This is a genomic window from Kitasatospora sp. NPDC097605 (assembly GCF_040302725.1).
Classification (GTDB): Bacteria; Actinomycetota; Actinomycetes; order Streptomycetales; family Streptomycetaceae; genus Kitasatospora.
This window is the reverse complement of sequence record NZ_JBEOSF010000018.1, coordinates 1-57,671: the sequence shown is the minus strand read 5'-3', so window position 1 is coordinate 57,671 and position 57,671 is coordinate 1. Positions and strand designations below refer to the sequence as shown.

The following is a 57,671-nucleotide window of genomic DNA, read 5'->3' as shown; positions in this document are numbered from 1 at the left end:
CCCGATCCGCAGGTCGACGCGGACGCCGGGGAACCCGGGGGACGGTCATGACCACGCCGGCCCCGGCCCCCTCCTCGACGCCGGCCACGACGGCCGCGCCGCGCAACCTGCGGCCGATGGTGGGCGTGCTGACCGCGATGGCCATCTCGCTGACCGGGACCCGGGTGTCGGCGATCGCCCTGCCGTGGTTCGTGCTCGCCACCACCGGCAGCGCCACCATGACCGGTGTGGTGGCGTTCGCCGAACTGGCGCCCTATGTGCTGGTCAAGGCCTTGGCCGGCCCGGTGATCGACCGGATCGGGCCGCGGGTCGTCTCCTGGAGCACGGACGCGGTGAGCGCCGTCGCCGCCGGTCTGGTGCCGCTGCTGCACGGCCTGGGCCTGCTGCCGTTCTGGCTGCTGGTGGTCATGGTCGCGGTGATCGGCGCCGCCCGTGGCCCGGGGGACCTCGCCAAGGAGGTCATGGTTCCCGAGGCGGCCGAGCGGGGCCGGATCCCGCTGGAGCGGGCCACCGGCCTGTCCGGTGTGACCGAGCGGCTGGCCACCACGATCGGCCCGGCGGTCGGCGGAGGGCTGGTCGCCCTGCTCGGCCCGATGGCCGGCCTGACGGCCAACGCGATCGCCTTCGCGCTCGGCTCGGTGGTCATCGCCGTCGCGCTGCCGGGCGGGACGGGCCGTGCCGCCGCCCTGCCCCCGTCCGCCGCCGGGGAGGAGCGGCCGGCCGGTTACTGGCAGCTGTTCCGGGAGGGCTTCGCCTTCCTGCGGGGCGAACCCCTGCTGCTGACGATCATCGTGATGATCGCGGTGACCAATCTCCTGGATGCCGCGTTCCTGACCGTGCTGGTCCCGGTCTGGGCCCGGGAGTCGGGTGGCGGACCGGCCGCGATCGGTCTGACCGGGACGGTCTGGGGGGTCGCGGCGGTGGTCGGCAGCCTGATCGCGGCGGCCGTCGCCCACCGGCTTCCGCGGCGGACGGTGTTCTTCGCGGGCTTCCTGCTCTGCGGGGCCCCGAGGTTCGTCGTCCTGGCGCTGGACGTGCCGATGAGCGTGGTGGTCGTGGTGTTCGTGCTGAGCGGCTTCGGGGCCGGGTTCATCAACCCGATCCTCGGCGCCGTCCTGTTCGAGCGGGTGCCGCGCCATCTGCTGGGGCGGGTCAACGCCCTGGGCGATTCGCTCGCCTGGGCCGGGATCCCGTTGGGCGGCCTGCTCGCCGGCGCCGCGGTGACGATGTCGGGGCTGATACCGGTGCTGCTCGCGTGCGGCGGTCTGTACCTGGTCGCCACCACCCTGTCGGGCCTGCGACCGGAGTGGCGGGAGATGGACCGCAAGCGCGGCCACGCCCCGGCGGCGGCCGCCGACGCGAGCAGCGGACCGGAAGAGAAGGCCCCCGTGCCGTCGGCCCCGCCCGCCCCGGCGCCGGTGACGGCGGAGTGACGGAGGCGGCCCACGCCTGCCGGGAGCGTTTCAGCGGGCGTTCGTCGTCAGGCCGAAGCGCTTGTGCCGGTCACATGCCGCGCTCCGGGCCGTACATCGGCGCGGGACGGTCATCGGGTGACACCGGCAGCGGTTCGAGCAGCACCGGGCCGGGGTGGAAGGCGGAGCTGTTCGGGCCGACCATGTCCTCGCCCCCGTTGATCTGCATCGGGGCGCAGGCGTCGACGATCGCCTTGCAGTCCTCGGGGACGTCGGTGCCGATCTCGGCTTCCAGCTCGGCCCAGGCGGTGGGGCCGGCGAAGCGGTGATGACCGGGGCCGAGCAGGGCGAAGACCTCGGCGAGACGGTCGCGCACCGGCTCTCCCCGGGGTTCGGGCGTCGGGGGCGTGCCGTGAGGTCGGCCGGGGCCGGCGGCATCGATTCTCAGGGGGGTGCGGCGCGAGGGAGGGACGTCCAGCGGAGGAGGAGGACGGAGGCGAGGGCGGCGAGGGCGCACCAGGTGGAGACGAAGGCGAGGCGCCAGAGGAGGGCGCAGAGCAGGGCGCCGGTGCCGGTGAGCAGGCCGAGGCGGCGGAGCCGGCGGTCGCCGCTGACGAGCAGTGCGCCGACGGTGGCGAGGAGGTAACCGGCCAGGAGGAGGACGGGGTACGGGATGCCGATGCGGTAGTCGAGGGTGTGGGCGTGGGCGGTGGCGCCGACCGGGCGGGTGGCGACGGCGCGTGCCAGCGGCACGGCGACCAGCAGGCCGAGGAGGACCAGCGCCGTGAGCAGCCGCTGCCGGGACCGGCCGGCGTCGACGGCCGCGCGGCGTACGCCGACCGGCACCAGCACGGGGAGCAGGGGCAGGGCGATCACCGCCCAGGCCGTGCGGGCCCAGGCGGCCGGGGCGGCGGGCAGGGCGCCGTCCGCGCCGAGCCAGACGGCGGCCTCGATCAGCTGGTGCGCGCCGAGCACGAGCGGGAGTGCGGCGAGCGGCAGGCGTTCCGGCCGGCCCGCCCGGTGGACGCGGACCAGGCAGAGCACGCCGACGGCCGTCACCGCCCCGCCGACGACGAGGTCCGCCCGGGCACTCCAGCACATGGGGTCTCCCGCGGCCGGTCAGTCGTGCTCGGTGGGCGGGTCGTCCGCCGGGTCGTCGGCCGCTTCGTCCGCGGGTTCGTCCGCCGCCGAGCCGTCCGGGACCTCGCCCACGGACTCCAGGATGTCGCCGACGGTCCCGGGCAGGGCCGGGTGGCGGCCGATCACCACCACGCCGATCACGATGGCCACCAGCCCGGCCGCCTGCCAGGCCAGGGCGCCGGGGGTGACCCGGAGCCGGTCGCCGAGGAAGCCCACCGCGCAGGCGATCCCGGTGATCGGCTGGGCGGCCGTCAGCGCGGGCAGCGACATCCGCAGCGGCGCGGCCTCGAAGGCGCTCTGCACCAGCAGCAGCCCGACCACCCCCGCCGCCACCACCGCGTACGGCTGCCAGCTGCGCAGCACCGCCTCCAGCCCCTGCTGGTCCAGCCGCTGGGTGGTGGTGCGGGTGAGCGCGTCCTGGAGCCCGTAGAGCAGACCGGCGGCCAGGGCGAGCACCGTCGCCTCCTCGAACAGCGGCAGCCGGCGGGCCGTGGAGATCAGCAGCAGCGTCAGCCCGACCACCGTGCCGACCACCAGCCAGTGCCGCAGCTCGCTCGCCGGCGGTCCGCCGCCGGTGGGTCGGCCGGCCACGATGAACGCCGTCACGCCGAGCGCCAGCAGCAGCACCCCGGCCCAGCCGGAGCGCCCGAGGGTCTGGCGGGTGAGCACCCGGGCGAGCGCCATCGCGAAGATGAGGTTGGTGGCGAGCAGCGGTTCGACGAGCGAGACCTCGCCCTGGTTGAGGGCGAGCGCGGAGAGGATCAGCCCGGTGATCATGAAGCCGGTGCCGAGCAGCCACCCCGGCATCCGCAGCAGGTCCAGCAGCAGGCGCCAGTGCAGCAGGTCGGAACGCGGGGCCTGCTGCGCCGCGTGCTGCTGGAGGACGAATCCGAGGCCCAGGAAGCAGGCGGCGCTCAGGGCCAGGACGAAAACCGCCACGGAGGGACCACCCGAGGGTTGTTGACCGCACCGCACCGCACCGCCGCCGGGCTCCGGGGCGGCTCCTCGGGCGGATCCGCCCGCGCGGCCCGGTGATCCGGAGCGGGGTGTCCCGCGGCATCGGCGCGTTGGGGCCAGCCTACCGCCGGGGTGCGGCGCCGACCCGTGGAGCCGCGCCGCCCGGCGGGTCGCGGCCCGGTGCCCGGTTGCCGCCGCCGTGCCGGGGGGCGCACGCTGGTGGGAGCGGCCGTCACGGGAGCACCGCCCGCACCGGCCCGAACAGGCGCGACGGGGGACCGGTGCCAGGAGGTGTGGCATGCACAACCAGTGGGATGTGGAGCTGAGCTTCGAGGAGGACGGCGTCCACACCGGATGCCAGGCGAGGCTGACCGGCGCCCGGGCACCGGGCCTCACCGCGCACGGGGAGTCGACCAGGAGCGTGGACGACCGCCCGCTCGCCAGGATCGGCGAGGAGGTCGCGGCCTCCCGCGCGCTGGAGGCGCTGTCCCGCAAGCTGAAGGCGCAGGCCGACGGGGAGATCGAGGACGAGGGGCACCGGCCGGGGTACCTGATCTACTGAACCCGCTCAGCGGGCGGTCCGGTCCGCGGCGCGGCGGGGCGGGACGAGCAGCAGCGCGAGCAGGGTGGCCGCCCCGAGCACCGCGGCGGTGACCACGAACGCGCGGTCGTAGCCGGCGGCGAGGGCGGCCCGCGCGGTGTCGCCGTCCGTGGCGGCCCGGCGGGTGGCGGCCACCGCGACGGTCGACAGCACGGCGAGTCCGATGCTGCCGCCGCACTGGCGCCCGGCGTTGAGCAGCCCGCTGACCAGCCCGGCCTCGCGCGGGTCGACGCCGGAGGTGCCCATCGCGGTGTTGGCGACCATGCAGACGCCGACGCCCACGCTGGTCACGAGGGACGGTCCGGCGAAGCCGGTCAGATAGTCGGAGTCCAGGCCGAGCGCGCCGAACCAGAGCATCCCCAGCGCCGAGAGCAGCAGCGCGCCGGTGAGGGTGGCCCGGCCGCCGAAGCGGGCGGTGAGCCGGCCCGCGACCATGCTGCCCGCCGCCGTCCCGGCGCAGAACGGCAGGAACGCGGCGCCGGCCGCCAGCGGCCCGTAGCCCAGGACGTTCTGCAGGAACAGCGAGCTGAAGTAGAAACCCACCAGCATGCCCGCGCCGAGCAGGGTCACCAGCAGGCTCGACACCCAGGCGGTCCGGGCCCGCAGCACGCCCGGGCGGACGATCGGCGCCCGCGCGTACCGGGCCTCCCAGAGCAGGAAGAGCAGCCCGAGCAGGACGGCGGCGGCGAGCGTCCCGAGGGTGCGGGCCGAACCCCACGGGTGGTGGTCGGTCTCCATGAGGCCGTAGACCAGGACGGTCGTCGCCCCGGTGCCGAGCACCGCGCCGAGCGCGTCCGGGCGGCCGGTGCGCGGCGGGCGGACGGCGGGCACCGAACGGACCGCCAGGGCGAGGCCGAGGAGCACGATCGGCGCGTTGACGAAGAACACCCAGCGCCAGTCGAGCAGGTCGGTCAGCACACCGCCGAGCAGCACGCCCAAGGCGCTGCCGCCCGCCGTCACCATCGACCAGATGCCGAGCGCCCGGGCCCTGGCGGCCCCGTCGGCGAAGGTCACCATGATCAGCGTCAGCCCGATCGGGGCCAGCACGGCGGCCGCCACACCCTGGCCGGCCCGGGCCGCGAGCAGTTGCGCGGGGGTCTGCGCGAACCCGCCGAGCACGGAGGCGAGGCCGAACAGCGCCAGGCCGCAGAGCACCGCGCGGCGGTGTCCGACGAGGTCGGCGATCCGGCCGCCGAGCAGCAGCAGCCCGCCGAAGGCGAGCGCGTAGGCGTTGACCACCCACGGCAGCGCGCCGTCCGCGAAGCCGATGGCCTCGCCCATCGCGGGGAGCGCGATGTTCACGATGCTGGCGTCGAGCGTGACCATCAGCTGGCAGACCGAGACGGTGGCCAGGACCAGGCCGGGGCGGGCGGCCGCGGCGGAGCGGGGTGTCCTCGACGTGGGCGGGGCGGCGGTGGTGCGGGACGGGGCGGTTCCGGGCATGGCGACCTCCGATGCGAACGTTGTTCGCGTAAGGTAAGCCTTACTTGCCGGGCGGTGCAAGCGCCCAGGCCGGAGGCGGGTTGGCGCAGGCATGGCAGGATGGCGGGGTGTCAGAGCGGAGCGGCCGACCGGGCGTCGGCGAACCCCAGACGGACGAGGTGGACAGCACCGAGCGGCCGGACGGCGAGCGCGGCAAGTACGGCCGCAAGCGGCCGCGCCCCGGGCTGACCACGGCCGGCGTGGTCGCCGCCGGGCGCCGGGTGATCGAGCGCGACGGCATCGACGCGCTCACCATGCGGGCCGTCGCCACCGAACTCGGCACCGCGCCCGCGTCGCTCTACCGGCACGTGACCGACCGTGAAGCACTGCTGATCGCCGTCCTGGAGCAGATTGCGGACGGCCTGCCGGTCGACGTCCCGGGCGCGGGCCCGCGGGAGCGGCTGCTGCGCCGGCTGCTCGGCGCCCATGACTACATGGCCGGCCACGCCTGGGTGCTGCACATCCTGATCCGGGGCGAGCTGGTCGCCCGCAACGCGCTGGCGTTCAACGACGCCTGCCTCGCCGACCTGATGGCCGCCGGACTGCCGCCCGAGCGGGCGCTGACCGCGTTCCGTGCCTGCTGGCACCTGGTCCTCGGCGAACTGCTCTCCGAACATCCCGTCAGCCCGCCCCGCGAGCCGAGCCAGCGCCGCACCGTCATCGAATCCGCGGACCGCGAACGGCTTCCCGCTCTGGGCCGGGTGCTGGCCGAGGTGGGCTTCGTCGGCGTGGGGGAGCGCTGCGGCGACCTGGAGGCCGCCCTGCGGGCACTGATCACCGGGCTGGTGGAGCGCTAGCGGCACTCCCCGGCCCGGGTTCCGGCACCCCAGAAGAGCGGGCCGGCCGTCGGCGTCACCGTGATGTCCCAGCCGAGCTCGCGAAGCCGCCTCTCCAGCTCCGCCGGCTCATACGGAATCTTGACGATCCGGTAGGCCGTCCCGTCGGGGGTGCGCCGCTGGATCGTGGAGGAGGCCGGGCCCTCGACGAGCTCCTCCGGGTTCCGGTGGCGGTCGTCGACGAAGAACACCCGGCCCCGCGGCGCGAGGGCCGCGGCCACCAGGGACCAGAAGGAGCGGAACCGGCCGGCCGGCACGTGCGAGAGCCAGCACCCCATGAAGACGACGTCGTAGCGGCGGTCGGGTTCCCAGGCGAACAGGTCGGCCTCGACGAACCTCACCGGGGCGCCGTCGGGGACGCGACTCGCGGCGAGCGCGAGCATCTCCGGGGAGGCGTCGACGGCGGTGACGTGGTCGGCGTGGCGGAGCAACCGAGGGGTCCAGGTGCCGGGACCGCAGGCGAGTTCCAGAATGCTGCCCGCCGGCCGGAACGCGTCGAGCGCCTCGGTCAGCTCGGTGCCGCCGGGGAGACCGAGGAGGTGGTCGGGGTAGTCCGGGGCGAGGGCGCTGTAGTAGGCGCGCTGTTCGGACAGGAGTGGGTCCTGAGCTGAGCCGGTGTCCATGGATTCACTATGGGACGTGCCCCGGGGGCGAGGCCGGTCTCCGGAGGACGTGTCCGGGACTTCGACGGGCAGCCGGCTCGTCACGGCGACCGGCCGGGGGCATCGGGCCGTCGGGTCTCGGGGCGGTCGGGTGTCAGGGGCGGTCGGGTGTCAGGGGTGGTCGGACGTCGAGGGGCAGTCGCGCGTCAGGGGCGGTCGGGCGTGAGGAAGGCGGTGAGGTGGCGGTTCAGCTCGTCGGGGTGGGCCGTCAGCAGGGTGTGGTGGGAGGTGCCGGGGAGGACGGCGACCGTGGCGTCCGGGAGGGTGCGGCGGGCCTGGGCGGCCACGGTGCGGGGGTCGTGGGTGCGGGTGTGTGCGGCGAGCAGGACGAGGGTGGGGACGGTCAGCGTGCGCAGGTCGGCCGCGCTCGGCCGGGGGCCGGTGACCGGGCGGGCGGCGGGGAAGCCGGCGAACCCGAGGGCGTAGAGCTCGCGCCAGGCCGGGTCGAGGGCGGTGTCGCCGCTCTCCCAATCGAGGTGGGCGCGGGCCTTGGCGGCGGTGCGCGGGGGCACGAAGAGCGGCAGGGCGTGCAGCAGGTAGCCGGGCCGGAAGCCGGCGAAGCACTGGGTCGGGTCGAGCAGGGCGAGCCGCCGGACCCGGGTGGGGGCGTGCAGGGCGTAGCGCAGGGCGATCCACCCGCCGTAGGAGTGGCCGGCCAGGTCGGTGGCGGGCACGTCCAGGGCGTCGAGGACGGCGTCGAGCCAGCCGAGCAGGCCGGGGACGCCGCCGAGGCGTGGGCGGTCGAGGGTACTGCGGCCGGGATCGCCGATGAGGTCGACGGCGAGCACCCGGTGGCCGGCCCCGGCCAGGGCGGCGGTGGTGGCGGACCAGCAGGTGGAGGTGGCGCCGCCGCCGTGCAGCAGCACCAGCGGGCGGCCGTCGCGCGGACCGCAGGCGTTGACCCGGGTGGCGCCGTACGGGGTGGGGACGGTGAGCGCCTCGACGGGGACGGGCCAGCGGGCGAGGGCCTCGTCGTAGGCGGCGAGGAACGCGTCGAGGGCGGATCCGGGGGAGGGGGCGGGGCCGGCGGCAGGGTGTGCGGACATAGTCTTCCCCCAGGGTTTGGCGTAGTCGCTCGGTGAGCATGTATCTCGCTGAGCGAGAGAATACGTCGAGGGGGCTTCCAGGGGAAGGAGATGAGGTGGAGTCGGAGCGGACGCCGATGCGGCTGGTCCATCTGCTGCGCGGGCTGACCGTCGAACTCGACCTGTTCGGCGCCGAGTTCGCCGCACGGAACGGCCTGCACCCGACCGATCTGCGGGCGCTGATCCACTTGCTGGACGCCGCGCGGGCCGGGACGGTGGTCACGCCGGGGCGGCTCGGCGAGGCGCTGGGGCTGAACTCGGCGGGGACGACCGGGCTGGTCGACCGGCTGGAGCGGCTCGGGCTGATCCGGCGCGAGCGCGATCCGGGGGACCGCCGCAAGGTGCGGCTGCTGGTGGAGGAGCGCGCGATCGAGCTGGGCGAGGGCTTCTTCGGCGGGCTGATCGCCGACCTGGTGGCCGCGATGGGGGCGTTCGGCGAGGCGGAACTCGCGGTGGCGCAGAGGTTCCTGGAGTCGATGACCGAGGTGGTGGCCACGGCCCGGGCGGAGTGAGCGGCGGCCGGGGAGCGGTCGGTGACCGGCCGCTTCACCCGGCCGTCGCAGGCCGCGGAGCCCGTGCTCCTCCTCGCCGGTCCCGGCGCGGCGAACACCACGGGGGCGGACTTCGTCGTCGACGGGGCCTCGTGGGCCCGGTGGGCCGTTCCTACGGGCGCAGGCCCGCGAACTCGTCGAGGACGGCGACCCGCAGTTCGTGGGCGCCGTCGGGGCGGGTCTGCTCGTAGTAGAGGTACCAGCGGCCCCTCGCCGCGACCACGTCGGCGTAGCGGACGTCCAGCCAGGGGCCGTCCGGGGTGAGGCGGTGCCAGTGGCGCAGGTCGGTGGAGGTGGCCAGGCCGCAGCGCTCCTCGTAGTTGCCGGCCGCGTCGGCCGAGCCGTCGTAGAGGGCGAGCCAGCCGCCGGAGCCGTCGGGCAGGACGGCGGTGATCCGTGACTCGTAGGCGTCCCAGGCGCCGGGCGGGCCGACGTCGAGGACCTCGGCGGCGCGGCCGGGCGGCGCGGTGAACCGCAGGCCGTCCGGGGAGGCGGCGAGCGCGGTGGGCTGGACGGTCAGGCCGGTGGTGTGGATGTCGGCGGTGGCGTGGGCGCGGGCCCGTTCCCCGGCGGTGAAGGCGCGGGAGCGCGAGACGGTGGCGAACAGCCGGACGCCGCCGTCGTGTTCGAGCAGGTAGGGGTCCTTGACGCCCTCGGTGCCGGTGCCGGCGGCGGTGAGGACCGGGGCGCGGGTGGCGAGGTCGAAGGCCTCGGGGGTGTCGGCGCGGAGGGCGTCGATCCGCCAGCGCCGGTCGGCGGGGTCGACGTAGCTGAGGTGGAGCAGGTAGCCGCCGTCGCGGCGGAGCAGGGCGAAGCGCTCCATGGAGGGCGAGCCGAGGTCGGCGCGCTCCACCGACCAGAGGTCGTGGAACTCCACGCCGTCCCGGCTCTCGGCCACCGCGCAGCGCCAGCCGCGGTCCCGGCCGTCGGCCGTGGGGTCGGTGTCGCGCGGGCGGCGTTCTCGGTAGGTGAGCAGGAAGCGGTCGCGGTCGGGCTCGTAGCGCACGCCGGGGCAGCCGGCCCAGTAGCCGGGCTCGGGGCGTTCGGGGGCGCGGACCAGGGCGGAGCCGGAGAGGTCGGGCGCGGCGGGCGGGGTGGTGATCGGCATCGGCGGCGGGTCGTCCTCACGGATAGCGGGGAGGGATCTCCGGCACTTTCTATCAGATCGATAGAAAGTGGCGGGAGGGGGTGACGGAGGAGGAGATGGGGTGGGTCAGGGAAGCAAGCGGCCTGTCACATGGCGTGATTCTGTGAATCGCATGTTTCCTCCTGTGGCGATCGGGCAACGCCGACCGGCCCGCCCTTGACCCTCCTCTGAAGATCGGGAAAGACTTCTTCTCAGAGTCGATCAAACAGAGGAAGCCCGATCCGATGACAGCCCCCACCACCGACGCACCCGGCTACGGCGGTCTCGGCCTCTACGTCGGCGACCTCCACAACCACTGCGGGATCAGCTACGGCCACGGCCCGATCGAGGACGCCTACGCCAACGCCCGCCTCCAGCTCGACTTCGCCAGCGTCACCGGCCACGGCTGGTGGCACGATCTGCCCGAGCGCACCCCGGAGCTGGCCGGCCTGGTCGACTACCACACCGAGGGCTTCGCCCGGCTCGCCGACCGCTGGGAGCACGTCCAGGAGGTCACCGCCGCCGCCCACCAGGACGGCCGCTTCGTCACCTTCCAGTCCTTCGAGTGGCACAGCCTCGCGTACGGCGACCACTGCGTGTACTTCGACGGCCCGCGCGGCGAGATCATCCGCGCCGCCGACCTGGAGGGACTGCGCGCCCGGCTGCGCGCGCTGGCCGCCGAGGGCGTGCGCACCTGGGCGCTCCCGCACCACATCGGGTACGGCACCGGGCGACGCGGCATCAACTGGGCCGCTTACACCGAGGAGTTCGCCCCGGTGGTGGAGATGATGTCGATGCACGGCTGCGCCGAGTCCGACGAGGCGCCGCGCGACTACCTGCACACCATGGGGCCGCGCGACACCACCGGCACCGCCGTGCACGGGCTCTGGCTCGGCCACCGGTTCGGGCTGATCGGCTCCACCGACCACCACAGCGCCTTCCCCGGCAGCCACGGACACGGCCGGCTCGCCGTCTGGGCACCGGAGTTGACCCGGACGGCGATCTGGGACGCGGTCCGGGCGCGCCGCACCTACGCGCTCACCGGTGACCGCATCCTGCTCGCGACCTCGGTCAACGGCGTGCCGATGGGCGGCGAGGCGCCGTCCGCCGACCGCCGCCGGATCCGGGTCACCGTGCACGGCCGGGACGCCCTCGACCACGTCGAGGTGGTCCGCAACGGCGCGCCGATCCACCGGCTCTCCCGGCCCGAACTCCTCGCCGCCGCGGGCGAGGAGCGGGGCTTCGACGGCACGCTCGGCTTCGCCGTCGGCTGGGGGCGGCGCGACACGGCCGTGCGCTGGGACGTCACGCTGCGCGTCGAGGGCGGTGAACTGCGCGATGTGCAGCCCCGGTTGCGCGGTTCCGAGACGGTGGCGCCGGCCGCGGCCGAGCTCGCCACCTACCGGCCGTCCGACTGGTGGCGCACCGGCCCGGGCGAGCTGCGGCTGCGGACCGTGACCGAGGGCAATCCGAACACCGTGACCGACGCCACCCAGGGCTTTTCGCTGGCCGTCGCCGGCGACGACCGGACCAGGCTGACGGCGGTCGTCAACGGGGTCGAAGCCTCCTACCGGGTCGGCGAGTTGCGGCAGGGGCCGCGCACCGGCTTCCTCGGCGGCTTCGTCTCCGGCGCCTATCGCTTCGACCGGGCGGTGCCCGGGCGGGAGCTCTCCGCCGAGCTCGACCTGGTCGACGAACGGCCGGGCGGAGACGGGGGCGGGGACGGCGACTTCTACCACGTGCGGGTCCGGCAGCTGAACGACCAGTGGGCCTGGTCGAGTCCGACCTGGGTGGGCCGCGCGGGAGGCGGCGGACCGGCGGACTCCTGTCGACGGGCCGGCTGACGCCAGGCACCCGTCGTCGGCCGGCCGCCCAGGTCACCGCCCACCGCCCACCGCCCACCGTTCCAGCGAACCCGTAGGAGCACCACCATGTCCGTCCCCACCTCCGCGCGCCGCGCCGCCGGCGTCGCGCTGGCCGCCGCCCTGCTGACCGGCACCCTCGCCGCCCCGGCGGCCGTCGCGAGCACCACGGCGAGCGCGGCCACGAGCACCACCACGAGCGCGAGCACCACCACGAGCGGAACCGTCTTCGCCGACGACTTCGAGTCCGGCACCGTCGCCAACTGGACCCGTCAGCGCGTCGACGGCAACGGCTCGATCACCGTCACCGGCGCCCCCGCCGGCGGCTCGGGTCTCGCCGCCCGGTTCAGCGTCCCCAACGACGGCGTGTCCTACCGCTCCGAGGTGGCCGTGAACGCCCTCGGCTGGGGCGGCTACCGCTTCGCCCTCGCCGACTACCTGCCCGCCGACTGGGTGCAGACCTCCACCGAGACCATTGTCGCCCAGTGGCACGGCTACCCGCTCTCCGACGGCAGCGACACCAAGCCGCCGATCGCGCTCACCGTCAAGGACGGCAACTGGCGCCTCAAGGTGCACTGGCTGACCGGCCCGACGACCGTCGCCGAGGCGGTGATCCCGCTCGGCACCGTGCAGTTCGGGCACTGGAACCAGTGGGCGTTCGACATCACCTGGTCCACCGGCAGCACGCCCGGCTCGATCACCGTGTACCGCGACGGCGTCCAGGTCGGCGCGCACAGCGGGCTCAACAACTACCACCAGAACCAGGCCCCCTACTTCAAGACCGGGATCTACCGCGCCAACTGGAACCCCGCCAAGGGCATCCCGTACCCGACCGGCGGCCCCGACGTGGTGCTCTACAGCGACAGCGTCGTCGTCACCCAGCTCTGACCCGGCCGTTCCCGTCCCCGACCACCAAGAGGTAGCAGCACCATGAGCGAAGCGGCCCGTCACCCCGGCCTGCCCCGACGAGGCTTCCTCGGCCTGAGCGCCGGAGCGGCCCTGCTGGCGGCGGGCTGCCGCTCGGCCACCGACCCGGACGCGGGCGCCGCCCCCGGCGGCGGCGCCGCGGCGTCCGCGCCCGACCTGCAGATCGTCTACGGCAGCGCGCCCGACCCGACCCAGCTGCTCCACCGCGGCCCGGACACCCCGGCGTTCGTCAACCTCGTGCTGGACCGGCTGGTCGACCTCGACCCGGCGACCCTCCGGCCGGTGCCCTGGCTGGCCACCTCCTGGGAGTGGAGCGCCGACCGGCTGAAGCTGGTGCTCAAGCTGCGCGAGGACGTCACCTTCCACGACGGGCGCGCGCTCGAAGCGGACGACGTGGTCTTCTCACTGGCCGGCGCCGCCAAGACCTCCCAGGTCAAACCGCTGCTGGAACGCCTGGCCGACATCAGGGCCAGCGCCCGCAACGAGGTCACCCTCACCCTCGCCAAACCCACCAGCAACCTGTTCGACGCCCTCGCCTTCAACCCGGTGGTGGACGCGCGCACCTACGTCGAGGGGCGGGCGAGCGAGACCGTCAACGGCACCGGCCCGTTCAGCTGGCAGTCCTTCAAGGGCGGCAACCAGCTCGACCTGGCGCGCCACGAGCGGTACTGGCAGAGCGGGCGCCCGCGCTTCGAGCGGATCACCGTCCGCTCGGTGACCAGCAGCCAGGCCGCGCTCTCCGCCCTGCAGTCCGGGCAGGGGCACCTGATCGGCGCCGTCCCCGGGCGCGACCTCAAGGTGCTGGCCGGCAACCCCGGCTTCACCGTGCAGTCCGCCAAGGCCTCCTACCAGCAGGCGTTCCTCGGCGTGAACGTCGCCTCCAAGCCCTTCGACGACCTGCGGGTCCGCCAGGCGCTGCAGTACGCGGTGGACCGCGAGCGGATCGTCGCCCAGGTCTACGGCGGCCACGCCGAGGCGAGCAGCCTGCCCTGGCCGTCCCACACCCCCGGCGTCACCCCGGACCAGGTCACCCGCTACCGGCACGACCCGGAGAAGGCGCGCGGGCTGCTGCGCGAGGCCGGCGCGGAGGGCGCCCGGGTGCCGCTCACCGCCGCCAACTCGCCGGTCTTCAGCTCGCTGGTCGAGCTGGTGAAGTACGACCTGGAGCAGGCCGGGTTCGGCGTCGACGTGCAGCTGCTGGACAACGCCGCCCTCCAGCCGAAGATCCAGCAGGGCACGCTGGAGGGCCTGTTCGTGGCCAACCACGGCATGGTCAGCGTCTCGCCGCTCAGCGGGATCACCGTCTCCGGGCCGCTGCAGGTCGGCCGGAACACCTCGCACGTCACCGACCCGGCCTACGCCGAGCTCCAGGCGCGTGCCTTCGCGGCCGCCGACGAGCAGGCCCGGGCCGACGTCAACCACGAGCTGTCCGAGTACCTGCTCGCGCAGTCCTTCCACATCACCCTGGCGCACGCCTGGGAGACCTACGCCTTCGCCTCCTCGGTGCGGGACGTGTCCACCAGCGCGCTCGGCTACCTGAAGCTGACCGACACCCGCCGGGACGCCTGAGCCGCCCGCCCGCCGGCCGCCCCGCCGACCCGCCCACCCCCGGAGAACCCCCGTGCCGTACTGGACCAGAAAGGCCGCCGGAGCCCTGGCCACCCTCTGGCTCGCCTCGGTCGCCGTCTTCCTGCTGCTCCGCCTGGCCCCCGGCGACCCGGTCTCCGCCGCGCTCGGCGCCGAGGCCGACCAGGAGCAGCGCGACCACCTCGGCCGCCAGCTCGGGGTGGACCGGCCGCTGCCCGTCCAGTACCTCGGCTGGCTGCGCGGGCTGCTCGGCGGCGACCCCGGTCTCTCCTTCCACTACCGCGAGCCGGTCACCCGGATGATCGGCCAGAGCCTCGGCTCCACCCTCCAACTCGCCCTCGCCGCAGGCCTGCTGATGCTGGTGCTCGGCCTGCTGCTGGGCGCGGCGCTGGCCGCCGAGCGGCGCGGCCGGCTGGCCCGGGCGCTGGACCCGCTCACCACCGCCGTGCTCGCCCTGCCGGTGTACGTCACGGCGGTGCTGTTCGTCTTCGTCTTCGCCGTGCTGCTGCGCGTGCTGCCGGCCGGCGGCGAGCGGGACCTGTTCACCGCGCCCGACCTGGCCGTGCAGTACCTGGCGCTGCCCGCCGTGGCGCTCGCCCTGCCCGGCTCGGTGGTGCTCGCCCGGCTGCTCGCCACCGAGCTGCGGCGTACCCGCCAGGAGGAGTTCGTGCTCACCGCGATCGCCAAGGGCGCCCCGCCCCGGCGGATCCTGCTGCGGCACGTGCTGCCCAACAGCCTGGCGCCGTTCTGCGTCGAGTTCGGGCTCAACCTGGGCGAGCTGCTCGGCGGGGCCGTCGTGGCCGAGCAGCTGTTCGCCCGGCACGGCCTCGGACAGCTGCTGCTCGACGCGATCAACCAGCGGGACTACCCCGTCGCCCAGACCCTGATCATGCTCGCGGTCGCGGTGGCCGTCACCGTGCAGCTCGGCTCCGAGCTGCTGGTCGGCCGGCTGGACCCGAGGATCGCCCGCGCCGGCGCCGGGGAGGGCCGATGAGCACCGACCCGCTGAGCACCGGACCCCTGAGCACCACCGCCGCCGTCCCCGGGAGCCGGCGCCGCGCCGGCCGGGCGGCCCTGCCCGCCGTGCTGCGCGGCCGGCGCGGCCGGACCGGGGCGGTCCTGGTCGCCCTGGTGGTGCTGCTCGGGCTGCTCGGCCCGCTGCTGCTCCCCGCCGACCCCTACCAGCAGGGCCGCGAGGCGCTGGCCGGGCCGTCCTGGTCCCATCCGCTCGGCACCGACGAGGTCGGCCGCGACCTGCTGGCCCGCGCGCTGTACGGGATCCGGATCGAGCTGCTGGTCTGCCTGCTGGCCGTCCCCGCCGCCGCCGTGCTCGGCACCCTGCTCGGGCTGCTCGGCGGGCTGAACCGGCTGCTCGGCGAGGCCGTCCAGCGCCTGTTCGACCTGCTGCTCGGCTTCCACGGGCTGCTGCTGGGCCTGGCCATCGCGCTGATCGTGCGCCCCGGCCTCGGCAGCGTCGTCGTCACCGTCGTGCTCAGCGCGCTGCCCGCGTTCGGCCGGCAGGCCCGCGCCGCGCTGCTCGCCCAGCTCGCCCGCGACCACGTGGTGGCCGCCCGGGTGCTCGGCGTGCCACGCGCCCGCACCCTGCGCCGGTACGTGCTGCCCAACGTCACCGACGCCGCCACCGCGCTCCTGGCCGTGGCGATGGCGCACGCCGCCAAGATCGAGGGCGGCCTGAGCGTGCTCGGCTTCGGCATCCAGCCGCCCACCCCCTCGCTCGGCACAATGATCAACACCGGCAGCAAGTACCTCTTCCTGCACCCGGGTTACGCCCTCGCGCCGGTGCTGCTGCTGGGCCTGCTGGTCTTCGGCCTGACCCTGCTCGCCGACTCGTTCAACCGGGAGAAGCTGCGGTGACCGTGCCGACGACCCACGCCCCGACGGCCCTGGCGACCGTGCCGCCGCTGCTGGAGGTGGCCGGACTGCGGGTCACCGCCGGGCTCCACGAGGTGGTCCACGGCGTGGACTTCACCCTCCGCCCCGGCGAGATCCTCGGCCTGGTCGGCGAGTCCGGATCCGGCAAGACGCTCACCGCGCTCGCCGTCGACCGGATGCTCCCGCCCGGCTGCCGCACCACCGCCGGCAGCGTCCGGCTGGACGGCACCGACCTGCTCGCCCTCCCCGAACCCGCCGTGCGCGCCGTCCGGGGCCGGCGGATCGGGATGGTCTTCCAGGACCCGCTCGCGTACCTCAACCCCCGGACGCCGATCGGCCGCCAACTCGCCGAGGCCGCCCTGGTGCACGGCGCGAGCCGGGCCGAGGCCCGCGCCCGCGCGCTCGAACTCCTCGACCTGGTCGGCATCCCCGAGCCGGCCCGCCGCTACCGCGACCGCCCGCACGAGTTCTCCGGCGGCATGCGCCAGCGCGTGCTGATCGCCATGGCGATGGCCAACCGGCCCGACCTGCTGATCGCCGACGAGCCCACCACCGCCCTCGACCCCACCACCCAGGCCGGCATCCTCGACCTGCTGGTGCGGCTGCGCGACGAGACCGGCACCGCCGTGCTGCTGATCACCCACGACCTCGGCGTGGTCGCCCGGACCTGCGACACCGTCCAGGTCATGTACGCCGGCCGGATCGCCGAACGCGCCCCGGTGAAGCGGCTGTCGGAGCATCCGCGGCACCGGTACACGGCCGGGCTGCTGGCCGCCGTGCCCCGGCTGGACGGCCCGCGCGGGCTGCCGCTCGCCGTGATCGGCGGCCGCCCGCCCGCCGCCGGGGAGCCGCTGCCGGGCTGCGCGTTCGCGCCGCGCTGCGCCGCCGCGACGGAGCGGTGCGAGCGGGAGGCGCCCGGGTGGGTGACGGAGCCCTCGGCGAGGGGGGAGCACGGATTCGCCTGCCACCTGCCGGTGCCGGCGGGGGAGGAGCCGCCGGCCCCGGCGGCCGCCGAGGAACCCGCCGCGCCGCGGGGCACCGCCGAGCCGGTGCTGGTCGCCGAGGACCTCACCGTCCGCTACGGGCGCCGGGGCGCGCCCGCGCTCGACGGCGTCGGCCTGACCGCCGGGCCGGGGCGGGCGGTCGGGGTGATCGGCGAGTCCGGTTCCGGCAAGTCCACGCTGGCCCGCGCCCTGCTCGGGCTGCTGCGCCCGCAGTCCGGCACCGTCCGGGTCGGCGGCCGGTCCTGGGAGCGGGTCGGTGCCGCCGAGGAGCGCGCGCTGCGCCGCCGGGTCCAGTTCGTCTTCCAGGACCCGTACGCCTCGCTCAGCCCCCGGATGACCGTCCGCGAGGCGCTCGCCGAGCCCCTGCTCGCCCATGGGCTGTCGCTCGGACGCATCGAGGAGTTGATCGGACTCGTCGGTCTCCCGGCCGAGTCGCTGGACGCCCTGCCGCACCGGCTGTCCGGCGGACAGCGCCAGCGGGTGGCGATCGCCCGGGCGCTCGCCGTCGGCCCGGAGGTGCTGGTGGCCGACGAGCCGACCTCCGCGCTGGACGTCTCCGTGCAGGCGCAGATCCTCAACCTGCTGCTCGACCTGCGCCGCCGCACCGGCATCGGCCTGGTGTTCATCTCGCACGACCTCGCGCTGGTCCGCCACCTCTGCGACGAGGTGCTGGTGATGCGGCACGGCCGGGTGGTCGAACAGGCCCCCGCCGAGCGGCTGTTCAGCGCGCCCGAGCACCCGTACACCCGCGAGCTGCTGGCCGCCGCCGGGCAGCACTGAACCCTTCGAGGACCACCATGACGCCGACCGCCCGCCCGTCCCGCCGCCGACTCCTGCTCGGTGCGGGCTCCTTGACCGCCGCCCTGACCGGCCTGGCCGGCCTGGGAAGCGGGGCCGCCGCGGCCGCGCCGCGCCGCCCCTCCGGCACCCCCGAGGTGACCGGACTCGGCCCGGGCAACGCCGACTTCCCGCTGATGAGCGCCACCCTGATCGGCGAGACGCTGTGGATCGGCTCGCGCAACCTGGCCCCGGCCAAGGTGGTCGGCCACCACCTGCCGACCGGCCGGGTCACCGCCACCGCCGTCCTGCCGACCGGCAACTTCGTCCAGGGTTCGGCCGCCCACGAGGGCGCGCTGTACCTCGGGGTGACGGACGCGCCGAAGGCCGTCAACCTCTACCGCTTCGACCCGGCCGACGGCGGCGTGCGCGGTCTGGCCAACGTGCCCGGCGCGGACGTCCGGGACGTCGCGGTCGCCCCCGACGGCGTGGTGTTCGCCACCGGCCGGCAGAAGGGCCGGGCGGCCGGCCCCGGCCTGTACGCCTACGACCCGGCGACCGGCGTGCTCGCCGAGGTGGCCTCGCCCGCGCCCGGCGCCACCCAGGGCCGGGCCGTCGAGGCCACCGCCACCCACGCCTACCTCGGCGTCGGCAGCAACCTGGCGGGCGGCGGCGGGGCCACCCTGGCCTCGCTGTTCGCGGTCGAGCGGGCCACCGGCGAGGTCACCGACATCACCCCGCCCGAGCTGGCGGCCGACACCATCGTGCGCCAGATCACCGCCCTCGGCGAGGACCTGCTCGCCGTCTCCACCGAGGGCAGGCCCGCACATGTCGCCCTGCTGGACCCGGCCACCCATGCGGTGCTGCGCTCGTTCCCGGTGCCCGGCACCAAGAGCGTCACCAACTTCCAACGCCTGGGCGACACCGTCTGGTTCACCTCCACCGAGCACGGCACGGTCTGGCGCTACCGGCTCGGCGCGGAGGCTCCGGAGGCCTTCGCGGTGCCCGTCCCGGACGGCAACTCCTGGGGGCTCGGCCGGATCGGCGACACCCTGGCCGGCGTCACCGAGGGCGGGACCGCCTGGACCCTCTCCACCGCGACCGGCGCCGTCACCACCACCGACCTGGTGGCCGCCGGCGCGCCCGCCGAGGCCCAGCTCGGGATGTCGGTGGCGGCCCGGTACGGCCGGGTGTACGTCGGCGGCAACGGCTCGGTCGCCCTGCACGACCTCGGCGCCGGAACGGTGCGCAAGCTCCCGGTGCCCGGCGAGGCCAAGGACACCGTGGTCCTCGACGACGGCACCCTCTACCTGGGCGTCTACTCCTCGCAGGGCATCTGGCGGTACCGGCCGGGCGTCGACGAGGTACCGGTCCAGGAGGCGAAGCTGCCGCAGGACCAGAACCGCCCGCAGACCGTCCGCTGGGACGAGGAGCACCGCCTGCTGCTGCTCGGCGTGCAGGCCGACACCACCGGGGGCGGCTCGTTCGTCACCTACCGGCCCGGCAGCGGGCGGCCCACCGTGCACGTCGACCCGCTCGGGCCGGAGCAGCTGGTGCGCGCGGTGGCGGCCGGGCACGGCCAGGCGTTCCTCGGCGGCGACAACGCCAGGGCCACCGGCCCGCGCGGCGACCTGGCCGCCTGGGACCCGGTGGCCGGGCGTGAACTCTGGCGCACCGCCACCGACTTCGGCTCGGGCGTCAGCAGCCTGGCGGTGCACGGGCACCGGCTGTTCGGGATCACGGTGAACGGGCAGGCCTTCGCCGCCGACCTGCGCACCGCCCGGCGGGGCCGCGCCCCGGAGATCGGCACCAGGGCCGACCTGCGGGCGATCACCTCGGCCAACCCCCGCCTGCTGGTGGCCCGCGGCCGGCTCTACGGCATCAGCGAGAGGACGCTGTTCCGGCTGGATCCGGTGACGCTGGCCGCCACCGTGCTCGTCCAGGTGGACGCCGAGTGGTACAGCGGCGCCCGGCTGGCGGCCGACGAGGACGGCGTGCTGTACACCCTGCGCGGCCGGGAGCTGATCGCCGTCCGGGAACGCTGAGGCGGGCGGGCGCCCGGAGCCACTGGGCCGCGGGCACGGGGGAGTCGAGGGGGGGCTGGGTGCGCCGCGCGGTCATCGTCTTCGTGGCGACGTCCGTGGCGGTGCTGCCGGTACTGCTGGTGTCGACCGCCCGGCGACCGGTGCAGCCGGAAGGCAGCTCCGCCGGGCCCCCGGAGGCGCAGAGCGCCGGGATGGACCTCGGCACGGCCGCGACGATCAGCGCGGTGGCCGGCCCGGCGACCTCGGTCGGGATCAGCGCGTCCAGGATCATCGGCGCCGTCGCCGAGCTGACCCGCAGCCGCGCCGACCTCGCCCGCGCCCGCCGGGAGGGGGAGGCCGGCGCACCCGCGACGGCCCCCGCCCCCGCCCCCGGCGCCGGACCGGACCCCGTGCCGGGGCAGGACGCCTGACGGCCGCCGCCGGAGCGCGGCGGAGAAGCGCGCCGCACCGCAGCAGCGGCCCGCCGGGCAGGACCGGGACCACGCGCCCGACGGGCGGTCGGCCGGCTGGGGGGCGCTCCGGGGGCGGCTGACGGGACGTCCGGGCCGCCGCCCCGCCGCCCCCGCCGTCAGCCGGCGGCCGGCGTGAGCGCGTCGAAGGCGGCCGCGCCAGGCTCGGTGAGCAGCGCGAGCAAGGCCGCCCGCACATGGCGGGCCATGTCCACGGAGCGGTCGAAGAGCCACTGTGCCTGGAGCCCGTCCATCAGCGCGGTGAGCCGCACGGCGGCCTCCTCCGGATCCACGTCGTCGCGCAGGTGCCCGGCCTCGCGGGCCGCGCGCAGGGCGTGGGCGGTGCCGCGCCGGATGCGCTCGTAGCGGTCGGCGAAGTAGGCGTGGGCGGGGTGCTCCGGGTCGGAGGCCTCGCCGGAGAGCCGGACGAACAGTTCGATGAGCCCGGGGACGAGTTCGTTGTGCCCGGCCAGGTCCACCATCCCGCGCAGCACGCCGAGGCCGCCGCCGAGCCGGGTGTACGGCTGGAAGCGCTCCCGGTCGAGGCGGTCGCGGTCCTCCAGCACGGCCAGGAGCAGCGCGTCCTTGTCGGGGAAGTAGCGCAGCAGGCCGGCCCGGGAGATGTCGCAGGCGGCGGCGAGGTCGAGGATCGTCACGGCCCGGAAACCGCGTTGGGCGAAGTGCTCGGCGGCGGTCTGGATGATCGCGGCCCGGCGGGCGCGGCCCTTGGCGTAGCCGCCGGTCGCCGTGGCCCCGGCTCCTGAGGAGGTCATGGGGGGACGGTATCAGGGTTGCTTGACAGAAAGCTACACCTGTGTAGCAATTGGCCCCACGCCGCGCCTCCCGCAACCGCGGCCGGTCCGCCCCGTCGTTGTGGCTGGTCTCCAAGGAGCTCCCCCATGCTCGAATCCCCACCCCTGCCTGCGGCGGCCCCCGCGCCGCAGGCACCGCACGGTTTCGTGCGAAGACTGGCTCTCGGCCAGTTCGGCATGTACCTGGCCGTGCTCGCCCCCACCATGGGCGGTCTGTCGGTCAAGATCCAGGATCTGGTCGGCCTGGACGACGCCCCCGCCCAGCTCGGGCTGGTGACGGGGACCGGCGCCCTGTTCGCGCTGGTCGGCCAGCCCCTCGCCGGCCGCCTCTCCGACCGCTGCACCTCCCGCTTCGGGATGCGCCGGCCGTTCCTGATCGGCGGCGTCGCGGTGATGGCGGCGGCGCTGGTCGCCTGCGCCCTCGCCCCCAACGTTCCGGTCCTGCTGATCGCCTGGTGCGCCGCCCAGGGCGCCGGCAACGTCGCCTTCGCCGCCGCCGGCGCGACCGTCGCCGACCACGTGCCCGAGGAACGGCGCGGCAGCGTGTCCGGCATCGTCGGCGCGGTCACCCCGATCGGCATCATGGTCGGCGCGGTCCTGCTCTCCGTGCTGCCGGGCGACCTCCTGCGGTTCGCCGTGCCGGCCGCCGTCGCCGTCGTCCTCGGCTTCTGGTTCGCCGCCCGGCTGCCCGACCGGGTCCGCACGGCCGCGCCGGACGAACCGCTGAACCTGCGCAGCCTCCTGCTCTCCTTCGTCTTCGACCCGCGCAAGCACCCGGACTTCGGCTGGGCCTGGCTGAGCAAGTTCCTCATCATGCTCGGCTACGGCGCCCTGGCCGGCTATCTGACCCTGTTCCTGGCCGCGGAGTTCGGCATGGACGACACCGACGAGCAGCTGCGCTTCAACGCCCTGGCCAACGGCCTGAACGTGGCCACCCTGGTCGTCGCCAGCGTCGTCGGCGGCGTGCTGTCCGACCGCGTCGGGCGCCGCAAGCCGTTCGTGATGGGTGGCGGCCTGCTGATGGCGGCCGTGCTCGCCGGGGTGACCGTCACCCCGTTCCTGGGCGACGCCGGCCTGGGGACCCTGCTGGTCCTGGAAGCGGTCCTGGGCATCGGCGCCGGCCTGTTCTTCGCCGTCGACAACGCGCTCGCCATCAGCCTGCTGCCCAGCCGGGACGACACGGCCAAGGACCTCGGCGTGCTCAACATCGCCAACACCCTGCCGAGTTCGCTCTCGCCGTTCCTGGCCGGCGTGGTCGTCATCCCCGTCGGCAACGCCCTGCTCGGCGGCGCCGGCTACTCCCTCTGGTTCGGACTCGCCGCCGTGTTCTGCCTGGCCGGAGCGCTTCTGGTGGCCAGGATCAGAAGCGCGGCCTGACCGCGCCCGCCCCGAGACCCCCCGATTCCCCCTGCACCACCGAGAAAGGCCCCGCCATGAGCACCGACGCCCGCTTCCCCTACCAGGACCCGACGCTGACCGTCGACCAGCGCGTCGAGGACCTGCTGAGCCGGCTGCCGCTGGAGGACAAGGCCGGCCTGATGTTCCACCCGCTGGGCAACACGGCCGCCCTCGACGAGCCCGGCCTGTTCGGCATGCCGTCCATGGCGACCTTCCTGGAGCGGCGCATCAACCACTTCAACATCCTCTGGACGAGCAGCGCGCGGGACCTCGCCGCCTGGCACAACCACCTCCAGCGGACCGTCCTGGAGCGGCCGCTGGGCATCCCGGTCACCATCTCCAGCGACCCGCGCCACTCCTTCACCGACAACCCCGCCACCGCGCTGATGGCCGGCCCGTTCTCGCAGTGGCCCGAGCCGCTCGGCTTCGCCGCCGTCGGCTCGCCCGAGCTGGTGCGCCGCTGGGCGGACACGGTGCGCCGCGAGTACCTGGCCGTCGGCATCCGGGTCGCGCTGCACCCGCAGATCGACCTCGCCACCGAGCCGCGCTGGGCGCGCATCAGCACCACCTTCGGCGAGGACGCCGACCTCACCTCCGAGCTGGCCGTCGCCTATGTGCGCGGGCTCCAGGGCGAGGAGGTCGGGGCGGAGTCGGTCTCGGCGATGGCCAAGCACTTCCCGGGCGGCGGCCCGCAGCTGAACGGCGAGGACCCGCACTTCCCCTACGGGCGCGAGCAGGTCTACCCGGGCGACAACTTCGACTACCACCTCAAGCCGTTCAAGGCCGTCATCGACGCCGGCGTGGCCCAGATGATGCCCTACTACGGCATGCCGGTCGGCACCGGGCACGAGGAGGTCGGCTTCGGCTTCAACAAGGGGATCATCACCGACCTGCTGCGCCGGCGGCTCGGCTACGACGGCATCGTCTGCACCGACTGGGCCATCCTCGCCGACAAGTGCTGGGGCGTGGAGGAGCTCAGCTACGAGGAGCGCATGCTCAAGTCGCTGGCGGCCGGGGTGGACCAGTTCGGCGGCGAGTTCCGCCCGCAGGTGCTGGTGGACCTGGTCAGGGGCGGGAAGGTGACCGAGCAGCGCGTCGACGACTCGGCGCGCCGGCTGCTGCGCGAGAAGTTCCGGCTCGGCCTGTTCGACCGCCCGTACCTGGACGAGGCCGCCGCCGACGCGCTGGTGGGCGCCGCCGAGGCGCGTGCCGAGGGCCTGGCGGCGCAGGCGGCCGCGTCCGTCCTGCTGACCAACGCCGCCGGGGGCCCGGCCCGGCTGCCGCTCGCCCCGGGCGGCCTCAAGGTCTACGCGGAGGGCCTGTCGGCCGAGGCGCTGGGCGAGCGCGCGACGCTCGTCGCGACGCCGGAGGAGGCGGACGTGGCGGTGCTGCGGCTGGTGGCGCCGTTCGAGCCGCGCGGGGAGGCCGGCTCCCTGGAGTCCTTCTTCCGCGCGGGCTCGCTGGACTTCCCGGCGGAGGAGACCGAGCGCGTGCGGCGGATCTGCGACGCGGTGCCGACGGTCATCGACGTCTACCTGGACCGGCCGGCGATCCTGACCGGGCTCGCCGGGTGCGCCGCCTCGCTGACGGTCAACTTCGGCGCGGCGGAGAGCGCGTTCGTGAAGGTGCTGTTCGGCGAGGAGCGGCCGCAGGGCTCGCTGCCGTTCGACCTGCCCTCCTCGATGGCGGCCGTCGAGGCGAGCCGCTCGGACGTGCCGTTCGACACCGCCGACCCGCTGTTCCGCTTCGGGCACGGCCTGCGCTACGAGGGCTGATCCCGCCGCCCGTCCGGCCCGCCGCCTCCCCGGCGGCGGGCCGGACGTCGTCCTCCGCCGTCAGCCGAGGGCCCAGCCGACCAGGGAGAGGGTGGCCATCGACACCAGCGTCGAGGCCAGCACCGTGTCCCGGGCGAAGGCGGCGCCGTGGTCGTACTCCCGGGCGTAGGTGAACACGTTCTGCGCCGTCGGCAGCGCCGAGAACAGCACCACGGTGAGCAGCTGGTGCGGCGGCAGGTCGAGCACCAGCGCGCCGACCGCCCAGGCCGCCAGCGGCTGGACGACGGTCTTCAGCGCGACCGCCGTCCCGACCTCCAGGTAGCGGGAGGCACCGCTGACGGCGGGCGGGTGGCGGAGCGAGAGACCGAGGGCGACCAGGGCGGTCGGCACGGCCGCGCCGCCGAGCAGTTCGCAGGAACGGTGCAGCTCGGCGGGCAGCCGCCACCCGGTCGCCGACACCACGGTGCCCAGCCCCACCGCCAGCAGGATCGGGTTGCGCAGCGGCAGCGTGAGTGCCGCCCGCAGGCCGGCGCGCCCGGAGTCCAGCACGGTCAGCACCGCCGGGGTGACCAGCAGGATCTGGAACAGCACCACCGGGCCGACGAAGGAGGCGTCGCCGAGCACCTGGGTGGCCACCGGGATGCCCAGATTGGCCGAGTTGACGTACCCGGCCGCCATGCCGCCGAGCGTCCGCTCCGGCAGGCCGCGCCCGAACAGCCGGTGCGCGGCGAGCAGTCCGAGCCCGCCCGCCACCACCGTGCTCGCGGTGAACGCGAGCATCGAGGCGTTGGCGAACCGGTCCAGCGGAGTGCGGCCGATCAGCAGGAACAGCGCGGCGGGCATGGCCGCGTGGAAGACGAACCGGTTCAGCACCTGCTCGGCGTGCTCGCCGAGCAGCCCGCCGCGGCCGAGCAGATAGCCGATGCCGGTCAGCGCCCAGACCGGGGCGAAACCGGACAGCAGCGGGTGCAGGCTCGGCATGGCTTCCTCGGCGCGCTCGTCGGTGCGGGGGCTCGGACGGAACGCCGGAAGTCAATCAGGTGTGCGAACGGCTGCCGAGGGCAGGCCCCCGCGCGGGCCGGGGGAGCCGGTGCCTAGGATGGCGGGGTGGAGAACCTGAGCCTGGCCGAGGTCGAGCGGATCGCCCGGAACGCGCACGCGGGGCAGACCGACAAGAACGGCCACCCCTACACCGAGCACCTGGCGGCGGTCGCCCACGGCGTGGCGGCGCGCGGCGGCAGCGAGGAGCAGATCGCGGCCGGCTGGCTGCACGACGCCGTCGAGGACGACGCGCTGACCCGTGAGTGGCTGGCCGGCGCCGCGCTCAGCGACGCCACCAAGGCCATCGTGGACGCGCTCACCAAGCGGCCCGGCGAGCCGCTGGAGGAGTACACCGCGCGCATCCTGGCCACCCCCGGCGCCCTCGTCGTCAAGCAGGCCGACCTCGCGCACAACGCCGACCCGGCCCGGCTGGCGAGCCTGGACCCGGCCACCGCCGAGCGCCTGGCCGCCAAGTACCGCCGCACCCGTGAACTGCTCGGCCTGGCGACCGAATCCGACTGACGCACCATCAGCTCTTCTGGGTGGCCGGCAGGAAGCGCGCGAACGGGTCGCCGGAACGGGCGCAGTGCTCGGCGAGCAGCGCGCGGAACCGGTCGAGCAGCACCGAATGCCGGGCGTCCACCGCGAGGTTGACCATCTCGCCCGGATCCGCGGCGAGGTCGAAGAGCTGCTCGCGGTGGTCCCCCCAGGCGTAGCAGACGTACTTGTGCCGCTCGTCGCGGATCATCCGGCCGAGGGCGTTGTCGAGCCCGGGCAGCTCCCAGCGGGTCTCCGCCACCACGGTCCCGCGCGGCTCCGGCGCGCGCACGCTGCGCCCGCGCAGGCCGGGCGGGGCGGGGATCCCGGCGAGGTCGCAGAGGGTCGGGAGCAGGTCCGGGCCGGTGGACACCAGCCGGTCGCTGACCGTGCCGGGCGTGCTGCCGGGCCCGCTGACCAGGAACGGGACCCGCACCGACTCCTCGAACAGCGCCCACTTCTGGTTCCACCCGTGCGCGCCGGCGCCGTCGCCGTGGTCGGAGGTGAACACCACGACGGTCTCCCGGCCGGTCCGGCGCCGGTGCTCGCGCAGCCCGGCCAGCACGGTGCCGAGGTGCGCGTCCACCCGTTCGACCAGCGCGTAGTACGCCTGCCGGTAGCGCCGCCAGTCGTCCTCGCGCCACTCGGCGGTGGGGTGGGTGTGCGCCCAGGCCCGCTGCGCGAGCCGGGGGAGCCGGGCCTCGTACGGCGCGGGCGGGAAGTTGGCGGGCAGCGGCGGACACGACGCGACGGGCGGCGGTGCGGGCAGCGGGCCGGTCTTCGGCTGCTGGCCGCGCGCCCACTCGCAGATGCCGTGCGGCTCCAGGAAGGAGAGCACCAGCAGGAACGGCCGCGGGCGCGGGCGGTGGAGGAAGGCGGCGGCGGCGCGGGCGAGTCCGGCGTCGTCCCCGGCCGGGTGGATGCGGCGGAAGCCGCGGCCCTGGGGCAGGTCGAGTTCGGGCAGGTGCCACTTGCCGCCGTAGGCGCAGTCGTACCCGGCCTCGGCGAACACCCGGCCCAGCAGGGGTTCGGGGGCCGGGTCGGGGGCCTCGTTGCCGGTGACGCCGAGGGCGCTGGGCAGTTGCCCGGTGAGCAGGCTGGCCCGGGAGGGCGCGCAGAGCGGCTGGGCGCAGTACGCCTGCCGGTAGCGGGTGCCGGTGGCGGCAAGCGCGTCCATGTGCGGGGTGGCGAGGGAGGGGTTCCCGGCGGCGCCCATCGCGTCGGCGGTCTGCTGGTCGGTCAGGACGACCAGCACGTCCGGCGGTCGGTCGGTCACGTCAGGCCATCCGTTCGTAGGCGCGGCGATCCAGGGCCCAGCGGAGCGGTTCGCCCCGGGTCCAGCGCTCGAACTCGCCGGTCACCAGGTCGCCGAGGCGCCGCCGCTCCAGGGCCTGGCTGCCGGCCAGGTGCGGGGTGACCACGACGTTCGGCAGGGTGAACAACGGCGAGCCGGGCAGCGGCGGTTCGGGGTCGGTGACGTCCAGCACCGCGAACAGGTCGGGCCGTTCGGCGAGCACGTCGAGCAGGGCCGGCTCGTCGAGGACGGCGCCGCGCGCGGTGTTCAGGAGGGTCGCGCCGGGCTTCATCGAGGCGAGCAGGCGCCGGCCGACGATGCCCCGGGTCTCGGGGACGAGCGGGGTGTGGACGCTCACCACGTCGGCGGTGGCGAAGAGTTCGTCCATGCCGACCGCCCGCACCCCGGGCGGCGGGGCGGCGTACGGGTCGTGGGCGATCACCCGCAGGTCGTAGCCGCGCAGCCGCTCGCAGACCAGCCGCCCGGTGGCGCCCAGCGAGAGCACGCCGACGGTGGCGCCGTACGCGCCGGGGGCCCGGCCGACCCGGACGGGTGCGCGGGCGGCGCGGGCGGCGAGCACGTGCCGCCAGCCGTCCTTGAGCGCGTAGACGATCTGCGCGACGGCGAACTCGGCGACCGGCACGGCGTTGGCGTGGGCGGCGGTGACGATCGGGATACCGGCCGCCCAGAACTCCTCGGTGACGATCCGGCGCACCGACCCGGCCGCGTACAGCACCAGGGCCAGCCGGGGCATCCGGGCCAGCGCCGCCGCGTCGAGCACGGGTCCGCCCCAGCCGGTGCACAGCACCTCGACCTCGCGCAGGGCGTCCGGCGCGGCGGCCAGCCGCTCAGGCCCCCAGACCCCGCCGGGGGCGGCCGGGTCCTCGACGAGCGCGGCCCGGGCGTGCACCCGGGCGCGGGCCCCGGGGCCGTAGACGTCGGGGAACCGGACCGGGTCCATGGCGAAGGCGGCCGCGAACATCCGGGTCTCCTCTGGTCGAATGGCCACCAGGAGTTTCTATCACATTGAGAAATAGTCGGGCCGGGACGGTCGGGCGCTCCGGGCGCTCCGGGCGCTCAGCGCGTGATGAAGGTGGCCCCGTCGATCAGCCGGACGGCGGCCGCGGCCGCGCCCACCAGCTCGGTGGTGGTCGAGTGCACCACCACCAGCCGCGGCAGCACCGGTACCCGGCCCTGCAGCCGGGACTCGATCGCGGGCAGCATCTCGCCGCCGCTCTCCCAGAGCAGCCGCCCGCCCAGCGCGACCAGCTCGGGGCCGAGCACGCTGGTCAGATTGGCCACCAGCAGGGCCAGGTCGTCGGTGAACTCGTCCACCAGCCGGACCGCCGCCGGCACGCCCTCGCGGGCCAGCCGGTACAGTTCGGCGACCCGCTCGGCGGACGTCCCCGAGACGGTCAGCCCGGCCTCGGCGATCCGCCGGTCGACGGCGTGGTCGCCGATCCGGGCCAGGGTGTCGCCGGTGCGGCCCAGCGGGCGGTCCAGCGCCCGGCGGTCGCCCATCAGGTGCCCCAGCGCGCCCGCCGACCCCAGCCGGCCCCGGTGCAGCCGGCCGCCCAGCACGATGCCGGCGCCGACCTCGATCCCGACCACCACCGCGGCCAGGTCGCCCACCCCGGCGGCCTCCTCGCTCTGCTGGACGGCCAGCGCGACCAGGTCCACATTGCTCTCGACCGCCACCGGCACGCCCAGCCGCTCCTGGAGCAGGGTGCGCAGCCGCAGCCCGGGCCAGTCCAGCGCGGGGGCGAACTCCACCAGCCCGGTCCGGTCCCGGACCACCCCGGGCACCCCGACCACCAGCGCGCGCGGCGCGCCCGCGTGCCGTCCGGCCCACGCCCGCAGCCCGTCGACCAGCGCCAGCAGCGGTCCGGTGAGGTCCTCGGCGGACGGCTCGCGCCCGCGCTCCGGCCCGAGGCCCGCCGCCCAGTGGTGCTCGGCCTCGTGCAGCACGGTGCCGTGCAGGTCGGCGACCACCCCGACGATCCGGCGCGGGCGCATCGCCACCGCGAGCACCGTCTGCGCCCCGGCGTTGTAGCGGATGAGCTGCGGCGGCCGGCCGCCGCTGGACGGCGCCCGCTCGGCCTCGACCACCACCAGCCCGGCCGTCCGCAGCACCTCGACCAGCCGGTGCACGGTCGCCGTCGACAGCCCGCTCTCGGCGGCCAGCCGCTGCCGGGACAGCGAGCCGTGCCGGCGCAGCACCTCCAGCAGCACGGTCTGGTTGACCTGCGCCACGGTCTGGGTGGTGGCGGTCGCCGGGGTGCGGGGGGACTTGGGCACCGGGTGCTCCTCGGTCGGGGCCGGGCGGGACTTCGTCTCGGCCCGAATATATCCGAGCCCCCTGGCCCGGCCGGCCCGGGAACGCCCGAAGGCCCGGCCGCGCGGATTGCGCGCGGCCGGGCCGTGGGTCACCCCGGTGGTCCCTGTCCGACCCCGGGGTGAGGGGGGACAGATGGTCCGGAAGCGGTTGTGCCTCCTGGTCGGCTCAGTACCAGTGGTGGGTCTGCCAGAACGCCCAGGCGTTGTTCGGGCTGCCGTAGCGGTCGTTCATGTAGTCCAGCGCCCAGCGGATCTGGGTGGTGGGGTTGGTCTTCCAGTCGGCGCCGTGCGTCGCCATCTTCGAACCCGGCAGCGCCTGCGCCAGGCCGTACGCACCCGAGGACGGGTTGACCGCGGTCACGTTCCAGCTGGACTCGTGGGCGATGATCTGGCTGAACGAGGCGAGCTGGTTCGCCGGCACGATCTGCGCGGCGATGGTCTGCGGCGTCGCGGCGGAGGCGGTGGCGGGCACCAGGCCGGCACCGAGGGCGGTCACAGCGGCGGCGCCGGCGAGAACGGCGGCGGAGGTACGCATACGAAGCTTGAAAGCGGGCATGAAGAACAAGACCTCAATCAGGTTGGGCCGGCGTTCGCCCCGCCCGGACCGTGGCCGGACAGGGGCCGAAACGGTCGCGGGGCGTACGCCGGACAGTCGTTGTGAAGAGCCGCGCTCCGGTGGGACAGGTACCGGGTGCGGCTGGCGACGAGACCAATTGTTGCCAGACGGGTTTGCCCGCTGCCAAGACCCCTCCGCTACGACGCCCCGTCGTAGCGATGCCGTGCGCCGTCGATTCGAAGGCCCCTCGCCGGGGCCGCTGACCTGCGGTGTCACCACCCCCGCCCCGGTATCAGCCCGAGCACTACCGCCCGTCGTGCCGAGGGATTCCTTGTGAGCGCACTCACCGGCCGACGGCCCCGCTCGTCACCCGGCACGCCCCGCGCCACCACGCCGAGTCGCGGTTGATCTGAGACCGCCGCCACAACGGGCGTGCCCGGGCGGTGACTTCGCGCCGCGCGGACGCCGGGGACGGCCGCGCCCCGCCGGGTGCCGCGGATGGATTCCGCGGGCACCCGGCGGGGCGCCGGTCGGCCGGGGCCGGTCATCCGGCCCGTCGGTCACCTGTTCAGTGGTTGCGGCGGCGCCTGCTGAGGCCGAGGACGAGTCCGCCGATCACCAGCAGCGCGCCGGCGATCGCCACCACCGTCAGGACGGCGGTGCCGGTGTGGGCGAGGATGCCGGTCGGTCCGGACGGCTTCGGGTCCGCGGGGACCGGCGCCGGCGGGTTGCCGGGCGCGACCTTCACCGTGGCGGTGGCCTCGGAGGGGGTGGCTCCGGGGCCGGTGGCGGTCGCGGTGTTGACGACCTTGCCGCGGCGGGCGTCCTCGGTGGTGATGGTGTGCGGCTGGGTGGTGCACACCATCGTCTCGCCGGGGGCGAGGCTGGTCCTGGGGCAGGTCACCTGGCCGGCGGTGGGGTCGTCGACCTTGATGCCGGTGACGGTGGCGGTGCCCTGGTTGGCGACCGTGAGCTTCCACTCGATCCGGTCCCCGACGTCGGTCTTCCCGTTCCCGTTGGCGTCGACGACGTCGGCGGTCTTGGTGAGGCCGAGGGCGCCGCGCCCGCCGGACGGGACGGTGACCTCGGACGGCGGGGAGACGGGCGGCTCGCCGCCGGGCGGGGTGCCGGTGGCGGTGGCCGTGTTCCTGATCGTGCCGGCGTCGACGTCGGCCTGGGTGACGGTGTAGGTGGCGGTGCAGGTGACGGTGGCGCCGGGCGCCAGCGTGGCCGCGTCCTTCGGACACGTGACCGCGGAGAGCTTGCCGGTGCCGGTGAACTCGCCCTCGTCGACCTTGACGTCCTTGACGGTCACGTTGCCGGTGTTGGTGACGGCGAACCGGTAGGTGATCTTCTCGCCCTTGACCAGCCTGCCGGGCTTCTCGGTCTCGGCGGACTTGACGACCGCGAGCGAGGGCTTCGGCTGCTGCGGCAGCTCCACCTCGGAGGGCGGGGAGACCGGCGGTTCGCCGCGCGGCGGGGTACCGGTGGCGGTGGCGGTGTTCTTCACCGAGCCCGCGTCCACGTCCGCCTGGGTGACGGTGTAGCCGGCGGTGCAGGTGACGGTGGCGCCGGGCGCCAGGGTGACGGCCCCGCTCGGGCAGGTGACGGGGTCGAGCTTGCCGTGGCCGGTGAACTCGCCCTCGTTGATCTTGATGTCCTTCAGCGTCACGTTGCCCGTGTTGCGCGCCGTGAAGCTGTAGGTGATCTTCTCGCCCGCGACGAGCTTGTCCTCCTGGCCCGTGGAGGCGGACTTGACTACGGACAGGCCGGGCCGGTCGTCCGTCGTGACGGTCGTCTCGGACGGCGGGGAGACCGGCGGCTCGCCGCGCGGCGGGGTACCGGTGGCGGTGGCGCTGTTCTTGACCGAGCCGGCGTCGACGTCGGCCTGGGTGACGGTGTAGGCGGCGGTGCAGAGCACCGTCGCGCCGGGCGCCAGGGAAACGGCCTCCTTCGGGCAGGTGACGGGGTCGAGCTTGCCGTGGCCGGTGAACTCGCCTTCCGTGATCTTGACGTCCTTCAGCGTCACATTTCCGGTGTTGGTGACGGCGAAGCTGTAGGTGATCTGCTCACCGGCGACGAGCTTGTCGGTGGAGGAGGTCTTGACGACAGCGAGCGCGGGCTTCTCCGGGGCCGGGACGATGGTCTCGGACGGCGGGGAGACCGGCGGCTCGCCGCGCGGCGGGGTACCGGTGGCGGTGGCGCTGTTCTTGACCGAGCCGGCGTCCACGTCCGCCTGGGTGACGGTGTAGGTGGCGGTGCAGGTCATCGTCGCGCCGGGGGCCAGGGCGGCGGCTTCGACGGTCGGGCAGGTGGCGACCGGCGGGGTGCCGGTGCCGGTGAACTCGCCCTCGGTGACCTTGACGTCCTTGAGGGTGACGTTGCCGGTGTTGGTGACCGTGAAGTCGTACCGGATCTGCTCACCGACCAGCAGTTCGTCCGGCTTGCTGCTGTGGCCGGTCTTGACCACGGACAGGCCGGGCTGGTCCTGCGTGCTCACCGTCGTCTCACTCGGCGGGGAGACCGGCGGCTCGCCCCGCGGCGGGGTGCCGGTGGCGGTGGCGCTGTTCTTGACCGAGCCGGCGTCCACGTCCGCCTGGGTGACGGTGTAGGTGGCGGTGCAGGTGACGACCGCGCCGGGCGCCAGCGTGGCGGCCCCGCTCGGGCAGGTGACCGGCGACAGGGTGCCGCTGCCGGTGAACGGGCCCTCGGTGACCTTGACGTCCTTCAGCGTCACATTGCCGGTGTTCTTCACCTCGAACTTGTAGACGATCTCCTCACCCTTGACCAACGTGCCGGTCGAGGCGGACTTGACCACGGACAGGCCGGGCTCGTCCGGGGTGGTGATGGTCACCTCGGACGGCGGGGAGACCGGCGGCGGGCCGGACGGCGGGGTGCCGGTCGCGGTGGCGCTGTTCTTCACCGAGCCCGCGTCGACGTCGGCCTGCGTCACGGTGTACGTGGCGGTGCAGGTGACGGTGGCGCCGGGGGCCAGGGAGGCGGCCTCGGCGGTGGGGCAGGTGACCGGAGACAGGGTGCCGGTGCCGGTGAACTCGCCCTCGGTGATCTTGACGTCCTTCAGCGTCACATTGCCGGTGTTGGTGACGGCGAAGCTGTAGGTGATCTGCTCACCGGCGACGAGCTTGCCGGTGGAGGCCGACTTCACCACGGTCAGCTTCGGGTCGGACGGCGCGGGGACGGTGACCTCGCCGGGCGGGGAGACCGGCGGCGGGCCGGTGGGCGGGGTGCCGGTGGTGGTGGCGCTGTTCTTGATCGAGCCGGCGTCGACGTCGGCCTGGGTGACCGTGTAGGTGGCGGTGCAGGTCATCGTCGCGCCGGGGGCCAGGGCGGCGGCCTCGGCGGTGGGGCAGGTGACCGGGGAGAGCGTGCCGCTGCCGGTGAACTCGCCTTCGGTGACCTTGACGTCCTTGAGCGTGACGTTTCCGGTGTTCTTGACCTCGAACTTGTAGGTGATCGTCTCGCCGAGGACCAGCGTGTCGGGCCGGCTGCTGGTGGCGCTCTTGGCCACCGTCATCGCCGGGGCCGGCGGCTGGGTGATGGTCACCTCGGACGGCGGGGAGACCGGGGGCGGGCCGGTGGGCGGGGTGCCGGTCGCGGTGGCGGTGTTCTTCACCGAGCCCGCGTCGACGTCGGCCTGCGTCACGGTGTACGTGGCGGTGCAGGTGACGGACGCGCCGGGCGCGAGCGAGGCGGCGCCGCTCGGGCAGCTGACCGGGTCGAGCGTGCCGCTGCCGGTGAACGCGGTCTCGGTGACCTTGGCGTCCTTGAGCGTGACGTTGCCGGTGTTGGTGATCCGGAAGCTGTACGTCACCTTCTCACCGGCGACGAGCTTGCCGGTCGAGGCGGTCTTGACCACGGTCAGCGCCGGGTCGGACGGCGACGGAACGGTCACCTCGGACGGCGGGGAGACCGGCGGCGGGCCGGTCGGCGGGTTGCCGGTGCCGGTGGCGATGTTCTTGATCGATCCCGCGTCCACGTCCGCCTGGGTGACGGTGTAGGTGGCCGTGCAGGTCATCTCCGCGCCGGGGGCCAGGGCGGCCGCCTGGTCGGTGGGACAGGCGGGGACCGGCGGGGTGCCCGCGCCCGTGAACGTGGTCTCGGTGACCTTGACGTCCTTGAGGGTGACGTTGCCGGTGTTGGTGACCACGAAGTCGTACGTGATCTGCTCACCGAGGACCAGCTTGTCCGGCCGGCTGGTGGTGGCGGACTTGACCACCTTCAGGCCCGGGCTGGACGTCGCGGTGACGGTCGCCGAGTCGGGCTGGGAGACGGTCGGAGTGGTGTCGCCCGGCGCGGTGCCGTGCGCGGTCGCGGTGTTCTTGATCGAGCCCGCGTCCAGGTCGGACTGGGTGACGGTGTAGGTGGCCGTGCAGGTCAACGACCCACCCGGGGCCAGCGGACCGGCCGGGCAGTCGACGGCCGGCGGCGTGCTGCCCGAGAACGCCGTCTCGGTGACACCCGGGTTCGACAACTCGACGTTGCCGGTGTTGGTCAGCACGAAGGAGTACTTCACGCTCTCGCCGACCGCGCTCACGGTGCCGGGGGTGGCCGACTTCTCCACCGTCAGGGACGGCACGACGGCGCAGGTCTTCACCGAGGACTGGTTGTTGCCCGCCGTCGGGTCCTGCTCATTGGCCAGGACCGACCCGGTGTTGGTGACGCAACCCGTCATCGTGGCGGGGGCGTCCGCCGTGACGGTGATGGTGTTCTCGACCCCCGCCAGGGTGCGCCCGCCGACACACGTCACCGTGTTGCCGGCCACGGTGCAGCCGGGCGTCGAGGTCTTGACGTTGGTCAGCGGCGCCGGGACGGTGTCGGTCACGGTGTAACCGCTGGAGTTGCCGGGCCCGTTGTTCTTCACCTTCAGCGTGTACGTGACGGTGGTGCCCGGCTTCACCATGTCCGGGCCGCTCTTCACGACCGAGAGGTCCGTCGGCAGACCGGGCGAGGCCGCGCCGTCGTTGTTGCCGCTCGCCGGGCCGGGCGACGTGGAGACCCTGGTGAACGTCGGGTTCGCCGCTGCCGGGTTGGTGATCTTGATCTGGTACACCGTGCCGGTGCCGTTTTCCGAGAATCCGGTGTTGCCGTTGCCGAACGTCCAGGCGGCACCGTAGCCGCCGGGCGGCAAGACCGGGGTGGGGAACGTCGTGACCGTCTTGGTGGCCCCGAGGAGATCGACCCGGACCACGCTGCCGTTGTTGTCGACGGTCCAGAAGTAGCCGTCCGCGTAGGTGATATCAGCCCCCGGCATGGGGGCGGTCAGCGTGATCGTCGCGGCTACCTGACCGGTGGTGACATTGACCCGGTAGGCCGTTGTCTGCCCGGTGGTGCCGACGTAGAGGCTTCCGTCCGGCGCGAACGCGCCCCAGTTCGTGCCGACGCCCGCCACGACGCCGGTGCCCACGCGGGTGACGACGCCGCCCTGCCCGATCCGGAGGATCGCGCCGACCGGGTTGCCGGCGGAGATTCCGTACAGGTAGTTGTTCGCCGTGTTGTAGCTGATGGCGTTGTACTGGTAGGTACTCGCCGGGCCCTCCGGCTGGAAGGTGACACTGCCGGACGCCCCGGTGACAGCCCGGTAGAGCCGGGTCGGCACCTCCTGCGCGACGAACACCTGCGGGTCCGCCGGGTTGAACGGGTCACCGGCCGCCGCGTGCGACTGCGGCGCGGTGAGGAACGGGAACGCGACGGCCCCCGCCCCGATCAGCAGGGCCATCACCAGCAGCCCGATCAGTGAGCGGCGCGGCCGCCCCCGGTGCCGCCCGAGGCGGCGAACCATGGTGCTCATTCAGTACCCCCCGGGTATGTGCAAGGCGCGCCCGCGCCCGTGGGCGGATCTCGGCTTCGGCTTTGACCAGTTCACTTCGGACATCCCTCCAGGTCGGAAGCTTCGGCACGCACGGCGTCAGATTTCCGTGTACGCACCGGGGATCAGGGCAGTGGGGACCTGATCTTGAGACCGGAGTAAAGCACCGAATCATCAAAACTTGTCGTATATGAGCACAAGTTATCGCTGTGTCTGTTTTGGGCGGTTGCTCCGGAACCGACCCACCGTCACCGCCGGCCGGCCGGCCGGCCTCGCCGGGCCGAGGGCCGTGGTGGGCGTTGCCGCTTCAGCCTTGTGGCAGACCGGCTCGGTCGAGTGGCCGGACAGGTACACGTGTTCGTCGGCGGTGAGATCGCGGTCGATGGACTGGCAGATCTTCCGGATCGCCTCGGAGGGCTGGGGCGGGACGACGTCCCACAGCCGGGCCGTGGAGTCGTTGCTGCCGGTGGCCAGGGTGCGGTTGTCGGGACTGAACGCCACCGTGAACACCGCGTCGGTATGGCCGGTCAGGGTGGCGCGGCTCTTGTTGGTGGCCAGGTTCCACAGCCGGACGGTGGTGTCGGCGCTGCCGGTGGCGAGGGTCTTCCCGTCCGGGCTGAACGCCACCGCCCACACGATGTCGCTGTGACCGGTGAGAGCGGCGCGACTCTTGCCGGTGGCCACGTCCCACAACCGTGCGGACCTGTCGTCGCTGCCGGTGGCCAGGGTCGTTCCGTCGGGGCTGAACGCCACCGCGGTCACGGTACCGGCGTGCCCCTTGAGGGTGGCGCGGGCGGATCCGTCGGTGACGTCCCACAACCGCGCGGTCCGGTCGGCGCCGGCGGTGGCGACGGTCTCCCCGTCCGGGCTGAACGCGACGGCCTGCACGGCGGACGTGTGGTCGTAGAGGACGGTGCGGGTGGTGCCGGTGGCGACGTCCCACACCTGGGCGGTGGTGTCGTAGCTGCCGGTGGCCAGGCTCTTTCCGTCCGAGCTGAACGCCATGGCCGACACGACGTCGCTGTGGCCGTTGAGGGTGTTGAGCTTTCTGCCGGTGGCCACCTCCCAGAGCGAGACCGTGTAGTCGGCTTCGCCGGTGGCGAGGGTCTTCCCGTCCGGGCTGAGTGCCACCACGCCCACGTCGGGCCGGCCGTTCAGGGGGCTGTGGCCGGTGAGGTCCTTGACGTTCCACACCCGCACCGCCGCGTCGGCGCCACCGGCTGTGAGGGTCGTCCCGTCGGGGCTGAACACGACCGTGGACAGTCCGGACGACAGGCCGCTCAGGACGGTACCGGCGGAGACGTCCCACAGCCGGGCGGTGGTGTCGACACTGCCGGTGGCGAGGGTCGTCCCGTCGGGGCCGAATGCCACCGAGTACACGCTGTCGATATGGCCGATGAGCGCGGTTCGAGTGGTCTGGGTGGCGACGTCCCACAATCGCGCGCTCTTGTCGACACTGCCGGTGGCGAGGGTCTTCCCGTCCGGGCTGAACGCCACCGCGGTCACCCCGGCGGTGTGGCCGGAGAAGGTCGTCTGGAAGGACCCGGTGGCGACGTCCCACACGTCGGCGGCGGTGTCGTCGCTGCCGGTGGCGAGAGTTCTTCCATCCGGGCTGAACACGACGGCCTGTACGGGGCCGGTGTGGTCGTTGAGGGTGGCGCGGGTGGTACCGGTGGCGATGTCCCACAGCCGGGCGGCGTTGTCGGCACTGCCGGTGGCGAGGGTCTTCCCGTCGGGGCTGAACGCCACGGAGTACACGCTGCCCGTGTGGCCCTTGAAGGTCGTGCGGGTGGTCCGGGTGCCGATGTCCCACAGCCGTGCGGTTCCGTCGAAGCTGGCGGTGGCGAGGGTCTTCCCGTCAGGGCTGAACGCCACCGCCCACACGGTGTCGCCGTGACCGGTGAGCGTCGCCGTCGTCCGCCCGGTGGCCACTTCCCACAGGTGTACGGTCTGGTCGTCGCCGGAGGTGGCGAGGGTCTTCCCGTCGGGGCTGAACGCGACGGCGTCCACTGCCTCCGTGTGGCCGGCCAGGCGGTGCCGCAACGGCAGGAGCGCCGCGTTCCCCAGGCTCTCGACCGACTCGGGCGTGTCGCTGGTGTCGTACGCCGCGATGGCCAGCAGCGCCGCGAGGTCGGGATTGGTGCTGATGAGCGTGTCCGACTGGGCGGCGAACTGCCGGGACACGGCCGCCTCCCGTTCCGTGGCCACCGTCCGCCACTGCCAGACGGCCCCCGCGGCGGCGATCAGGGCGACGACCAGCAGGCCGGCCAGGATCGCGTTGAGGCGTCTGCTGCGCCGCATGACGGCCTGCTGGCGCTGCCGGCTCGCGGTGAGGAACGCGGTGATGTCGCCCGGCAGGCGGCGCTGCTGCGCCCAGTCGAGGCCCTCGGCGAGCGCCGTTCCGCCGAGCAGGTCTCCGGGATCCTTCCGTTCGGCCCAGGCGGCCCGGCGCTTGCGCGTGCTCTCCAGCCAGTCCTGGAAGCGGTGGTCCTGCTCCACCCACTGCTGGAGCGTGCCCCATTCGCGGATGAGCGCGTCGTGGATCAGCTCGGCCACCGGCTGTCCGACCGGGGGCTGGGGGCCGCCGGTGGTGCGCGGCGCGTGGGTCATGATGATCCGGTGGCGGGTGAGCGCGGCCACGACGTCGTCGACGGCCCGGACGTTCTCGGGCGTGGCCTCGGTGGTGGAGGCCAGTTCGCGCAGTTCGCGAAGCGGGAGCTGCTCCCGGATGGCCGGGATCTGGTAGCCGGGTTCGGCCGGCCGGACCAGCGAGGTCAGGATCCGCCGGGCGATGGGCAGTTGGTCGTCGGGCAGCTGTCGCAGCGCGGAGTCGCACCAGGTGGTGAGGCCTCCGGTGACGCCGCCGATGCGCTGGTAGGCGTCGTGGGTGAGATAGCCGTTCTGCCGCCGCTGCCAGAGTTGACTGAGCGTCAGCTCCAGCAGTGGCAGGACGGTGACGGGTGCCCGGTCGCTCGACGGTCCCGCGCTGGTGGCCTCCAGGACGTCGGTGATGATCTGCTCGGGCAGGCCGGCCTCGAAGTGGGCGCCGACGGCCCGGGCGGGCAGGGTGATGATGTCGTGCAGGTCGCCCCGGCTGAGGGTGCTCGGCAGGTTGAGCAGGCCCGGCATCGCCTTCTCCAGCAACGTCGGTGCCAAGGCCGCCAGTTGCGGATAGAAGTCGTCCCGCATGACCAGTACCACGCTGACCGGGACGGTCGAGTCCGCCAGTGCGGTGAGCTGGTCCGCGACCGCCGCGACCTCCCGTTGCCGGCCGTTGCCGGACCGGGCGAGGAACTCCTCGAACTGGTCGACGACCAGCAGGATCCACTCCCGGTCCGGTTCCTCCGCCAGCCTGCGGGTGACGGCGGCAGCGATCCCGTCCTGGCGCGCCCCGGGCAGCCCGGCGCGCTCCAGCTCGGCCGGCAGGTCCTGGCGCGGGCGGGCGAGTACGGGCAACCACCGGTCGCTCCCCGGGAGTTGGCCCTCGGCCAGGGCGGGCAGGACGCCGGCCTGCACCAGGGACGACTTGCCCGAACCCGAGGGGCCGAGCAGCAGCGTCAGCCGCTGCCGGTGGGCCAGATTGGCCAGCACCTGCCGCACCGCGTCCTTGCGGCCCTTGAACCACCGGGCCTGCTCCGCGGTGAACGACTCCAGTCCCCGGTAGGGGCAGATGTCCGTCAGCGCCAGTTCGGGCCAGACCTCCCGGAGGACCGGTGCGGGGGTGACGTACGCGATGCCCTGGCCCCGCTCGTAGTCGTCGGGGGCCGCGATCTCGGTCAGCATGCCGATGACCAGGCCGGTCATCTCGTCGACCACGGGGCCGCCGCTGAATCCGGTGGTCAGGTCGTTGGCCGAGGTCAGCTGGAGGTGGGCGCTCCCGCCCTCGGCGGCGGGCAGCAGGTCGCCGGCCACGCCGAAGCCGAAGTGGCCGCCCGGCGGGGCCTGGGCCGGGAACCCGAAGGACCGCACCTGGTGGCCCCGGCAGCCCTCCGGGGAGCCCAGCGGCAGCGCCGCCGTCCCCGGCACGGCGCGGGCCAGCCGGACGACGGCCACGTCATCGCCCTCGGGGGCGCGCCACGGCTCCTCCAGAACGCGGCCCTCGACCAGGGGCGAGCCCGCCACGTTGGGGAAGGCCAGCCGCACCTGCGTACCGGGCCCGGCCCCGGCTGCCCGTACGACGTGAGCGCAGGTCAGCAGGACGTCCGCGCCGACCAGGAAGCCCGCGCCGGCGACGGCGCCGTCCGGACCGATCACCTGGGCCACGGCCGGAAGCAGCTCGCCCGCGCGGCCGCCGTCCGGTGGCCGGTCCGCGCTACCCATCGGACGGGCCGGGCGCGGAGGCACCGCCGGGACTGCCCCGCTGCCACGTCACCCGCACCATCAGGTGGCAGTTGGCGCCACTCCTGGTGATCACGGCCCCGGCCTCGACCGAGAGGTCGATGCCGAACTCCAGCGCGATCTCGTCGGGGCCGATCCGGCGCAGCTCGTCGAGCGCCGCGTGGGCGGCCGTGGTGACCGGGACGAGGGCTCCCTGCAGGCTGGTCGGCAGATCGCGGATGGCCTCGCCGATCCGGCCGGCCTTCACCGGCCCCTCCGCGGCGCCGGGCGCCTCCAGCAGCACCGAGCCCCCGCCCTCCAGCGGTATCCGAGCCAGTCCTGCCACGGCCTCCTCCTTCGGCGCCGCGGGTGTCGCGGCCACTCGCATCGTCATCCGCCGCCGGGGACGCCGCACCCCAACCTGGCCATCCGGACGACCCGCGACGGCGGGGCGGCCGGCGCCGGGGGATGCGGCGTCAGGCGGGTCGGAGGAGGTCGCCGAGGCGGCGGTGGCGGGTGGCCCGGGCGGTGCGGCGGGTGGGTTCGGGGGTGGCGGTGAGCTCGGCGAGGGCGCTCGCGACGGCGGCGCCGAGGCGGGCGCAGAAGGCGGCGGGTTCGTCGGCGGCGTCGGGGAGTTCGGGAACCACCGTGTCGACCAGGCCGACCTCGGCGAGCGCGTGGGCGCCGATGCCCTGGGAGCGGGCCAGGTCGGGGGCGTGGCCGCCGTCGCGGTGGACGATGGCGGAGGCGCCCTCCGGGGGGAGCGGGGCGAGCCAGGCGTTGGCGGCGGCGAGGACGCGGTCGGCGGGGAGGAGGGCCAGCGCGCCGCCGCCGGAGCCCTGGCCGAGGAGGACGGCGAGGACGGGGGTGCGCAGGGCGAGCAGGGTGGTGAGGCAGTGGGCGATCTCGATGGCGACGCCGTCCAGCTCGGCCTGGACGGAGAGCTCGGCGCCCGCCGTGTCGACGACCGTGACGAGGGGGAGGCCGAGCTGCTCGGCGACGCGGGCGGTGCGGCGGACGGCGCGCAGGTCGGCGGTGGTGAAGGGGCGTTCGCGCGCGCCGGCCCGGCGCTGCTGGCCGACGACCACGGCGGGCTGCCCGTCCAGGACGGCGAGCGCCCGGATCAGGGCGCCGTTCCGGCCGCCGGGGGAGTCGAGGAGCACCAGCTCCTCGGTGGTGCGGCGCAGCAGCTCGCGGGTGCCGGGACGGTCGGGGCGGCGGGTGCGGAGGACGGCCTCCCAGGCGTCGGGGTGCTGGGCGGGTCCGGCGGGTCCGGCGGGTCTGGCGAGGCCGGCGGGTTCGACGGGGAGCGGGACGGGGGCGGGCAGCGCCCGGCGGGTGAGGACGGCCAGGGAGCGGCGCAGCACCTCGCGCAGCTCCTCCGGGGCCACCACCGCGTCCACCAGCCCGCGCTCCGCCAGCGTCTCGGCGCGCTGTACGTCGGCCGGGAGCGAGACGCCCCGCAGCTCCTCGTACACCCGCGGGCCGAGGAAGCCCAGCCGCGCCCCCGGCTCGGCGAGGACCAGTTGCCCGAGCGTCCCCCAGGAGGCGAACACCCCGCCCATGGTCGGGTTGCGCAGGTAGCTGAGGTAGGGCAGGCCGGCCGCCCGGTGGGCCTGGACGGCGGCGGTGATCCGCAGCATGCAGAGGAAGGCCGCCGTGCCCTCCTGCATCCGGGTCCCGCCGGAGACCGGCAGGGCGACCAGCGGGAGGCGTTCGGCGGTGGCCCGCTCGACGGCCCGGGTGATCCGTTCGGCGGTCGCCACGCCGATCGAGCCGCCGAGGAAGCCGAACTCGGAGGCGACCAGGGCCACCGGCTCCCCGCCGATCCGGCCGAGGCCGGTGAGCACGGCCTCGTCCACACCGGTCCGCTCCCGCGCCCGGGCGAGGCTCGCCCGGTACCCGGCGTCCACGGGTTCCGCGGCGGACGGTTCGTCCCAGCTCCGGTAGCTGCCGGGGTCGACCAGCAGCCCGATCAGCTGGTGTGCCGTCAGGGAAACGCTCATCTGCTCCACCCCATCGCCCGATCCGGTTCCGCGCCGCGGAAGATCACCCTAGGCGGAGGCCGGAGCGGCGCGGCGGATTGGGCGGCCGGTGTGAGGAGGACGACAGCCTCCCCCGGGCGGGGGAGGGGATCGGACCCGCGCAGGATTCAGGGCCGGCGGCGGGCGCGGAGGCTGGAGGCATGACCACCGTAGCGATGAGCCGCCCGGTCCAGCCCTGGGCCCGGCACGCGGCCCGGGCCCTGCCGCTGCTCGCGCTGCCGCTCTGCCTCTGGCGGCTGCCGATCGGGTTCGGCTTCCGGATGGGGATGGACGTGCCGCGCGAGGATCTGCCGCTCTGGATGACCGTCCCCTATGTGCTGGCGCTCAGCCTGCTCTCCGAGGCGTTCGCGCTGCTCTGCGGCGGGCTGGTCCGCCCGTGGGGCGAGCGGCTGCCCGCACGGGTGGTGGTGGCGGTCGGGGCGGTGTCGGGTGCCGGGTTCACCCTGCTGGCCGGGCAGTGGGTGCTCACCACCTTCCATGTCGGCGGCTTCCGCGACGTCGGTTACGTCAGCGGCTGGTGGCGGACGCTTGCGGCGGTGACGAGCGGGCTGTTCGTGCTCTGGGGACCGGTGATCCTGGCGCTGACGTACGGGTACCACCGGCGCCGGAGCGGCCGCGCCGGCCTCCTCGTAGCGGAGGACGACCAGCCGGGCGAGCGCGTCGTGGGCGCCGAGTGGGGCGCTCGTCCAGTGGGCGGCGGTGGCGGCGGCGCGGGTGGCGAAGAAGCCGGGGGCGAGCAGATGGGTGGCGACGGCGACCCGGTGGTGGCCGGTGGCGTGCAGGGCGGCGACCGCCTCCGCCGGGGTGGGGCGGGCGGCGGAGAGGTAGGCGGGGACGACGGGCCGTCCGTCGCCGAGGCGGGCGGCGAGCAGGGCGGCCAACCGTGCGGTGCCGGCGTTGGCGGCGGGGTCGGAGGAGCCCGAGGCGGCGAGGACGACCGGCCCGGCGCCCGGCGGCCGCCCGGCGGCGGCCAGGCGGTCGGCGAGCGCGGTGGCGAGCAGCGGGTGCGGGCCGAGCGCGCGGGCCAGCGGGAGGTGGGCGAGGCCGGCGGCGGCGAGCGCCTGCGGCAGGTCGACGCGCAGGTGGTAGCCGCCGCCGAGCAGCAGCGGGACCAGTACGGCCGCCCGCCCGTCCAGGGCGGCGAGCGCCTCGGGGAGGGAGGGCCGGGCGAGGTCCAGGAAGCAGCAGCGCACGTCGAGCGCGGGGCGCAGCGCCCGCACCCGCTCCAGCAGCGCGAGGTTCGCGGCGACCCCGGCGGCGGAGCGGCTGCCATGGGCGACGGCCAGCAGGACGGGACGGCGCATCAGGCCGTCGCCAGGCGGTAGCCGCGCTTGGGCACGGTGCGGATCAGTGCCCCGTACGGTCCGAGCGCCGCCCGCAGCCGTCCGACCGCCGCCTCGACCGCGTGCTCGTCGGCGGTCGCGTCGGGCCAGGCGGTGCGCAGCAGGTCGGCGCGGCTGAGCACATGGCCGGGGCGTTCGGCGAGGGCGCGCAGCACGGCGGCGCCGCGCGGGCTGAGCCGGCGGCTCTCGCCGTCGACCAGGACGGCGTTCCCCTGGAGGGTCAACGCCAGGTCCCCGACCGCGAATTCGCGCCGGCCCCGGCCGGGCAGGGTCTCCGCGAGCAGTCGCACCAGCGAGCCGAGCCGGCCGCGCTCGGGGAACGCGGCCGGCAGACCGAGCTCGGCGAACGGCCGGGCGCACAGGGCGCCGACGCAGACCGGCAGGACGTCCGCGCGCAGCGCGTCCAGCAGCGGTTCGCGCAGGCCGTCCGCCTCGGCCGTGGCGACGAAGGCGGCCACGGCGGGGGCGCTGGTGAAGGTGAGGGCGTGCACCTGGCGGCGGACGGTCTGCTCGACCAGCCGCCGCACCGGCGCCGGGTCGTCCGGGGGCGCCCAGCGGTAGACCGGGACGGAGATCACCTCGGCGCCGCGTTCGCGCAGCGCCGCCGCGAAGCCGTCGAGCCGGACGCCGTGTTCCTGGACGGCGACCCGGCGGCCGGCCAGCGGGCGGGCGAGCAGCCAGCCCAGCAGTTCCTCGGTGGCCTCGGAGCGGGGGGAGAAGCCCTCGTCGAGGCCGCTGGCCCGGACGGCGCCGGTGGCCTTGGGGCCGCGGGTGAGGATGGCGGACCGCCGGCACGCCTCGGCGAGGGCGGCGCCCCGGCCCCAGCCGTCGGCGGCGCTCATCCAGCCGCGCCAGCCGACGCCGGTGGTGGCGACCACGTAGTCGAGCGGGGCGGCCAGGCAGGCCTCGGTGGCCAGGCGCAGGGCGAGGTCGTCGGCGAGCGGCATGATCCGCAGCACCGGGGCCTCGACCACCTGGGCGCCGCGCCGGGTGAGCAGCGCGGTCAGCTCGTCGCGGCGGCGGGCGGCGGTGACCCCGACGGTGAAGCCGGTGAGGGGTCCGGGCCGCGGGGCGGGACGCGGCCCGGTCGATGTTGGTGTGGCCATGTCGGCAGCATGCGACGGGTTCGTTACGGGGGCATTGCCTGCCGGTCAAGTGCGGGTCATCGAACCGTCATCCAGGTCAAGGGCGGTGTGTCGCACACGGCGTGACGGCGGGTGTGAGCGAACCGTACCGCGCGCGCAACACGGCGGACCCGGCTCCGTAACGGGCCGGAGTGAGATTCTGGCCATGACCCCCGCCACCACCGCCCCCGCCGCCGGCAGCACCGGCGCCGCCGCGCCGACCGCCACCCACTGCCCGTACTGCGCCCTGCAGTGCGGCATGCGGCTGCGCCCGACGGCCGCGGCCGGGCCCGTGCCCGTCGAGGTGCTGGAGCGTCCGGACTTCCCGGTGAACCGGGGCGCCCTGTGCGGCAAGGGCCGGTCGGCGCCCGCGCTGCTGGCCCGGGGCGTGCGGCTGACCGAGCCGCTGGTGCGCGAGCGCCCGGGCGGTCCGCTGCGCGCGGCCGGCTGGGACGAGGCGCTGGACCGGGTGGCCGCCGGGCTGCGGACGGTCCGCGAGCGGTACGGCGCGGACGCGGTCGGGGTGTTCGGCGGCGGCGGGCTCACCAATGAGAAGGCGTACCAGCTCGGCAAGTTCGCCCGGGTGGTGCTCGGCACCGCGAACATCGACTACAACGGCCGGTTCTGCATGTCCTCGGCCGCCGCCGCGCACCGCCGGGCGTTCGGCCTGGACCGCGGGCTGCCGTTCCCGCTGGCGGACGTGCCGCACACCGGCTGCCTGATCCTGGTCGGCGCCAATCCGGCCGACACGATGCCGCCCGCGCTCCGCTACTTCCGCGAACTGCGGGAGAACGGCGGCACGTTGATCGTCGTCGACCCGCGCCGCACCCGCACCGCCGAGCAGGCCGACCTGCATCTGCGGCCGCGCCCCGGCACCGATCTCGCGCTCGCCCTCGGCCTGCTCCACCTGGTGATCGCCGACGGCCTGGTGGACGAGGCGTTCGTCGCCGCCCGGACCACCGGCTACGAGCGCGCCCGGGCCGTCGCGATGGCGCACTGGCCGGACCGGGTGGAACGGATCACCGGCGTCCCGGTCCACCAACTGCGGACCGCCGCCCAGCTGTTCGGCCGGGCCGCGACCGGCATGGTGCTCACCGCGCGCGGCCCGGAGCAGCACAGCAAGGGCACCGACACCGTCGGCGCCTGGATCGACCTCTGCCTCGCCACCGGCAACGCGGGCCGCCGGTACGCGGGTTACGGCTGCCTCACCGGGCAGGGCAACGGCCAGGGCGGCCGCGAGCACGGCCAGAAGGCCGACCAACTGCCCGGCTACCGCTCGATCGAGGACCCGGCGGCCCGGGCGCACGTCGCCGCGGTCTGGGGCGTCGACCCGGACACGCTGCCCCGGGCCGGCCGCTCCGCGTACGAGCTGCTGGACGGCCTCGGCCGCCCGGACGGCGCCCGCGCGCTGCTGGTGGCGGGCTCCAACCCGGTGGTCTCCGCGCCGAACGCCTCCCATGTCACAGCCAGGCTACGGGAGTTGGACCTGCTGGTGGTCGCCGACCTGGTGCTCTCCGAGACCGCCCGGCTGGCCGATGTCGTCCTGCCGGTCGCCCAGTGGGCCGAGGAGGACGGCACCACCACCAATCTGGAGGGCCGGGTGATCCTGCGCCGCCGGGCCCTCGACCCGCCCGAGGGCGTGCGCGGCGAACTGTGGCTGCTCGGCGAACTCGCCCGCCGGCTGGGCGTGGAGCGCGGCTTCCCGGCCGACGCCGAGCAGGTCTTCGACGAGCTGCGGCGCGCCTCGGCGGGCGGCGACGCCGACTACGCGGGCATCAGCTACCGGCGGATCGCGGCCGAGGACGGCGTCTTCTGGCCCTGCCCGGACCCGGCGCACCCGGGCACGCCGCGGCTCTTCCTGGAGCGCTTCGCCACCCCGGACGGGCGCGCCCGGTTCGCCGCGGCCACCCATCGGCCGGCGGGGGAGGAGCCGGACCGGGAGTACCCGCTGCACCTGACCACCGGCCGGGTGCTCGCCCAGTACCAGAGCGGCGCGCAGACCCGCCGGGTGGCCGAGCTGAACGCGGCGGCGCCCGGGCCGTTCGTCGAACTGCACCCCCGGCTGGCCGAGCGGCTCGGCGTCGTCGACGGCGAGGCGGTCGCGGTGGTGAGCCGGCGCGGCCGGGCGGTGGCGCCGGCCCGGGTGAGCGCGGCGATCCGGCCGGACACGGTGTTCATGCCGTTCCACTGGCCCGCCCCCGGGCGGGCCAACAGCCTGACCAATCCGGCGCTCGACCCGGTCTCCCGGATGCCGGAGTTCAAGACCTGCGCGGTGCGGGTCGAGCGGGTGCGGGAGCTGGGCGAGGATCGCGTGGGCGGCTTCGGTGACGAGCCGGCGCGGGGCCCGCTCGACGAGCGGACGGCGGGCTGATGGCCGACACCGGAGCGGACCGCCGGATCGCGGTGGTCGGCGGCGGCATGGCGGCCGCCCGGTTCGCCGAGCGGTACACCGCGCTCGGCGGCCCCGGCACCGTCACCGTCTACGCCGCCGAGGCGCGCACCCCCTACAGCCGGGTGCTGCTCGCCGAGGTGCTCGCCGGCCGGTACGACCCGGAGGCGATCGCCCTGCCGCTCGGCACGGCGCGGCTGCGCACCGGCTGCGAGGCGGTGGCCGTCGACCCGGCGGCCCGCACGCTCGCGCTGGCCGACGGCGCGGTGGAGCCCTGGGACGACCTCGTCCTCGCCACCGGCGCCAACCCGGTGCTGCCCCCGATCGGCGGCCTGCGCCGGCCCGACGGCCGGGGCCTCGCCGAGGGCGTGCACACCCTGCGCTCGCTGGACGACTGCGCCCGGCTCGCCGAGCAGGCCGTCACCGCCCGCCGGGCCGTGGTGATCGGCGGCGGCGTGCTCGGGGTCAGCGCCGCCCGCGCGCTGGCCGCGCTCGGCGTGCGGACCGAGATCGTGCACCAGGCACCGCATCTGATCGAACGTCAACTCGACGCCGAGGCGGGTGCGGTGCTGCGGGAGCGGCTGTCCGCGCTCGGCGTCGGGACGTACTGCCGCAACCGGGCCCGGGCCGTGGCGACGGGGCCCGACCGGGTCACCGGAGTACGGCTGGCCAACGGCCACCTGCTCGACTGCGACCTGGTCGTGCTGGCCTGCGGCACCCGCCCGCGCACCGCGCTCGCACACGCCGCCGGCCTGCCGGTCGCCACCGGCGTCCTGGTCGACGACCGGCTCGCCGCCGGCGCCCCGCACGTGTCCGCGATCGGCGACTGCGCCGAGCACCGGGGCACCGTCCACGGCCTGGCCGTCCCCGCCTGGGACCAGGCCGACGTGCTCGCCCTGCGGCTGTCCGGCGCCGATCCCGGGGCCCGCTACACCGGCTCCCGCCCGCCGTCCCGGCTCTCCGTCGGCGGCCTGGAGTACGCGGCGTTCGGCGCCGTCGACGAGACGCTCGACGAGGGGCTGGACGTGCTGCGGCTCACCGACGCCACCCGCGGCAGCTACAAGAAGCTGGTGCTGCGCGGGGACCGGCTGGTCGGCGCGATCCTGCTCGGCGACCTGGCCGGGCTGGACGCGCTCACCGACGCCTGGGAGCGCGACGACCCGCTCACCGGCCACCCGCTGCACCTGCTGACCGCGGCCGCGCCGTCCTGAGCGCCCCACCCCTACCCCCCCGGAGGAGTCACGCATGACGTCGCAGACGTCCGAACGGTCGCTGGACCTCGTCCTGGTCGGCCACGGCATGGTCGGCCAGCGCTTCCTGGAGGCCTGGACCGAGCAGCCCGGCGCCGAGCGCTGGCGGGTCACCGTGCTCGCCGAGGAGCCCCGCCCCGCCTACGACCGCGTCCACCTCGGCTCGCTGTTCGACGGCGGCACCCCCGAGGACCTCGCGCTCTGTCCGCCCGGCTTCCTCGCCGAGCACGGCATCGACCTGCGCCTCGGCGACCCGGTCACCGCCGTCGACCGGGCCGCCCGCACCGTCACCACCGCCGCCGGCGCCCGACTGCGCTACGACGCCCTGGTCCTGGCCACCGGCTCGGTCCCGTTCGTGCCGCCCGTGCCCGGCAAGGACGCCGCCGGCTGCCACGTCTACCGCACCATCGAGGACCTCGACGCGATCCGGGCCGGCGCGGCCGAGGCCGTCGCGACCGGCGGTGGCACCGGTGTGGTGGTCGGCGGCGGCCTGCTCGGCCTGGAGGCGGCCGGCGCGCTGCGCGCCATGGGACTGGCCACCCAGGTGGTCGAGTTCGCGCCCCGGCTGATGGCCGTCCAGGTCGACGAGGGCGGCGGTGCCCTGCTCCGGCGCAAGATCGAGGACCTCGGCGTCACCGTCCACACCGCCGCCGCCGCGAGCGGTGTCGCCACCGGCCCGGACGGCGCGGTGCGCGGCCTCACCCTCTCCGACGGCCGTGAACTGCCCGCCGACCTGGTGGTGTTCTCGGCCGGCGTGCGCCCCCGCGACCAGCTCGCCCGCGACTGCGGTCTGCCGGTCGGCCCGCGCGGCGGCATCGTCGTCGACGAGCGCTGCCGCACCGAGGACCCGGCCGTGCTCGCCGTCGGCGAGTGCGCCCAGGCCGCCGACGGCCGGGTCTACGGACTGGTCGCCCCCGGCTACCAGATGGCCGAGACCGCCGCCCGGGAACTCGCCGGCCACCCCGGTCCGGGCTTCACCGGCGCCGACACCTCCACCAAGCTCAAGCTGCTCGGCGTCGACGTCGCCAGCTTCGGCGACCCGCACGGCAGCGCCGAGGGCGCGCTCGACGTGCTCTACAGCGACAGCCGGCTCGGCGTCTACCGCAAGCTGGTGATCGGCGCCGACGGCGCGCTGCTCGGCGGCGTCCTGGTCGGCGACACCGACGCCTACGGCACCCTGCGCCCGCTGGCGACGGCCGGCCGCCCGCTCACCACCCCGCCCGAACAGCTGGTGCTGCCCGCCGGGTTCGGCGCCGCCGGCCCCGTCGCCCTGCCTGACGACGCGGTGCTCTGCTCCTGCCACAACGTCACCCAGGGCGCCGTGCGCGCGGCCGTCCGCGACCAGGGCTGCGACGGCGTCGCCGCCGTCAGGAAGTGCACCCGGGCCGGCACCGGCTGCGGCAGCTGCCTCAAGCAGCTCGGCACCGTGGTCACCGAGGAACTCGCCGCCACCGGCGCCGAGGTCCGGACGGGCCTGTGCGAGCACTTCACCCGCACCCGCGCCGAGCTGTACGAGATCGTCCGGGTCACCGGCATCACCACCTTCTCCGAACTGGTCGACCGGCACGGCACCGGCGAGGGCTGCGACATCTGCAAGCCCACCGTCGCCTCCATCCTGGCCAGCCTCTCCACCGGCCACATCCTGGACGGCGAACAGGCCGCCCTGCAGGACTCCAACGACCACTTCCTCGCCAACCTCCAGCGCAACGGCTCCTATTCGGTGGTGCCCCGGGTGCCCGGCGGCGAGATCACCCCCGAGGGGCTGATCGCGATCGGCGAGGTGGCCCGCGACTTCGGCCTCTACACCAAGATCACCGGCGGTCAGCGGATCGACCTCTTCGGCGCCGCCGTCGACCAACTCCCGTCCATCTGGGCGCGGTTGGTCGACGCCGGATTCGAGTCCGGCCACGCCTACGGCAAGGCGCTGCGCACCGTGAAGTCCTGCGTGGGCGAGACCTGGTGCCGCTACGGCGTGCAGGACTCCGTCGCCCTGGCCATCGAACTGGAGCTGCGCTACCGGGGGTTGCGCTCCCCGCACAAGCTCAAGTCGGCGGTCTCCGGCTGCGCCCGCGAGTGCGCCGAGGCGCAGAGCAAGGACTTCGGGGTCATCGCCACCTCCGCCGGCTGGAACCTCTACGTCGGCGGCAACGGCGGCATGACGCCCCGGCACGCCGACCTGCTCGCCGCCGACCTGGACCGCGAGACACTGATCCGCACCATCGACCGCTACCTGATGTTCTACATCCGCACCGCCGACCGGCTGGAGCGCACCTCGGTCTGGCTGGAGCGGCTCGACGGCGGCCTCGCCCGCCTGCGCGCCGTCGTCCTCGACGACGCGCTCGGCATCGCCGGCGAGCTCGACGAACTGATGGCCCGTCATATCAGCTCCTATCAGGACGAATGGGCCGCCACCCTGGCCGACCCGGACCGGCTGCGGCGGTTCGCCTCCTTCGTCAACGCCCCCGGCACCCCCGACCCGGCCGTCACCTTCGTCCCCGAACGCGGCCAGATCCGCCCCGCCCGCCACGGTGAGGACGGCCACCTCCTCACCGTCCCGGAATCCGTTCCGGAAACCGTCCCGGTCCTGGTGGCCGGTCCCCGACTGGAGGTGCTCGCCCCATGACCGTGGAGATCCACGACGGCACCCGCTGGCAGCCCGTCTGCGCCCTCGACGACCTGCAGCCCGGCCGCGGCGTCGCCGTCCTGCTCGCCGGACACCAGGTCGCCCTGTTCCGCGACCGCTCCGGCGCCCTGCACGCCGTCGACAACCGCGACCCGTTCAGCGGCGCGTACGTCCTCTCCCGCGGCCTGCTCGGCAGCCGCGGCGACCGGCCCACGCTCGCCTCGCCGATGTACAAGCAGGTCTTCGACCTCATCGACGGCCGCTGCCTGGACGAGGACACCGCCCCCGACGGCAGCCCCGCCGTGCTCCGCCGCTGGCCGGTCCGCGCCACCGCGCCCGGCTCACCGGAGGAGGCCGCATGACCACCGTCACCGGACCGGCCCCCGTCCGCGCCTGCGCCGTCACCCACTGGGACCCGGAGGACCGGGAGTTCTGGGAGCGCACCGGCGCCCGGATCGCCCGCCGCAACCTCGTCCTCTCGGTGCTCTGCGAACACCTCGGCTTCTCGGTGTGGAGCCTGTGGTCGGTGCTGGTCCTGTTCCTCGGCCCCGAGTACCACATCGACCCGGCCGGCAAGTTCACCCTCACCGCCCTGCCCACCGCCCTCGGCGCCGCGCTCCGCCTGCCGTACACCTACGCCGTCGCCCGCTTCGGCGGCCGCACCTGGACGGTCGTCAGCGCGCTGCTGCTGCTCGTCCCGACCACCCTCGCCGCCCTCGTCCTCATCCCCGGCGTCTCCTACGGCACCCTGTTGGCAGTGGCCTGCGTGGCCGGCGTCGGCGGCGGCAACTTCGCCTCCTCGATGGCCAACATCAACGCCTTCTACCCGCACCGCCTCAAGGGCTGGGCGCTCGGCGTCAACGCCGGCGGCGGCAACCTCGGCGTCCCCGCCGTCCAGCTGCTCGGTCTGCTCGTCCTCGCCACCGCCGGTGCCGCCCACCCCCGGCTGCTGCCGCTGGTCTACCTGCCGCCGGTGCTCGCCGCCGCCGCGCTCGCCTGGCGGCGGATGGACAACCTGCCGGCCCCGGCGCGCGGAGGCGGCCGCTCGCCGCGCGGCGCCGACCGCTCGCTGCGCGAGGTCGCCCGCGACCCGTACGGCTGGGCCGTCTCCGCCCTCTACATCGGCACCTTCGGCTCGTTCATCGGCTTCGGCTTCGCCTTCGGCCAGGTCCTCCAGGTGCAGTTCCACGACCGCTTCGACACCCCGGTCAAGGCCGCCGCGCTCACCTTCCTCGGCCCGCTGCTCGGCTCCCTGCTGCGCCCCGTCGGCGGCCGGCTCGCCGACCGCTGGGGCGGCCCCCGGGTCACCCTGGCCGTCTTCGCCGCGATGGGCGCCGGCACCGCCGCCGTGCTGGCCGCCTCCCGGGCCGGCTCGCTGCCGCTCTTCCTCGCCGGGTTCGTCGCGCTCTTCGTCCTCAGCGGCCTCGGCAACGGTTCGACGTACAAGATGATCCCCGCCCACTACGAGGCCCGCGCCCGTGCCGCCGTCGCCGCCGGCACCGACCCCGCCGTCGCCGAGGCCACCGCCCGCCGCCGCACCTCCACCCTGATCGGCCTGGCCGGCGCGATCGGCGCCTTCGGCGGCGTCCTGGTCAACCTGGCCTTCCGCCAGTCCTTCCTCAGCAGCGGCAACGGCGACACCGCCTACCTGGCCTTCCTCGCCGCCTACCTGTGGTGCTCCGTCCTCACCTGGACGGTCTGGCTCCGCCCGGGCGCCCGCCGCTGACCGCCCGCCGCCGGCCCCGGACGCGCACCGCGTCCGGGGCGAGGGCCGGCGTGGTGAGGCCGGGGGCCGGCGCGGAGGCGAGCACGAGGGCCGAGGCGGCCCGGGCGGCGGGTCGGAGCATGACGGGACTCCCGGTGCGGGGCGGCGCGGAGGAGTGCAGCGGCATCCTCCGGCGGGCCGGCCCGGCCGCGCAGCCCCCAGCAAGCCGGGATCCCGGGTGTCCTCGCAGGTCACCATCGCCGTGCCCGGGCCTTCGCCGCCACCTGTTCTCACCGGTGGTCCCCCGGCCACGGAGGGCGTGCGTTGCTAGGGTCGGGGCATGGCAACGAGCAGAACGGGCGGCGCGGGACGGTTGCGGCGCGACGCGCAGCGCAACCGCGACCTGCTGCTCGCCACCGCCCGCGACCTCTTCGCCGAGCGCGGGCTGGACGTGCCCCTGGACCAGATCGCCAAGGAGGCGGGCGTCGGCAACGCCACCCTCTACCGGCACTTCCCGACCCGCGAGGCGCTGATCGGCGAGGTCTTCGCGGACGCCGCCCACCTGCTGGACGAGGCCGGCGCCGAGGCGCTCGCCACCGAGGACGCCTGGAGCGCCATCGAGCGCTACTTCGCGCGGATCTTCGAACTGGTCGCCGCCGACCGGGGCATCAACGACCTGGTCACCCAGGCCATCCCGGCCGTCCCCGGGATGATCGAGATCAGCCGGCGCAACGCCGTGACGGTCGGCGCCCTGGTCGCCCGCGCGCAGGAACAGGGCACCATGCGCACCGACGTGGTCACCATGGACCTGCTGTTCATGCTCGGCCCGCTCTGCCGCGCCCTGCCCGCCGCCGCCGACCTGCGCCCCGACCTGTGGCGGCGCCACCTCGCCCTGCTGCTCGACGGCTTCCGCACCCGCGCCGCCCACCCGCTGCCCGTCCCGCCGATCGGCGAGGAGCACCTGGACCGGATGTTCGCCGACCTCTGGGAGGCCGACGGGCCCGCCGCCGGCTGAGCCGCCCGCCCCGCCCACCCGCCGCCCCGCGTCAGGAACCCGTACGGACCGGGCCCGCCCGCGTCAGGGCCCCGTCAAGGAACCCCCCGTCCCCGCTCCGCCGGGCTTGGCTGATGACCGACGACACCAGCCACCAGCAGTGAGGACGGACAGCACCATGGCGGACGAGCCGACGGAACTCCCCGGCGCACCCCGGGTCCCCGAGGACGACGGCCGCGGCCGCGTCGTCGTCGGTGTCAGCGGCTCGCTCGGCAGCCTCGCCGCCCTGCACCGCGCCGTCGCCGAGGCCCGCCGCCTCGACGCCGAGGTCCTCGCCGTGCACTGCTGGACCCCGGCCGGAGGCGAGTTCGGCTACCGCCGCTCACCCTGCCCGCCCCTGCTGTCCGCCTGCCGCGACGCGGCCGCCGCCCGGCTGCGCGACGCCCTCGACCAGGCCTTCGGCGGCGCCTGGTCCGGCGTCCGGCTGCGCAGCATCGCCGTCCGCGGCGAGACCGGCCAGGCCCTGGTCCGCTGCGCCGACCGCCCGGACGACCTGCTCGTCCTCGGCGCCGGCGGCCGGGGCCCCCTCGCCCGCGCCCTGCGCCCCTCCGTCACCGCCTACTGCACCCGCCACGCCGCCTGCCCGGTCCTCGCCGTCCCCAAGCCACCCCTCCAACGCGAACTGGAAGCCCTCCAACGCCACCCCCGCACCCGCCTCACCGCCACCGCCTGACCCCCTGCCCCACGTGGCTCGGACAGGTGTCCTGACCTGGTAGTGTTCTTCCTGTCGCGAGGGAGATGATCTCTCGTCAGGCGTCAGTGGTGCTACCAGAGCACGTCCCACTTTCAGTGGGGAGAGTCCGTGCGACCCGGGCCTGGCGCTCCAAGGCCGAGAGGGCCCGGTACCTGTTCACTCAGGTGCCGGGCCCTCTCGCATGCGTGGGCGGGTGGTCGTCGGGGGTTTGCCCGTGGTTCGGACAGGTGTCCTGACCTGGTAGTGTTCTTCCTGTCGCGAGGGAGATGATCTCTCGTCAGGCGTCAGTGGTGCTACCAGAGCACGTCCCACTTTCAGTGGGGAGAGTCCGTGCGACCCGGGCCTGGCGCTCCAAGGCCGAGAGGGCCCGGTACCTGTTCACTCAGGTGCCGGGCCCTCTCGCGTGTCAGGGCACCGGGCGGTCGGAGCCGAGTTCGCGGGAGATGCGCAGGCCGACCTGGGCGACCACGGGGCCGAGGGCGCGGACGCGGGCGGCGGTCATTCGGGAGGTGAGGCCGGAGACCGAGAGGGCGGCGGTGACCTCGCCGGTGTGGTCGAAGATCGGGGCGGCGACGCAGCGGACCTCGGGCTCGTTCTCGCGGTCGTCGATGGAGTAGCCGCGGGCCCGGATGCGGGCGAGGTCGGCGCGCAGGTGGGTCTCGTCGGAGATGGTCCAGGTGGTGACGGGGCGCAGGCCGGCGGCGACCACCTCGGCGACGGCCTCGTCGGGGAGCCAGGCCAGGATCGCCTTGCCGGTCGCGGTGCAGTAGGCGGGCGCCCGGCTGCCGACCCGGGAGGCCATCCGGACGTTGGTCTCGTCCTCGACCTTGTCCAGGTAGACGATGCCCGGTGCCTGCCAGACGGTGAGGTGGACGGTCTCGCCGGCCTCGCGCTGGAGGCGGCGCAGGTGCTCGGCGGCGACGCTGCGCAGGTCGAGGGTGGAGAGGTAGGCCTGGCCGAGGCGGAGCGAGCCGTGGCCGAGCCGGAACCAGCCGGTCTCCCGGTCGCGGTCGAGCAGGTGCTCGTCCAGCAGCGGGCCGGTGAGCCGCAGCACGGTGGACTTGTTGAGGTCGAGCGCCTCGGCGAGCTGGGCGAGCGGGACGCCGCGGCCGTCGCCGTGGTCGCGGACGTAGCCGAGGACGGACAGCGCCCGGCGCAGCGAGGAGGACTGGTTGCGCTCGCCCGCGGCCTTCTTCGGTTTCGCGGTGGTGGCCGGGCTGGCCGCCTGCTCCGTCATCGGTCCCGTTCCCCTCTCGTTCCGCCACCGGACTGCGGCGGTTGTCGAACCGTACCCCTTCGAGACCCGGCCGCCGCTTTTTCGATACAGCGTTGTGCAGTGCAAAACTTCGCGAACCGGCTCTTGTTGGGCGCGAGCGCCCGCGCCTAACGTCCCTGCCATCGAGCAGGCGACGCAGCCACCCGAGCGGTCGCACTGCCGTACCCGCGTAGCACCACCCCCACATCCACGCGTTCACGCACGCACCCATCACCGGCCCCGGTCAGGGCCTGCTTCGACGTGCCCGTCCCCAGCGGCGCACGTCTCGGCGGCAGCTGTCGGGAGGGGAGGCTCCACACCCATGCGCATCGCCAGACGGACCACCGCGGCCGCCGTTCTCGCCGCCACCTGCCTCACGGCCGCCGTCGCCTGTTCGCCCGGCACCGCCGTGCCGGCCGGCGAGAAGGCCGCCGACGACAAGACCGGGACGCTGCAGGTCTGGCTGTACAACGAGGCCGGCAACGCCGCGAAGGAAGCGGTGATCAGCAAGGCGGTCGCCGAGTTCCAGGCCTCCCACCAGGGCGTCACCGTCAACGTCAGCTACATCGACACCGACGCCTCGGCCCGCGCCGCCAAGATGAAGGGCGCGTTCAACGACCCGAACAGCGCCCCGGACCTGGTCGAGTTCGGCAACACCGACCTGCCCGGCTACGTCGCCGCCGGCGGCCTCGCCGACATCGGCGCCGACCTCGACAAGTGGAAGGACAAGGGCGACCTCGACCCGGCGATCGCCGCGACCTCGGTGCTCGACGGCAAGACCTACGGCCTGCCGTGGTGGGTCGGCGTGCGCGCGCTGTACTACCGCACCGACCTCTTCACCGAGGCCGGCCTGGCCGCGCCCACCTCCTACGCGGACCTGGTCGCCGCCACCGAGAAGATCCACGCCGCGCACCCCGACACCTTCGGCATCGCGGTCGGCGGCAAGTACACCTTCGGCGCGCTGCCCTTCGTCTGGGACGCGGGCGGCGACATCGCCGCCAAGGAGGGCGACAAGTACAAGGCGGCGATCAACTCGCCCGCCTCGCAGGCCGGCATCAAGCGTTACACCGACCTCTTCAACGAGAACGGCTGCCCGACCCAGCAGTGCGCCGACCTCACCGGTGGCAAGACCGTCGACCTCTTCGCGGCCGGCAAGGCGGCGATGGCGATCCTGCCCAACTCCAGCCGCAGCAAGGTGGACGCGGGCGCGGCCAAGGACAAGTACGCGGTCGTCCCGCTGCCCGGCGAGAAGGCCGGCTCGATCGCCCCGGCGTTCGCCGGCGGCAACAACCTCGGCGTGATGAAGGCGGCCAAGCACCGCACCCTGGCCGTGGAGTTCGCCGAGCTGCTGGCGAGCCCGGCGTACCAGGAGCAGATGTACGACGCGATGGGCAACCTGCCGACGCTGAAGTCGGTCAACACCAAGGTCGCCGCCAAGGACGCCTTCCTGAAGCCGTTCACCGACACCATCGCGGCCGGCACCAAGTTCGTGCCGCTGGACCAGGGATGGGCGCAGATCGACGCCCAGGCGGTCATCCCGACGATGCTCCAGCAGATCGTCACCGGCAAGGCGGACGTGGCCAAGGCCTCGGGCGACGCCGCCACGCAGATCACCTCGGCCTTCGCCGCCCACTGAGCCCGGGCCGAGAAGCGCACGCCGACAGCCCAGGCCACCCGAGAGCCCAGGCCGGCTGATCCCGGGTCCGGTGGGTCCACGCCACCGGGCCCGGGCCCACCGGGCATCCAGAGAGCAGGTCCCGTACGTGTCCGCACCCACCACGACCGCCCCGGCGGCGCCGCCTTCCCCGAGCGGGTGGCGCCGGGGCAGGGCGTCGGGGGCGCCCCCCCCCCCCCCCCGCCCCCCCCCCCCCGGGGGGGGGGGGCCGGGGGCGGGCCTAC

General features: G+C 75.0%; 44 protein-coding genes (1 of these 44 running past the window's edge). 24 read left to right on the top strand and 20 right to left on the bottom strand.

The genetic code is table 11. The features are described from left to right. Together ABTX81_RS21185 and ABTX81_RS21180 are read left to right on the top strand one after the other, a co-directional pair. Positions 1 to 51, top strand: the final stretch of a protein-coding gene (locus tag ABTX81_RS21185) for an ArsR/SmtB family transcription factor (protein ID WP_350547944.1). 582 nt of this gene lie to the left of the window's left edge; the window shows 51 of its 633 coding nt (coding positions 583-633); its start codon lies beyond the left edge, outside the window; it ends in the stop codon at positions 49 to 51. Then, complete coding sequence (locus ABTX81_RS21180) at positions 48 to 1,433, top strand: MFS transporter (RefSeq protein ID WP_350547942.1); 1,386 nt, start codon at positions 48 to 50, stop codon at positions 1,431 to 1,433. The genes ABTX81_RS21185 and ABTX81_RS21180 overlap by 4 nt, the downstream gene beginning before the upstream one ends. A gap of 70 nt (positions 1,434 to 1,503) precedes the next feature. On the opposite strand, the gene ABTX81_RS21175 is transcribed toward ABTX81_RS21180, so the two are convergent. From ABTX81_RS21175 to ABTX81_RS21165, 3 genes are all read right to left on the bottom strand, one after another. After that, complete coding sequence (locus ABTX81_RS21175) at positions 1,504 to 1,788, bottom strand: hypothetical protein (RefSeq protein ID WP_350547940.1); 285 nt, start codon at positions 1,786 to 1,788, stop codon at positions 1,504 to 1,506. A 68-nt stretch (positions 1,789 to 1,856) separates the two neighbouring features. Next, on the bottom strand, positions 1,857 to 2,513 hold the full coding sequence (locus ABTX81_RS21170; protein ID WP_350547938.1) for a DUF6629 family protein: 657 nt from the start codon (positions 2,511 to 2,513) through the stop codon (positions 1,857 to 1,859). A gap of 18 nt (positions 2,514 to 2,531) precedes the next feature. Next, positions 2,532 to 3,491, bottom strand: a complete 960-nt coding sequence (locus ABTX81_RS21165; protein ID WP_350547936.1) for a DMT family transporter — start codon at positions 3,489 to 3,491, stop codon at positions 2,532 to 2,534. Between the two features lie 316 nt (positions 3,492 to 3,807). Here ABTX81_RS21165 and ABTX81_RS21160 point away from each other — a divergent pair, with 316 nt between their 5' ends. Further along, entirely contained in the window at positions 3,808 to 4,071 is a 264-nt protein-coding gene (locus ABTX81_RS21160; protein ID WP_350547934.1) for a dsRBD fold-containing protein, read from the top strand. A gap of 6 nt (positions 4,072 to 4,077) precedes the next feature. On the opposite strand, the gene ABTX81_RS21155 is transcribed toward ABTX81_RS21160, so the two are convergent. Continuing rightward, positions 4,078 to 5,553, bottom strand: a complete 1,476-nt coding sequence (locus tag ABTX81_RS21155) for an MFS transporter (RefSeq protein WP_350547932.1) — start codon at positions 5,551 to 5,553, stop codon at positions 4,078 to 4,080. 107 nt (positions 5,554 to 5,660) lie between these two features. Here ABTX81_RS21155 and ABTX81_RS21150 point away from each other — a divergent pair, with 107 nt between their 5' ends. Continuing rightward, a complete protein-coding gene (locus tag ABTX81_RS21150) occupies positions 5,661 to 6,389 on the top strand; it encodes a TetR/AcrR family transcriptional regulator (RefSeq protein ID WP_350547930.1) in 729 nt (242 codons plus the stop codon). Here ABTX81_RS21150 and ABTX81_RS21145 read toward each other — a convergent pair. Both ABTX81_RS21145 and ABTX81_RS21140 read right to left on the bottom strand, forming a co-directional pair. Beyond that, positions 6,386 to 7,051, bottom strand: coding sequence for a class I SAM-dependent methyltransferase (locus ABTX81_RS21145; protein WP_350547928.1), 666 nt, complete (start codon positions 7,049 to 7,051; stop codon positions 6,386 to 6,388). The two genes, ABTX81_RS21150 and ABTX81_RS21145, sit on opposite strands and share 4 nt — an antisense overlap. Positions 7,052 to 7,236: 185 nt before the next feature. Continuing rightward, entirely contained in the window at positions 7,237 to 8,136 is a 900-nt protein-coding gene (locus tag ABTX81_RS21140; RefSeq protein ID WP_350547926.1) for an alpha/beta fold hydrolase, read from the bottom strand. 116 nt (positions 8,137 to 8,252) lie between these two features. On the opposite strand from ABTX81_RS21140, the gene ABTX81_RS21135 reads away from it, so the two are divergent. Continuing rightward, positions 8,253 to 8,687: a MarR family winged helix-turn-helix transcriptional regulator gene (locus ABTX81_RS21135; RefSeq protein WP_350548174.1), complete on the top strand. Its 435-nt coding sequence runs from the start codon at positions 8,253 to 8,255 to the stop codon at positions 8,685 to 8,687. A 151-nt stretch (positions 8,688 to 8,838) separates the two neighbouring features. Here the strand turns inward: ABTX81_RS21135 and ABTX81_RS21130 are convergent, their stop codons facing one another. Beyond that, entirely contained in the window at positions 8,839 to 9,834 is a 996-nt protein-coding gene (locus ABTX81_RS21130) for a glycoside hydrolase family protein (RefSeq protein WP_350547924.1), read from the bottom strand. A gap of 263 nt (positions 9,835 to 10,097) precedes the next feature. Between ABTX81_RS21130 and ABTX81_RS21125 the strand changes: the two genes are divergently transcribed. The 8 genes from ABTX81_RS21125 to ABTX81_RS21090 all read left to right on the top strand — a co-directional run bounded on the left by ABTX81_RS21125 (position 10,098) and on the right by ABTX81_RS21090 (position 20,357). Then, a complete protein-coding gene (locus ABTX81_RS21125) occupies positions 10,098 to 11,696 on the top strand; it encodes a DUF3604 domain-containing protein (RefSeq protein ID WP_350547922.1) in 1,599 nt (532 codons plus the stop codon). Positions 11,697 to 11,783: 87 nt separating this feature from the next. Then, positions 11,784 to 12,602 carry a polysaccharide lyase family 20 protein gene (locus ABTX81_RS21120; RefSeq protein ID WP_350547920.1) on the top strand — a complete coding sequence of 273 codons (819 nt, stop codon included), beginning with the start codon at positions 11,784 to 11,786 and terminating at the stop codon, positions 12,600 to 12,602. A 42-nt stretch (positions 12,603 to 12,644) separates the two neighbouring features. Next, the gene (locus tag ABTX81_RS21115) at positions 12,645 to 14,210 is read left to right on the top strand and encodes an ABC transporter substrate-binding protein (protein ID WP_350547918.1); all 1,566 of its coding nucleotides are present in this window, start codon (positions 12,645 to 12,647) and stop codon (positions 14,208 to 14,210) included. A gap of 52 nt (positions 14,211 to 14,262) precedes the next feature. Continuing rightward, positions 14,263 to 15,222, top strand: a complete 960-nt coding sequence (locus tag ABTX81_RS21110; protein ID WP_350547916.1) for an ABC transporter permease — start codon at positions 14,263 to 14,265, stop codon at positions 15,220 to 15,222. Beyond that, entirely contained in the window at positions 15,219 to 16,103 is an 885-nt protein-coding gene (locus ABTX81_RS21105) for an ABC transporter permease (RefSeq protein ID WP_350547915.1), read from the top strand. The genes ABTX81_RS21110 and ABTX81_RS21105 overlap by 4 nt, the downstream gene beginning before the upstream one ends. Next, complete coding sequence (locus ABTX81_RS21100) at positions 16,100 to 17,905, top strand: dipeptide ABC transporter ATP-binding protein (RefSeq protein ID WP_350547913.1); 1,806 nt, start codon at positions 16,100 to 16,102, stop codon at positions 17,903 to 17,905. The genes ABTX81_RS21105 and ABTX81_RS21100 overlap by 4 nt, the downstream gene beginning before the upstream one ends. A 17-nt stretch (positions 17,906 to 17,922) precedes the next feature. Beyond that, a complete protein-coding gene (locus ABTX81_RS21095; RefSeq protein WP_350547911.1) occupies positions 17,923 to 19,947 on the top strand; it encodes an NHL repeat-containing protein in 2,025 nt (674 codons plus the stop codon). 59 nt (positions 19,948 to 20,006) lie between these two features. Beyond that, positions 20,007 to 20,357, top strand: coding sequence for a hypothetical protein (locus tag ABTX81_RS21090; RefSeq protein WP_350547909.1), 351 nt, complete (start codon positions 20,007 to 20,009; stop codon positions 20,355 to 20,357). 158 nt (positions 20,358 to 20,515) lie between these two features. On the opposite strand, the gene ABTX81_RS21085 is transcribed toward ABTX81_RS21090, so the two are convergent. Further along, positions 20,516 to 21,169, bottom strand: a complete 654-nt coding sequence (locus ABTX81_RS21085; RefSeq protein WP_350547907.1) for a TetR/AcrR family transcriptional regulator — start codon at positions 21,167 to 21,169, stop codon at positions 20,516 to 20,518. 126 nt (positions 21,170 to 21,295) lie between these two features. On the opposite strand from ABTX81_RS21085, the gene ABTX81_RS21080 reads away from it, so the two are divergent. Continuing rightward, entirely contained in the window at positions 21,296 to 22,585 is a 1,290-nt protein-coding gene (locus ABTX81_RS21080) for an MFS transporter (RefSeq protein WP_350547905.1), read from the top strand. 56 nt (positions 22,586 to 22,641) lie between these two features. Then, positions 22,642 to 24,381 carry a glycoside hydrolase family 3 protein gene (locus ABTX81_RS21075; protein ID WP_350547903.1) on the top strand — a complete coding sequence of 580 codons (1,740 nt, stop codon included), beginning with the start codon at positions 22,642 to 22,644 and terminating at the stop codon, positions 24,379 to 24,381. A gap of 60 nt (positions 24,382 to 24,441) precedes the next feature. On the opposite strand, the gene ABTX81_RS21070 is transcribed toward ABTX81_RS21075, so the two are convergent. Then, positions 24,442 to 25,362, bottom strand: a complete 921-nt coding sequence (locus tag ABTX81_RS21070; protein ID WP_350547902.1) for an AEC family transporter — start codon at positions 25,360 to 25,362, stop codon at positions 24,442 to 24,444. Positions 25,363 to 25,488: 126 nt separating this feature from the next. Here ABTX81_RS21070 and ABTX81_RS21065 point away from each other — a divergent pair, with 126 nt between their 5' ends. Further along, complete coding sequence (locus ABTX81_RS21065) at positions 25,489 to 25,944, top strand: HD domain-containing protein (protein WP_350547900.1); 456 nt, start codon at positions 25,489 to 25,491, stop codon at positions 25,942 to 25,944. 7 nt (positions 25,945 to 25,951) lie between these two features. Here ABTX81_RS21065 and ABTX81_RS21060 read toward each other — a convergent pair whose 3' ends face one another. From ABTX81_RS21060 to ABTX81_RS21015, 10 genes are all read right to left on the bottom strand, one after another. Next, positions 25,952 to 27,235 (bottom strand): sulfatase family protein, encoded by a 1,284-nt coding sequence (locus ABTX81_RS21060; RefSeq protein WP_350547898.1) that lies wholly within the window; start codon positions 27,233 to 27,235, stop codon positions 25,952 to 25,954. Position 27,236: 1 nt separating this feature from the next. Further along, complete coding sequence (locus ABTX81_RS21055; RefSeq protein WP_350547896.1) at positions 27,237 to 28,262, bottom strand: hydroxyacid dehydrogenase; 1,026 nt, start codon at positions 28,260 to 28,262, stop codon at positions 27,237 to 27,239. A gap of 68 nt (positions 28,263 to 28,330) precedes the next feature. Beyond that, positions 28,331 to 29,551: an ROK family transcriptional regulator gene (locus tag ABTX81_RS21050; protein WP_350547894.1), complete on the bottom strand. Its 1,221-nt coding sequence runs from the start codon at positions 29,549 to 29,551 to the stop codon at positions 28,331 to 28,333. A 205-nt stretch (positions 29,552 to 29,756) separates the two neighbouring features. After that, positions 29,757 to 30,125 carry an aggregation-promoting factor C-terminal-like domain-containing protein gene (locus tag ABTX81_RS21045; protein ID WP_350547892.1) on the bottom strand — a complete coding sequence of 123 codons (369 nt, stop codon included), beginning with the start codon at positions 30,123 to 30,125 and terminating at the stop codon, positions 29,757 to 29,759. Between the two features lie 589 nt (positions 30,126 to 30,714). Beyond that, positions 30,715 to 35,955, bottom strand: a complete 5,241-nt coding sequence (locus tag ABTX81_RS21040; protein ID WP_350547890.1) for a CLIPPER-2 domain-containing protein — start codon at positions 35,953 to 35,955, stop codon at positions 30,715 to 30,717. 219 nt (positions 35,956 to 36,174) lie between these two features. Beyond that, the gene (locus ABTX81_RS21035; protein ID WP_350547888.1) at positions 36,175 to 40,293 is read right to left on the bottom strand and encodes an nSTAND1 domain-containing NTPase; all 4,119 of its coding nucleotides are present in this window, start codon (positions 40,291 to 40,293) and stop codon (positions 36,175 to 36,177) included. After that, a complete protein-coding gene (locus ABTX81_RS21030; RefSeq protein WP_350547886.1) occupies positions 40,286 to 40,636 on the bottom strand; it encodes a CU044_2847 family protein in 351 nt (116 codons plus the stop codon). The genes ABTX81_RS21035 and ABTX81_RS21030 overlap by 8 nt, the downstream gene beginning before the upstream one ends. A gap of 130 nt (positions 40,637 to 40,766) precedes the next feature. Further along, on the bottom strand, positions 40,767 to 42,296 hold the full coding sequence (locus tag ABTX81_RS21025; RefSeq protein ID WP_350547884.1) for a carboxyl transferase domain-containing protein: 1,530 nt from the start codon (positions 42,294 to 42,296) through the stop codon (positions 40,767 to 40,769). Positions 42,297 to 42,442: 146 nt separating this feature from the next. Then, a complete protein-coding gene (locus ABTX81_RS21020) occupies positions 42,443 to 43,639 on the bottom strand; it encodes a sirohydrochlorin chelatase (protein WP_350547882.1) in 1,197 nt (398 codons plus the stop codon). Further along, positions 43,639 to 44,784 carry a uroporphyrinogen-III synthase gene (locus ABTX81_RS21015; RefSeq protein WP_350547880.1) on the bottom strand — a complete coding sequence of 382 codons (1,146 nt, stop codon included), beginning with the start codon at positions 44,782 to 44,784 and terminating at the stop codon, positions 43,639 to 43,641. Before ABTX81_RS21015 ends, ABTX81_RS21020 begins: the two co-directional genes overlap by 1 nt. A 184-nt stretch (positions 44,785 to 44,968) precedes the next feature. Between ABTX81_RS21015 and ABTX81_RS21010 the strand changes: the two genes are divergently transcribed. From ABTX81_RS21010 to ABTX81_RS20980, 7 genes are all read left to right on the top strand, one after another. Then, a complete protein-coding gene (locus ABTX81_RS21010; RefSeq protein ID WP_350547878.1) occupies positions 44,969 to 47,173 on the top strand; it encodes a molybdopterin oxidoreductase family protein in 2,205 nt (734 codons plus the stop codon). Continuing rightward, positions 47,173 to 48,402, top strand: a complete 1,230-nt coding sequence (locus ABTX81_RS21005; RefSeq protein ID WP_350547877.1) for an NAD(P)/FAD-dependent oxidoreductase — start codon at positions 47,173 to 47,175, stop codon at positions 48,400 to 48,402. Before ABTX81_RS21010 ends, ABTX81_RS21005 begins: the two co-directional genes overlap by 1 nt. A gap of 34 nt (positions 48,403 to 48,436) precedes the next feature. Beyond that, positions 48,437 to 51,064 carry a nitrite reductase large subunit NirB gene (nirB, locus tag ABTX81_RS21000; protein WP_350547875.1) on the top strand — a complete coding sequence of 876 codons (2,628 nt, stop codon included), beginning with the start codon at positions 48,437 to 48,439 and terminating at the stop codon, positions 51,062 to 51,064. Beyond that, a complete protein-coding gene (gene nirD, locus ABTX81_RS20995; RefSeq protein WP_350547873.1) occupies positions 51,061 to 51,426 on the top strand; it encodes a nitrite reductase small subunit NirD in 366 nt (121 codons plus the stop codon). Before nirB ends, nirD begins: the two co-directional genes overlap by 4 nt. Continuing rightward, entirely contained in the window at positions 51,423 to 52,790 is a 1,368-nt protein-coding gene (locus ABTX81_RS20990) for a nitrate/nitrite transporter (protein WP_350547871.1), read from the top strand. The genes nirD and ABTX81_RS20990 overlap by 4 nt, the downstream gene beginning before the upstream one ends. A 319-nt stretch (positions 52,791 to 53,109) precedes the next feature. Further along, positions 53,110 to 53,784 carry a TetR/AcrR family transcriptional regulator gene (locus tag ABTX81_RS20985; protein WP_350547869.1) on the top strand — a complete coding sequence of 225 codons (675 nt, stop codon included), beginning with the start codon at positions 53,110 to 53,112 and terminating at the stop codon, positions 53,782 to 53,784. 157 nt (positions 53,785 to 53,941) lie between these two features. Beyond that, the gene (locus ABTX81_RS20980; RefSeq protein ID WP_350547867.1) at positions 53,942 to 54,496 is read left to right on the top strand and encodes a universal stress protein; all 555 of its coding nucleotides are present in this window, start codon (positions 53,942 to 53,944) and stop codon (positions 54,494 to 54,496) included. A gap of 427 nt (positions 54,497 to 54,923) precedes the next feature. Here the strand turns inward: ABTX81_RS20980 and ABTX81_RS20975 are convergent, their stop codons facing one another. After that, entirely contained in the window at positions 54,924 to 55,754 is an 831-nt protein-coding gene (locus ABTX81_RS20975) for an IclR family transcriptional regulator (RefSeq protein WP_350547865.1), read from the bottom strand. A 340-nt stretch (positions 55,755 to 56,094) separates the two neighbouring features. Here ABTX81_RS20975 and ABTX81_RS20970 point away from each other — a divergent pair, with 340 nt between their 5' ends. Then, positions 56,095 to 57,408, top strand: a complete 1,314-nt coding sequence (locus tag ABTX81_RS20970) for an extracellular solute-binding protein (RefSeq protein ID WP_350547863.1) — start codon at positions 56,095 to 56,097, stop codon at positions 57,406 to 57,408. Positions 57,409 to 57,671: the final 263 nt, after the last annotated feature.

Bases quoted from the DNA above. Each gene is read 5' to 3' on its own strand.
- ABTX81_RS21180 (WP_350547942.1), top strand. From the start codon at position 48: ATGACCACGCCGGCCCCGGCCCCCTCCTCGACGCCGGCCACGACGGCC.
- ABTX81_RS21170 (WP_350547938.1), bottom strand. From the start codon at position 2,513: ATGTGCTGGAGTGCCCGGGCGGACCTCGTCGTCGGCGGGGCGGTGACG.
- ABTX81_RS21160 (WP_350547934.1), top strand. From the start codon at position 3,808: ATGCACAACCAGTGGGATGTGGAGCTGAGCTTCGAGGAGGACGGCGTC.
- ABTX81_RS21155 (WP_350547932.1), bottom strand. From the start codon at position 5,553: ATGCCCGGAACCGCCCCGTCCCGCACCACCGCCGCCCCGCCCACGTCG.
- ABTX81_RS21145 (WP_350547928.1), bottom strand. From the start codon at position 7,051: ATGGACACCGGCTCAGCTCAGGACCCACTCCTGTCCGAACAGCGCGCC.
- ABTX81_RS21140 (WP_350547926.1), bottom strand. From the start codon at position 8,136: ATGTCCGCACACCCTGCCGCCGGCCCCGCCCCCTCCCCCGGATCCGCC.
- ABTX81_RS21135 (WP_350548174.1), top strand. From the start codon at position 8,253: ATGCGGCTGGTCCATCTGCTGCGCGGGCTGACCGTCGAACTCGACCTG.
- ABTX81_RS21130 (WP_350547924.1), bottom strand. From the start codon at position 9,834: ATGCCGATCACCACCCCGCCCGCCGCGCCCGACCTCTCCGGCTCCGCC.
- ABTX81_RS21125 (WP_350547922.1), top strand. From the start codon at position 10,098: ATGACAGCCCCCACCACCGACGCACCCGGCTACGGCGGTCTCGGCCTC.
- ABTX81_RS21120 (WP_350547920.1), top strand. From the start codon at position 11,784: ATGTCCGTCCCCACCTCCGCGCGCCGCGCCGCCGGCGTCGCGCTGGCC.
- ABTX81_RS21115 (WP_350547918.1), top strand. From the start codon at position 12,645: ATGAGCGAAGCGGCCCGTCACCCCGGCCTGCCCCGACGAGGCTTCCTC.
- ABTX81_RS21105 (WP_350547915.1), top strand. From the start codon at position 15,219: ATGAGCACCGACCCGCTGAGCACCGGACCCCTGAGCACCACCGCCGCC.
- ABTX81_RS21095 (WP_350547911.1), top strand. From the start codon at position 17,923: ATGACGCCGACCGCCCGCCCGTCCCGCCGCCGACTCCTGCTCGGTGCG.
- ABTX81_RS21085 (WP_350547907.1), bottom strand. From the start codon at position 21,169: ATGACCTCCTCAGGAGCCGGGGCCACGGCGACCGGCGGCTACGCCAAG.
- ABTX81_RS21080 (WP_350547905.1), top strand. From the start codon at position 21,296: ATGCTCGAATCCCCACCCCTGCCTGCGGCGGCCCCCGCGCCGCAGGCA.
- ABTX81_RS21075 (WP_350547903.1), top strand. From the start codon at position 22,642: ATGAGCACCGACGCCCGCTTCCCCTACCAGGACCCGACGCTGACCGTC.
- ABTX81_RS21070 (WP_350547902.1), bottom strand. From the start codon at position 25,362: ATGCCGAGCCTGCACCCGCTGCTGTCCGGTTTCGCCCCGGTCTGGGCG.
- ABTX81_RS21045 (WP_350547892.1), bottom strand. From the start codon at position 30,125: ATGCGTACCTCCGCCGCCGTTCTCGCCGGCGCCGCCGCTGTGACCGCC.
- ABTX81_RS21040 (WP_350547890.1), bottom strand. From the start codon at position 35,955: ATGAGCACCATGGTTCGCCGCCTCGGGCGGCACCGGGGGCGGCCGCGC.
- ABTX81_RS21035 (WP_350547888.1), bottom strand. From the start codon at position 40,293: ATGGGTAGCGCGGACCGGCCACCGGACGGCGGCCGCGCGGGCGAGCTG.
- ABTX81_RS21025 (WP_350547884.1), bottom strand. From the start codon at position 42,296: ATGAGCGTTTCCCTGACGGCACACCAGCTGATCGGGCTGCTGGTCGAC.
- ABTX81_RS21020 (WP_350547882.1), bottom strand. From the start codon at position 43,639: ATGCGCCGTCCCGTCCTGCTGGCCGTCGCCCATGGCAGCCGCTCCGCC.
- ABTX81_RS21015 (WP_350547880.1), bottom strand. From the start codon at position 44,784: ATGGCCACACCAACATCGACCGGGCCGCGTCCCGCCCCGCGGCCCGGA.
- ABTX81_RS21010 (WP_350547878.1), top strand. From the start codon at position 44,969: ATGACCCCCGCCACCACCGCCCCCGCCGCCGGCAGCACCGGCGCCGCC.
- ABTX81_RS21005 (WP_350547877.1), top strand. From the start codon at position 47,173: ATGGCCGACACCGGAGCGGACCGCCGGATCGCGGTGGTCGGCGGCGGC.
- nirB (WP_350547875.1), top strand. From the start codon at position 48,437: ATGACGTCGCAGACGTCCGAACGGTCGCTGGACCTCGTCCTGGTCGGC.
- nirD (WP_350547873.1), top strand. From the start codon at position 51,061: ATGACCGTGGAGATCCACGACGGCACCCGCTGGCAGCCCGTCTGCGCC.
- ABTX81_RS20990 (WP_350547871.1), top strand. From the start codon at position 51,423: ATGACCACCGTCACCGGACCGGCCCCCGTCCGCGCCTGCGCCGTCACC.
- ABTX81_RS20985 (WP_350547869.1), top strand. From the start codon at position 53,110: ATGGCAACGAGCAGAACGGGCGGCGCGGGACGGTTGCGGCGCGACGCG.
- ABTX81_RS20980 (WP_350547867.1), top strand. From the start codon at position 53,942: ATGGCGGACGAGCCGACGGAACTCCCCGGCGCACCCCGGGTCCCCGAG.
- ABTX81_RS20975 (WP_350547865.1), bottom strand. From the start codon at position 55,754: ATGACGGAGCAGGCGGCCAGCCCGGCCACCACCGCGAAACCGAAGAAG.
- ABTX81_RS20970 (WP_350547863.1), top strand. From the start codon at position 56,095: ATGCGCATCGCCAGACGGACCACCGCGGCCGCCGTTCTCGCCGCCACC.